This is a genomic window from Pseudomonas sp. OF001, assembly GCF_904426495.1.
Lineage (GTDB): Bacteria > Pseudomonadota > Gammaproteobacteria > Pseudomonadales > Pseudomonadaceae > Geopseudomonas.
The window spans coordinates 1-57,032 of record NZ_CAJGBM010000065.1 but is presented as its reverse complement, the minus strand read 5'-3'; the positions used below and the strand labels follow the sequence as shown (position 1 = coordinate 57,032).

Genomic DNA, 57,032 nt, shown 5'->3' with positions numbered 1-57,032 from the left:
GGTAGCTCTCGGTGACCTTGCCGTGGTTGTCGACGTAGCGCAGCGCCACGAAGCCGGACAGGTCGGTCTGCAGCAGGGCTTCCTCGCTGGCGAACTCGGCGTGGCCCTCGCCGTGGGCGATGGCGATCGGCAGGCGCGAGCCGGCCATGCCGCGCAGGAAGATCGACGGCGACTCCTGCACCTGGACCATGGCGACGCGCGCCTCGAACTGCTCGGAGCGGTTGCGCACGAAACGCGGCCAGTGCTCGCTGCCGGGGATCAGCTCGACCAGGTTGGAAAGCATCTGGCAGCCGTTGCACACGCCGAGGGCGAAGCTGTCCTTGCGCGCGAAGAAGGCGCTGAAGTTGTCGCGGGCGCGGGCGTTGAACAGCACCGACTTGGCCCAGCCGCCACCGGCGCCGAGCACGTCGCCGTAGGAGAAGCCGCCGCAGGCCACCAGGCCCTTGAAGTCCTCCAGGCTGACGCGGCCGGCGATGATGTCGCTCATGTGCACGTCGACCACGGCGAACCCGGCGCGGTGGAAGGCGGCCGCCATCTCGGTCTGGCCGTTGACCCCCTGCTCGCGCAGGATCGCCATGCGCGGACGCACGCCGGTGTTGATGTAGGGCGCGGCGACGTTGTCGTTGACGTCGAAGCTGAGCTTGGCCGACAGGCCCGGGTTGCTCTCGTCGAGCAGCAGGTCGTATTCCTGCTCGGCGCACTGGGCGTTGTCGCGCAGGCGCTGGATGCGGTAGCTGGTCTCGCTCCAGATGCGCTGCAGGATGCGCCGCTCGGCGTGGTAGACGATCTCGCCGCCCAGGTTCAGGCGGATGTCGCCACCGGCGACCGGACGGCCGATGACCTGTACGCAGTCGGCCAGACCGGCGGCGGCGAAGCGGGCGAGTACCTCGGCGGAATCGGCGGCACGCACCTGGACCACCGCGCCCAGCTCCTCGCTGAACAGCGCGGCGCCCAGCGCCTCGCGGCTGGCGGCGATGGCGTCGAGCTGCAGGTCGAGGCCGCAGTGGCCGGCGAAGGCCATCTCGGTGACGGTGGCCAGCAGGCCGCCGTCGGAGCGGTCGTGATAGGCCAGCAGCTTGCCGTCGGCGTTCAGCGCCTGCACGGTGTCGAAGAACGCCTTGAGGTCGGCGGCGCTGTCGACGTCCGGCGCCTGGCGACCGATCCGGCTGTACACCTGGGCGATGATCGAGCCACCGAGGCGGTTCTGGCCGCGGCCGAGGTCGACCAGCAGCAGCTCGGTCTCGCCCTTGTCCAGGCGCAGCTGCGGGGTCAGGGTCAGGCGGATGTCCTGCACCGGAGCGAAGCCGGAAACGATCAGCGACATCGGCGCGGTGACGCTCTTGTCCTCACCCGCGTCCTGCCAGCGGGTCTTCATGGACATGGAGTCCTTACCCACCGGGATGGTGATGCCCAGCGCCGGGCACAGCTCCATGCCCACCGCCTTGACGGTGTCGTACAGGCGGGCGTCCTCGCCCGGGTGGCCGGCGGCGGCCATCCAGTTGGCCGACAGCTTGACGTCGGAGATCTTGCCGATGCGCGCGGCGGCCAGATTGGTGAGGGTCTCGCCGATCGCCATGCGGCCCGAGGCCGGAGCGTCGAGCAGGGCCAGCGGGGTGCGCTCGCCCATGGCCATGGCTTCGCCGGTGTAGACGTCGAAGGCGGTGGCGGTGACGGCGCAGTCGGCCACCGGCACCTGCCACGGGCCGACGAACTGGTCGCGGGCCACCAGGCCAGTGATCGAGCGGTCGCCGATGGTGATCAGGAAGCTCTTGGAGGCGACGGCCGGGTGGCGCAGCACGCGCTCGACCGCATCATCCAGCTCGAGGCCGGCGGTGGAGAAGTCGTCGCCCAGCTCGGCCTCGCGGCTCACCGAGCGGTGCATGCGCGGCGGCTTGCCGAGCAGCACTTCCAGCGGCATGTCCACCGGGTTGTTGCCGAAATGCTCGTCGTGGACGGTCAGCTGGCGCTCCTCGGTGGCCTCGCCGACCACCGCGAACGGGCAGCGCTCGCGCTCGCAGATGGCCTTGAAGGTTTCCAGGTCGGCGGCGTCGACCGACAGCACGTAGCGTTCCTGCGACTCGTTGCACCAGATTTCCAGCGGGCTCATGCCCGGCTCGTCGTTGGGCACGTTGCGCAGCTCGAAGCGGCCGCCGCGGCCGGCGTCGTTGATCAGCTCCGGCAGGGCGTTGGACAAGCCGCCGGCGCCGACGTCGTGGATGAACTTGATCGGGTTGTTGTCGCCCATCTGCCAGCAGCGGTCGATGACCTCCTGGCAGCGGCGCTCCATTTCCGGGTTCTCGCGCTGCACCGAGGCGAAGTCGAGGTCGGCCGAGCTGGCGCCGGTGGCCATCGACGAAGCGGCGCCGCCGCCCAGGCCGATCAGCATGGCCGGGCCGCCGAGCACGATCAGCTTGCCACCGACCGAGATCTCGCCCTTCTGCACGTGCTCCTCGCGGATGTTGCCGAGGCCGCCGGCCAGCATGATCGGCTTGTGGTAGCCGCGCACCTCTTCACCGCGCGGGGTGTCGATGCTCTGCTCGAAGGTGCGGAAATAGCCGGTCAGGTTGGGACGGCCGAACTCGTTGTTGAACGCGGCGCCGCCCAGCGGGCCCTCGATCATGATGTCCAGCGCGCTGACGATGCGCTCGGGCTTGCCGTAGGGCTTCTCCCAGGGCTGCTCGAAGCCGGGGATCTGCAGGTTGGAGACGGTGAAGCCGACCAGGCCGGCCTTGGGCTTGGAACCGCGACCGGTGGCGCCCTCGTCGCGGATCTCGCCGCCGGAGCCGGTGGAGGCGCCGGGGAACGGGGCAATGGCGGTCGGGTGGTTGTGGGTCTCCACCTTCATCAGGATGTGCACCGGCTCCTGATGGGCGGCGTACTCGTGGCTGCCCGGCTGCGGGAAGAAGCGCCCGGCGGTGAAGCCCTCGATCACCGAGGCGTTGTCCTTGTAGGCGGACAGCACGCCTTCGCGGTGCATCTCGTAGGTGTTCTTGATCATGCCGAACAGCGACTTCTCCTGGCTCTCGCCGTCGATGTCCCAGCTGGCGTTGAAGATCTTGTGGCGGCAGTGCTCGGAGTTGGCCTGGGCGAACATCATCAGCTCGATGTCGTGGGGGTTGCGCCCCAGATCATTGAAGCTCTTCACTAGGTAGTCGATCTCGTCCTCGGCCAGGGCCAGGCCCAGCTGGACGTTGGCGGCCTCGAGGGCGGCGCGACCGCCGCCGAGCACGTCGACCACGGTCAGCGGCTTGGGCTGGGCGTGGCTGAACAGCGCCTCGGCCTCCTCCAGGCGGCCCAGCACCAGCTGGGTCATGCGGTCGTGCAGCGCGCTGGCGACGGCCGCGGCGTCGGCCTCGCTCAGCTCGCCGGCCACGTAGTAGGCGATGCCGCGCTCCAGGCGCTGGATCTTGCCCAGGCCGCAGTTGTGGGCGATGTCGGTGGCCTTGCTCGACCACGGCGAGATGGTGCCGAAACGCGGCACCACCAGGAACAGGCGGCCGCTGGGCTCCTGCACCGGGACGCTCGGGCCGTACTGCAGCAGGCGCGCCAGTACCTGTTCCTCGTTGCCGTCCAGTGCGCTGGACACTTCGGCGAAATGGGCGAACTCGGCGTACAGGCCGGCGACCGCCGGCACTTTCTGGGTCAGTTGCTCGAGCAGTTTGCCGTGACGGAAGGCAGAAAGGGCGGGGGTGCCGCGCAGGATCAGCATTGTCGGAACAGCCTCTTGGGCAAGGAGTGCGAAAGACTGGGCATTCTAGCGCAAAGCGCCCAGCCGGGCACCCGCAGCCGTCGCCGCCCGCCCCACCATCCGACCGTCGAGGTATGGACCCCGCCACGCTTTGCGTATACTCCATCCATGTTCAGTCTCAATGCCCTTCGCCTGCGTCACAGCGCCTGGCTGCTGACGACCGTACTGATCCTGCTGCTCAGCGCGTGTGGCGAACCGCCCACCGCCCTCGAGCGGGTCCGGGAGGACGGCGTGTTGCGCGTGATCACCCGCAACAGCCCGACCACCTACTACCAGGACCGCAACGGCGAAACCGGCTTCGAGTACGAGCTGGCCGAGCAGTTCGCCAAGCGCCTGGGCGTCAGGCTGGAGCTCGAGACCGCCAACACCATCGACGAGCTGTTCGCGCGCCTCAATGCGCCGGACGGCCCCGACCTGGCCGCCGCCGGCCTGGTCGAATCCGCCGCGCGCCAGTCGCAGGCGCGCTTCAGCCGGGGCTACCTGGATGTCACCCTGCAGGTGGTCTACCGCAACGGCCAGCCGCGGCCGACCAAGCCCGAGCAGCTGGTCGGCAAGCGCATCACCGTGATCAAGGGCAGCATCCAGGCCGAGCGCCTGGCCGAACTCAAGCAGCGCCTGCCCGGGCTGAACTACAGCGAGTCCGACGAGGTCGAGATCGCCGACCTGCTGGGCATGGTCGACGAGGGGCAGATCGACCTGACCCTGGTCGGCTCCAACGAACTGGCGATGAGCCAGTTCGGCTACCCCAACGTGCGCGTGGCCTTCGATCTCGACAGCGACCGGCACCTGGCCTGGGCGGTGCCGCCGGGCAAGGACGACAGCCTGCTCAAGGAGATCAACGCCTTCCTCGCCAAAGCGCAGCAGGACAAGACCCTGCAGCAGCTCAACGAACGCTACTACGGGCACATCGAGGTGCTCGGCTACGTCGGCACCGTCACCTTCGGCAAGCACCTGCAGCAGCGCCTGCCGCGCTACGAGCAGCATTTCCGCAAGGCCGCCGAGCAGTACAAGATCGACTGGCGCCTGCTCGCCGCGATCGGCTACCAGGAGTCGATGTGGCAGCCCGACGCGGTGTCCAAGACCGGCGTGCGCGGCCTGATGATGCTGACCCAGCGCACCGCCACGGCGATGGGCGTGGCCAACCGCCTCGACGCCCGGCAGAGCATCCAGGGCGGCGCGCGCTACTTCACCGAGGTGCACGCCGCGCTGCCGGACAGCATCAAGGAGCCGGACCGCAGCTGGTTCGCCCTGGCCGCCTACAACGTCGGCGGCGGCCACCTGGAGGACGCGCGCAAGCTGGCCCAGGCCGAGGGCCTGAACCCCAACAAGTGGCTGCACGTGAAGAAGATGCTGCCGCGCCTTTCGCAGAAGCAGTGGTACCGCAAGACCCGCTACGGCTACGCCCGCGGCGGCGAGCCGGTGCACTTCGTCAACAACATCCGCCGCTACTACGACATCCTCACCTGGGTCACCCAGCCGCAGCTGGAAGGCAGCCAGGTGGCCGACCGCGGCCTGCACCGCCCCGGCGTCGACAAGACCCCGCCCAAGGTCGAGCCGCAGCTGTAGGCCGTCGCCTACCCCTTCTGCCGGCGCAGGCGGAAGAACTCGCTGAGGATGGCGCCGCACTCGGCGGCCAGCACGCCGCCCTCGACCAGCAGGCGGTGATTGAGGAAGGCCTGTTCGAAGAAACGCCCGCGACTCTCCACCACTCCGGCCTTGGGCTCGGTGGCGCCGTAGACCACACGGGCCACGCGCGAATGGATGATCAGCCCGGCGCACATGCTGCACGGCTCGAGAGTCACGTACAGGGTGCTGCCGACCAGGCGGTAGTTCTCGAGGTTGCGCGCCGCATCGCGGATCGCCACCATCTCGGCGTGGGCGCTGGGATCGTGGGTGGAGATCGGGCAGTTGAAGCCGCGGCCGACCACCTCGCCAGCGACCACCAGCACCGCGCCCACCGGCACCTCGCCGCGCACCGCGCCTTCGGCGGCGAGCGCCAGCGCCTCGCGCATGAAGCGCTCGTCCTGGCTGCGGTCGATGATCACGGGTCTTTTCATGGGAAGGCTGCAGCTGGAGGAAAGCCCGCCAGTTTGGGAAAAGCCGGCGCCGAGTCAAGCCCGCACAGCCCCGAAGGCCACCCGGACCGTAGGGTAGAAAACTCGCGCAGCGATTTTCTACCGATGAGCGCAGGCCGCGGCGCTGCATGACTGGTGGGCAATCGCTGCGCGAGTTGCACCACCCTACGCCCTACCCCGCCTTCCCCGCTCAGGCCACCGCGATCGCCGCCATCAGCCCGGTCTCCATGTGGTCGATCACGTGGCAGTGGAACATCCAGGTACCCGGATTGTCGGCCACCAGCGCGACCCGCGCCGTCTCCTGCTTGCCCAGCAGGTAGGTGTCGGTGAACCAGGGCGCCTCGATGCGCCGGCGGTTGGAGGACAGCACCTTGAAGCTCATGCCGTGCAGGTGGATCGGGTGCTGATACTGGCTGAGGTTGCGCAGCTCGAGGATGTAGCTGCGCCCCTGCTTGAGGGTGGCGATCGGCCGCTCGACGCAGCTCTTGTCGCCGATGTCCCAGGCCTGGCCGTTGACCTGCCAGAAGCTGTGCGCCGCGCCCTGCTCCAGGTTGGCCGACACCGCGCCGGTCCACTCGAAGTTGAAGCGCAGGGTCTCGGCCGCCGCCAGATCCGGCTCGGCGACCGGGTTGGCCGGCAGCGCCGGCGGCCAGTCGCCGGCCGGCTCGCTGCTGGCCACGCCCTTCAGCGTCGCCAGGCGCAGCGGGCCGTTGCGCAGGGCCAGTTCGGCACCGACCGCCGGCACGCGCAGGGCCAGCTCGATGCGCATGCCCGGCCCCAGCCAGTACTCCCTGCCCAGCGGCCGCGGCGCCACCGGGTTGCCGTCGAGGGCGTAGATGCGTGCCTCGGCGCCCGGCAGGTTGAGCCGGTAGGTCAGGGTGTTGTCGAGATTGAGGATGCGCAGGCGCACGATCTGCCCGGCCGGCAGGTCGAGGGTCGGCGCATGCGCGCCGTTGACCGTCGACAGCCGCCCCGGCGTGCCGCCGCGGGCCGCCTCGCGCGGCAGGCTGAAATCGGTGAAGGCGCCCTGTCCGTCCACGTGCCAGCTCTTCAGGCTCAGCGTGCGCTCGTGGCGGAAGCCGCTCGGCTCGCGCTCCTCGACGATCAGCGGGCCGACCAGGCCGCGGCCGAGTTGCTCGCCGCTGGCGGTGTGCGGGTGGTACCAGAAGCTGCCGGCGTCCGGCACCACGAAGTCGTAGTCGAAGTACTCGCCGGGCAGCACCGGCAGCTGCGACAGGTAGGGTACGCCGTCCATCTCCAGCGGCAGGCGGATGCCGTGCCAGTGGATGGTGCTCGGCTCGGGCAGGCGGTTGACGAAGCGCACCCGCAGGCGCTCGCCCTGGCGGGCGCGCAGCTCCAGGCCCGGCGCCTGCCCGCCGTAGGCCCAGGCACCGGTCCTGTGGCCGGGCACCAGCTCGACGTCCAGCGGCGCGGCGATCAGCTCGTAGTCGTGGCCGGAGGGGTCGGCCGGGCGGCCCAGCCAGTAGCGGGCGCCGCCGCCGGCCAGGCCGAGGGCGCCGAGACCGGCCAGGCCGGCGAGGACTTGTCGGCGGGTGAAGGACATCGGGACACCTCGCGGGCGAAAACGGAATCAGCCCTGCCCCGGCGAAGTGCCGCGAGCAGGACACGGATGACAGAGTTTCTCATTATCCATGCTGCGCCGGCGAGCCCATCCGCGACACATCGGCACAGGCCGCGCTGGGCTAGGCTTGCAGGACACGCCCACGCAGGGAATTGTGGAGTCGCCATGTCCATCGTCCAGCGCCTGCTGCTGCCGCTCCTGCTCGGACCGGCCGCCGCCCTGGCCCAGCAAGCCGTCACCTACACCGAGATCGCGCCGATCCTGCAGGCGCGCTGCGTGCTCTGCCACTCCGGAGCCAGCGCACCGCTGGGGCTGCGCCTGGACAGCCTGGAGGGACTGCGCGCCGGCAGCCAGCGCGGCCCGGTGGCGCTCGCCGGCAAGCCGCAGGACAGCGAGCTGCTGCTGCGCCTGAGCGGCGCACGCCAGCCGCGCATGCCGATGACCGGCCCGCCCTGGCTGTCCGCGGCCGAGATGTCCCTGTTCGAGCGCTGGATCGCCGACGGCCTGCCGGCCGGCGCCGAACCCGCCGCCGCAGCCCCCGCTCCGCCCGCCCAGACTGTCGACGGCCCGGTCACCTGGACCCAGGTCGCGCCGATCCTCGCCCGCCGCTGCAGCAAGTGCCACGCCACCCAGGGCCTGATGGGCCCGCCGCCGGAAGGCCTGCGCCTGACCTCCCACGCCGAGGCCCTGGCCAGCGGCGAGCGCGCACGGGTGATCCCCGGCGCGCCCGAGGCCAGCGAGCTGCTGCGCCGCATCCGCGGCCAGGCGCGACCGCGCATGCCCTACGACGGCCCGCCCTGGCTGGACGAGGCGGAGATCGCGCTGATCGCCGCCTGGATCGAACAGGGCGCGCGCGACGCCGAGGGCCGCCCAGCCGCCACGCCGGCCGGCGCCCGCCTGCGCCTGCACGGCACCCTCGGCGCCGGCTGGACGCTGGACGGCCTGCCGCTGCGGGTCGGCACCGGCACGCGGATCGACAAGAGCCCGCGCCCCGGCGACTACGTGCAGGTGCGCGGCCGCTGGTCGGGCCAGGACGTCGAGGTGGAACGCCTGCGCCGACGCTGAGCGCCTTCAGCCCGCCAGCAGGCGGGTCAGCGCATGCAGGCCGAGGCCGACCAGGCCGCCGACCAGGGTGCCGTTGATGCGGATGAACTGCAGATCGCGGCCGACGTTGCGCTCCAGCTGCTCGACCAGCTCGGCGCTGTCCCAGCGCTCGACCCGCTCGGCGATGTAGCGGCGGATGTCCTCGCGATGCCGCTCGACCAGCGCCGGCGCCACCTCGAGCAGTTGGTCGTTGATCCAGCGGCGCATCGCCGCATCCGTCGCCAGCGCCTCGCCCAGGCGCAGGCACAGGCTCTCCAGACGGCGGCGGATGGTCGAATCGGCGTCGCCCAGGTCGGCCTGCAGCCAGTCGACCAGATCGTCCCACAGCTGGCGCAGGTAGCCGGCCAGCGCCGGGTGGGCGAGCAACTGCTCGCGGATCTGCTCGCCCTTGAGGCGAAACGCCGGATCCTCCTTGAGGCGGACGACGAAACGCGCCACGCAGCCATCGAAGTGGCCGCGCAGCTCGTGCTGCGGGTCACGGCTGATCTCGCCGATCAGCTCGGAAACCCGGCGCACCACCTTGTCCGCCGACCACTGGCCGGCCTTCTCGTCGAGCGGGATGTCCTTGCCGAACAGGCGAAAGCGCAGCGCGCTGAACTCGCCGGACAGCCCGGCGGCGATGCGCCGCTGCACCGCCTCGTCCTGCAGCAGCAGGTCGAGCTGGGCCAGCAGCTCGTCGAGCATCGCCTGGTGGCGGCGCTCGTGGGTCAGCAGGTCGAGCAACTGGCCGCCGAGACGGGCCAGGTCCAGTTCGCGCAGGCGGCGGGTGGCGCTGCGCTGGACGAACTGGATCACCCGCTCGTCGCGCAGGGCATTGAGGCCGTAGCGCGCCACGCCGACCAGCTGGCGGGCCAGCGCCTCGGCGTTGCTCGGCTGGCGCAGCCAGCCAGCCAGCCGCCCGGCGGCATCGAAGGCCTCCAGCTTGGCCATCACCTGCGGGGTGGCGAGGAAGTGGGTGCAGATGAAGTCGGCCAGGTTGCGCCCGAGGCGCGCCTGCTTGCGCGGGATGATCGCCGTGTGCGGGATCGGCAGGCCCAGCGGGTGACGGAACAGCGCGGTGACCGCGAACCAGTCGGCGATCGCGCCGACCATCGCCGCCTCGGCGAAGGCCTGCAGGTAACCCCAGCCGGGATGCCCCGGCAGCAGGGCGGTGGCCAGCGCGTACAGCGCCGCCGCCAGCAGCAGCAGGCCGAGGGCGATGGCCTTCATGCGGGCCAGGGGGGAGCTCCACAGCGACATCGGGCGATTCCTTGCGACGTATTGGCTGCAGCATAGCGAGGCGGAAAAGCAAAAGGGCAGCTCACGCTGCCCTTTTGCCTGTCAGATCACCGGAGCGACCGGATCATTCCCACTCGATGGTCGCCGGCGGCTTGCTCGACACGTCGTAGGTGACGCGCGAGATGCCTTCGATCTCGTTGATGATGCGGTTGGAGACCTTCTCCAGCAGCTCGTAGGGCAGGTGCGCCCAGCGTGCGGTCATGAAGTCGATGGTTTCCACCGCACGCAGGGCCACGACCCAGGCGTAGCGGCGGCCGTCGCCGACCACGCCGACCGACTTGACCGGCTGGAACACCACGAAGGCCTGGCTGGTCTTGTGGTACCAGTCGAAGTTGCGCAGCTCCTCGATGAAGATGTGGTCGGCGCGACGCAGCAGGTCGGCGTACTCCTTCTTCACCTCGCCGAGGATGCGCACGCCCAGGCCCGGGCCCGGGAACGGGTGGCGGTAGACCATGTCGTAGGGCAGGCCGAGTTCGAGGCCGATCTTGCGCACCTCGTCCTTGAACAGCTCGCGCAGCGGCTCGACCAGCTGGAACTGCATGTCCTCCGGCAGGCCGCCGACGTTGTGGTGCGACTTGATCACGTGGGCCTTGCCGGTCTTGGCGCCGGCCGACTCGATCACGTCCGGGTAGATGGTGCCCTGGGCGAGGAAGTCGATGCCTTCGAGCTTCTTGGCCTCCTGGTCGAACACCTCGATGAAGCTGCGGCCGATGATCTTGCGCTTCTGCTCCGGGTCGCTGACCCCGGCCAGGCGGCCGAGGAACAGCTCCTCGGCGTTGGCGCGGATCACCTTGACGCCCATGTTCTCGGCGAACATGGCCATCACCTGGTCGCCCTCGTGCAGGCGCAGCAGGCCGTTGTCGACGAACACGCAGGTCAGTTGCTCGCCGATGGCGCGGTGCAGCAGCGCGGCGACCACCGAGGAATCGACGCCGCCGGACAGGCCGAGCAGCACCTTGCGGTCACCGACCTGCTTGCGCACGGTGGCGATGGCGTCCTCGACGATGTTGGCCGGGGTCCACAGCGCCTCGCAGCCGCAGATCTCCAGGATGAAGCGCGACAGGATGCGGCCGCCCTGCTTGGTGTGGGTCACTTCCGGATGGAACTGCACGCCGTAGTAGCAGCGGTTGTCGTCGGCGATGGCGGCGATCGGGCAGCTCGGGGTGCTGGCGACGATGTGGAAGCCTTCCGGCAGCGTGGTGACCTTGTCGCCGTGGCTCATCCACACGTCGAGGCTGAGCAGGCCGTCGTCGTCCATGTGGTCCTCGATGCCGTCGAGCAGACGGCTCTTGCCGACCAGGTCGACGCGGGCGTAGCCGAACTCGCGCAGGTCGGAGCCCTGCACCTTGCCGCCGAGCTGCTCGGACATGGTCTGCATGCCGTAGCAGATGCCGAACAGCGGCACGCCCAGGTCGAACACCGCCTGCGGCGCGCGCGGGCTGTTCTCCTCGTGCACCGACTCCGGACCGCCGGCGAGGATGATGCCGCGCGGGTCGAAGGCGCGGATCGCCTCGTCGTCCATGTCGAACGGATGGATCTCGCAGTACACGCCGATCTCGCGCACGCGGCGGGCGATCAGCTGGGTGTACTGGGAACCGAAGTCGAGGATCAGGATCCGGTGAGCGTGAATGTCGTGGTGGGCCATGGCCATCTCTCGTAGCGGAATGCACAAACGACACGGGGCTGAAAAGCAGCCCCGTGTCGCCAGTTCAAAAGCTCAGCAATCAACCAACGCGGTAGTTGGGAGCTTCCTTGGTGATCTGCACGTCGTGCACGTGCGACTCGGCCATGCCGGCGCCGGTGATGCGCACGAACTGCGGGCGGGTGCGCATCTCCTCGATGGTGGCGCAGCCGGTGTAACCCATGGAGGCGCGCAGGCCGCCCATCAGCTGGTGGACGATGGCGGCCAGGGCACCCTTGTACGGCACGCGGCCTTCGATGCCTTCCGGCACCAGCTTCTCGGCGCCGGCGGCGGAGTCCTGGAAGTAGCGGTCCGAGGAACCCTGGGCCTGGGCCATGGCGCCCAGCGAGCCCATGCCGCGGTAGGACTTGTAGGAGCGGCCCTGGAACAGCTCGACCTCGCCCGGCGCCTCTTCGGTGCCGGCGAACATCGAGCCCATCATCACCGCGTTGGCGCCGGCGACGATGGCCTTGGACAGGTCGCCGGAGAAGCGGATGCCGCCGTCGGCGATCATCGGCACGCCGACCGCGGCCAGGGCGGCGGAGACGTTGGCGATGGCGCTGATCTGCGGCACGCCGACGCCGGCGACGATGCGGGTGGTGCAGATCGAGCCCGGGCCGATGCCGACCTTGACGGCGTCGGCGCCAGCCTCGACCAGCGCCAGGGCGGCCTCGGCGGTGGCGATGTTGCCGCCGATCACCTGCACTTCGGGGAAGTTCTGCTTGACCCAGCGCACGCGGTCGATCACGCCCTTGGAGTGGCCGTGGGCGGTGTCGACCACCACCACGTCGACGCCCGCGGCGGCCAGCGCAGCGATGCGCTCGCCGGTGTCGGCACCGGTGCCGACGGCGGCGCCGACGCGCAGGCGGCCCTGCTCGTCCTTGGACGCCAGCGGGTAGCTCTTGGCCTTCTCGATGTCACGGAAGGTGACCAGCCCGCGCAGGTGGAACTGCTTGTCGACCACCAGCATCTTCTCGATGCGGTGCTCGTACAGCTTGGCCTTGATCTCCTCGAGACCGGTGCCTTCCTCGACGGTGATCAGGCGCTCCTTGGGCGTCATGATCGCCGCCACGGTGTCGCCGGCGTTCGGCTTCACGCGCAGGTCGCGGCCGGTGACGATGCCGACCAGCTCGTTGTTGGCCACCACCGGGAAGCCGGAGAAGCCGTACTCGCGCACGCGGGCCAGCAGGTCGATGATCTTGGTGTCCGGGGTCACGGTCACCGGATCGCGCACGATGGCGGTCTCGTGACGCTTGACCTTGCGCACCTCGGCAGCCTGCTGCTCGATGGTCATGTTCTTGTGGATGATGCCGATGCCGCCTTCCTGCGCCATGGCGATGGCCAGGCGCGATTCGGTGACGGTGTCCATGGCCGCGGAAACCAGCGGGATGTTCAGCTCGATGCCACGGGTCAGGCGGGTCTTGAGGGAAACATCCTTGGGCAGAACCTCGGAATAACCGGGGATCAGGAGAACGTCGTCGAAGGTCAGGGCTTCTTGGCTGATACGCAGCATGGCGGGGGCTCCCGGACGGGAAAAAATGGAAGCGCGGCATTATACCCGGCACGGGGCTCGGGCTCAACGCGGCTGGTCGCCTGCGCGTGCACGGCCAGCGACCAGGCTCAGTTCCGTGCCCCGCTCGCGGCGCTGGGCCAGGTAGCGGGTGCAGCTGACGCGCAGGAAGGAAGCGAAGTTGACCACCTCACCGCGGTAGTCCATGACCTCCTCGTACAGCTTGGCGATCAGCTGGTTGGTGGTCATGCCGTCGACCTCGGCGATCTCGCGCAGGATGTCCCAGAACTGATTCTCCAGGCGCAGGGTGGTGACCACGCCGCGGATGCGCAGGGAGCGCGAGCGCGACTCGTAGAGGATCGGGTCGGCCTTGACGTACAGCTCGCACATGAGTGTCTCCTCGAACCGTAGGGTGCGCCGCGCGCCCCCTACCGCTCTGGTGCATGGATCAAAGCTCGATGCGGGTACCCAGCACCTTGAGGAACGCCGCCAGCCAGGCCGGATGCGCCGGCCAGGCCGGGGCGGTGACCAGGTTGCCGTCGCTGTGCGCCTGGTCGACCGGGATTTCCACGTAGCGCCCGCCGGCTAGGGCGACCTCCGGGGCGCAGGCCGGGTAGGCGCTGCACGCGCGATCCTTGAGCACGCCGGCGGCAGCCAGCAGCTGGGCGCCGTGGCAGATCGCGGCGATCGGCTTGCCGGCCTTGGCGATGGCCTGCACCAGTTCGATCACCTCGGCGTTCAGGCGCAGGTACTCCGGCGCGCGGCCGCCCGGCACCACCAGCGCGTCGTAGTCCTCGGCGCGCACCGCGGCGAAGTCGGCGTTGAGGGCGAAGTTGTGCCCCGGCTTCTCGCTGTAGGTCTGGTCGCCCTCGAAGTCGTGGATCGCGGTGCGCACGCTCTGCCCGGCGGCCTTGCCCGGACACACCGCGTGCACGGTGTGGCCGACCATCGACAGCGCCTGGAACGGCACCATCACTTCGTAGTCCTCGACGTAATCGCCGACCAGCATGAGGATCTTCTTCGCAGCCATGGTTCTCTCCCTGTTCCGGGTGGTGAAGGAGCCAGCAGTATCGACCATGGCGCGGCGAGTGGGTAACAGCCGCCTACTACAGGGCGCGCCTCAGGGATCGACCTGCACCACGCGCACGGCAAAGCCCAGCCGCTCGGCGAAAGCGTCGAGGAAGTCCTGACGCAACCCCGCCTCCGCCCAGCCGTTGAAGATGAAGCCCAGGTCGGAGAAGCCGCACGGCTGCAGGAACAGGAAGCCGTTGATGTCGTCCTCGAAGCCGCATTCCGGGCAGGTGAAGTTGTCGGTCTCCCCCGGCCACCAGGCCTCCAGGCTGTCGAACAGCGGCTCGCCGATCTCCTGGCGGCACTGCGGGCAGCCGGCTTCCTCGCGAAAATCGCGGGTCGGCGTGTAGATGCAGCGCCGGGTGACGATCTCCAGGCCGTTGTGCGGCTGGCCGAACGGCAAGCGCTCGGGATGCAGGGCCACCCGCCGCGCGCCGGGGGCGATGGCGTAGGCCATGCCGTTGCCGCCCTGCCCGCAGGTGGTCGGCAGCGCCGCGACTATCTCGCGCCTGACCAGCCAGTTGAGCAGCTGGCGCGCCTTGGCCTCGTGGGCGGGGACGCTGGAAATCTGCGGGACGAGGATGAGCTGTGCGGTCATGGCGGCTGGCCGGCAAGAAGAAAGCCGCGCAGCTTAGGCGCTGGCGCGGACAAATCAAGTCCGCTGGACGGCCGGCGCCGCAGCCCGGCGCGCCAGCCAGCGCTCGCGCAGCACATCCCAGCCCCAGTTGAAGGCCACGGTGTAGGGCAGGAAGAACAGGATCAGGCCGATGTCGAGCAGCAGCGCCTCGAGCAGGCCGATCGACAGCCACCAGGCCGCCAGCGGCACCAGCACGACGATCAGCCCCGTCTCGAACAGCAGCGCGTGGCACAGCCGCACCCGCAGGTCGCGGCGGAAGCCCAGGCGCTGCTGGGCGCGGTCGAACAGCCAGTTGAACAGCATGTTCCAGAGCATGGCGACGGTCGAGAACATCAGGGTCAGCAGCCCCAGCTGCAGCAGCGGCTTGCCCAGCAGCCAGGCCAGCGCCGGTGCGCAGATCAGCAGGGCGATCAGCTCGAAGGCCAGCGCATGGCCGATGCGTTCGCCCAGCGAGCGTTGCAGGGGGTTGGCGTTCAGGCTCATGGCAGGGACCTCGCGATCGAAAGCAGCGGGCGCTATTCTCATCGGTCATCCAGCCACGAACAAACCAGCTGCCATCGGTGAAACCGATATGAACCTGTCTGCCGAATCACTCCAGGCCTTCGCCCAGGCGGCCGCCTGCGGCTCGCTCAGCGCCGCCGCGCGGCGGCTGGGCAAGAGCCAGTCGACCGTCAGCGAAGCGGTGGCGCGCCTGGAGCTCGACCTCGGCGTCGAGCTGTTCCGCCGCGGTCCGCGCCGCCTCGAACTGACCGAAGCCGGCGCCAGCCTGCTTGCCCACGCCGAAGCCGTGCTGGCTGCCGGCGACCGCCTGGCACTGCACGCCGCCCGCCTGGCGCAGGGCCAGGAAGCGCGCCTGACCCTGGTCCTGTCCGACGCCTACCAGCCCCGCCAGTACGAGGCGCGCCTGCTGGAGCTCGACCGGCGCTTCCCCGACCTGGAGTTCGAGTGCCTGATCGCCGAGCACGCCGACGTGCTCGACCTGATCGGTCAGGGCCGCGCCCAGCTCGGCCTGCTCGCCGCGCAGCCCGCCTACCCGCCGGACATCGCCCACGCCGGGGTGGCGGTCAGCGCCGAATTCGGCCTGTTCGTCGCCGTCGACCATCCGCTGGCCGCCCTGGCGCGGGTCGGTCCCGAAGACCTGGCGCAGTGGCGCGCGCTGCGTCTGAGCAGCGTGACCGCCAGCGAGACGCCGGCCGACGACCTGCCGGGCAGCGGCGTGCGCAGCGACGTGCGTAGCGGCGTGCATAGCGGCGCTCGCTGCTGGTCGGCGCCGGACTACCTGCTGCTGCTGGAAATGGCCGGGCTCGGCTGCGGCTGGGCGGCGCTGCCGCGCCAGCTGGTCGCCGACTACGGCAGAGGCCGCCTGCATGAGCTGGCGCTCGACGGCTGGCCCAGGCGCGTGGCGGTGGACGCGGTGTGGTCGCGCCGGCGCGAACTCGGCCCGGTCGCCGCCTGGCTGCTCGACCGTCTGCTCGCCGACGACTGAATCCCTGTCGCTCCCGCCGCACGCTCGGCTTATCATGCCGGCCATGCTCACCGATCCCTTCCAGCGGCTCGGCCTCGATCGCGAGGTCCTGACCGTCAGCCAGCTCAACCAGCGCGCCCGCCACCTGCTCGAGGACGTGTTCCCGCAGGTGTGGGTCGAGGGCGAGATCTCCAACCTGGCGCGGCCCTCCTCCGGGCACGTCTACTTCACCCTCAAGGACGCCGGCGCCCAGGTGCGCTGCGCGCTGTTCCGCTCCAGCGCCGCGCGGGTGCGCCAGGCGCTGCGCGACGGCCTGGCGGTGAAGGTGCGCGGCAAGGTCTCGCTGTTCGAGGGCCGCGGCGACTACCAGATGATCCTCGACGCGGTGGAGCCGGCCGGCGACGGCGCGCTGCGCCTGGCCTTCGAGGCGCTCAAGGACAAGCTGGCCGCCGAGGGGCTGTTCGCCGCCGCGGGCAAGCGCGCCCTGCCCGCCCATCCGCAGCGCGTCGGCATCGTCAGCTCGCCGTCAGGGGCGGTGATCCGCGACATCATCAGCGTGTTCCGCCGCCGCGCGCCGCAGGTGGAGCTGACCCTGGTGCCCACCGCGGTGCAGGGCGTCGATGCCAGCGCGCAGATCGTCCGCGCGCTGGCGCTGGCCGACCACCAGGGCTTCGACGCGCTGATCCTGGCCCGCGGTGGCGGCTCGCTGGAGGATCTGTGGTGCTTCAACGAGGAAGCGGTGGCGCGCGCCATCGCCGCCTGTGCGACACCGATCGTCAGCGCGGTCGGCCACGAGACCGACGTGACCATCGCCGACTTCGTCGCCGACGTGCGCGCACCGACGCCCTCGGCCGCCGCCGAACTGCTCGCCCCCGACTCCAGCGACCTGCAGCGCCGCCTCGACGGCCTGCAGCGCCGCCTGACCCTGCGCATGCAGCACCTGCTGGCCGCCCGCCAGCTGCAGCTCGACGGCCTGCGCCGGCGCCTGCGCCATCCCGGCGAACGGCTGCGCCAGCAGGCCCAGCGCCTCGACGACCTGGAGCTGCGCCTGCGCCGGGCGCTGGACCAGCGCCTGCGCACCGCCCATGAGCGTCTGGCGCGCCTGGACACCCGCCTGGCCGCCCAGCATCCCGAGCGCCTGCTCGAACTGCTGCGCCAGCGCCTCGACCACCTCGCCCAGCGCCTGCCGCGCGCCATGCACGCCGGCCTGCGCGAGCGCCGCCAGAAGCTCGGGGGCATCGCCCAGACCCTGCAGGTGGTCAACCCGCTGGCCACCCTCGGCCGCGGCTACAGCATCCTCCTCGACGAGCGTGGCCGCGCCGTGCGCCGCGCCGCCGGCACCGTTCCCGGCCAGCGCCTGACCGCCCGGCTGCACGAGGGTGAGCTGGCGCTGCGCGTCGAGGACAGCCCGGCGATGTCTGGCACGCTGGAACTGCCGTTGTAGGGTGCGCTGCGCGCCCCACAAACCGCATGGTGCGCACGGCGCACCCTACGTCACTCAGCCGCCAGGCCCGGGGCAGCCCCGCCATTCATCACCTCAGTACAGGTCGCGCCGGTAGCGCCCGCTCTCCTGCAGCTCGGCCAGCGCCGCCGCGCCGAGCAGCTCGCGCAGCACCGCATCGACCCCCTCGCCCATGCCCTCGAGGCTGCCGCAGACATAGATGGCCGCGCCGTCGGCCAGCCAGGCGCGCAGCTCGGCGGCCGCCGCGCGCAGGCGGTCCTGCACGTAGACCTTGTCCGCCTGGTCGCGGGAGAACGCCAGGTCGAGGCGCTGCAGATGGCCCTCGGCCTGCCAGGCCAGCAGCTCGTCGCGGCACAGGAAGTCGTGCGCCGCCGTACGCTCGCCGAACAGCAGCCAGTTGCGCGGCTGCCCGCGCCAGGCGCGCTCACGCAGCAGGGCGCGCAGGCTGGCCAGGCCGGTGCCGTTGCCGATCAGCAGCAGCGGACGGTCGTCCTCGGGCAGGTGGAAGCCGGTGTTGCGGCGCAGCCGCAGCGGCACCGTGGCGCCCTCTACCAGCTGCACGCACAGCCAGCCGGAGCACAGCCCCGGCGTACCATCGGCGTGCAGGTGCAGGCGGACGATCAGCTCCAGCGACCCGTCGTCGGCCAGCGAGGCGATCGAATAGCTGCGCGGCCGCGCGCCGGCCTGCGGCGGCAGGATCTCCACCAGGTCGCCGGCCTGCCAGCGCTGCCCGGCCGGCACCTCGAACGCCAGGCGCCAGACCGGCGCGGCACTGCTGCCGGGGTTGAGCCACTGCTTCTCGCGCAGCGTCCATTCGGCGAAGCCGTCACGGGCGGCCGGCTCGGCCTCGCTCGGCGGCGCACTGCCGGTCAGCTCGCCGAGCAGGGCGCGCCAGCGCTGCAGCGCCGAGTGGTCGCCGTTGTCCACTTCCACCGGGGCGAACAGGCTGCGTGCGCCCTGGCCCTGCAGCCAGTCGTGCAGCTGGCGGGCGAAGCCGCAGAAGCGCTGGTACTGGCGGTCGCCGAGACCGAGCAGGGCGTATTCGAGGTGGCCGAGGTCGAACTCGCCGCCCAGCACCCGGCGCACGAAGCCGCGGGCACTGTCCGGCGCCTCGCCGTCGCCGAAGGTGCTGACCACGAACAGCGCCCGCCCGGCGCCGCGCAGGGCCTGCGCGTCGAGCTGGGCCAGCGGGCGCACCTGGACGGTAGCGCCGGCCGCCTGCAGCTGGCCGGCGGTCTGCCAGGCCAGCTGTTCGGCGAAGCCGTTCTGGCTGGCGAAACCGATCAGCCAGGGCTGGCCATCGCCACGCGCGGCCTCCAGCGCCTGGCGCCCGGCGCGGGCGGCGTGACGCTGACGACGACGGCCGAGGTAGAGCTGCCAGCCGGTGACGAAGAACAGCGGCATGGCCAGGCTGGCCAGCAGCATGAGGATGCGCCCGGGCTGGCCGAAGTAGTCGCCGGTGTGCAGCGGATAGACGCTGGCCAGTAGCTGCTGCACGCCGCTCTTGTCGGTGTAGCGCTCGTGCTGCAGCACCTTGCCGCCGGCATCGAGGCTGATACGGTTGAAGGCGCGGTTGTGCCCGGCGGCCTCCGGCAGGTACATCACCTGCAGCGGCTGGCCGGCGCGCTCGGGCAGGCGCAGGTTGGCCAGCCGGTAGTCGTCCTGCACTGTGTGGCGGAAGGCATCCCACTGGGCGTCGATGCTCACCGGCGCACGCGGCGCCTCGGCCTGCGCCTGGCCCTGCGGCGGGCCGCGGCGCTTGCCCGGCCCGCCGTGCTGCGGGGCCGGCTCGCCGGCCAGCGCGTGCACGCCGTTGCGGTACCACTCGTAGGACCAGTACAGGCCGGTCAGCGAGGCCAGCAGGTAGGCCAGCAGCACCCAGGTGCCGGCCACCGCGTGCAGGTCCCAGAGGAAGCCGCGCCCTGTGCGCCGCCAGTCGAGGGTCAGCCAGGCGCGCCAGCTGCCGGGCCGGCGCGGCCAGCGCAGGTACAGGCCGGACAGGCAGAGGAACACCAGCGCCAGGGTGGCCGCGCCGGTGACCGGCTTGCCGGCGTCGCCCATGGCCAGCCAGCGGTGCAGCTGCATCATGAACTGGAAGAAACCGGCGCCGCGCGCCGCGCCGAGCACCTCGCCGCTGTAGGGATCGGCGTACAGCGTCTCGCCGCGCGGCCCGCCGCCGCTGACGTTGACCTTGGTCGCGTCCAGGGCGTCGGCGGAGAAGGTCAGGCCGAGCACCGCGCGCCCGGGCAGTTGCTCGCCGACGCGGACCACCAGCTCGTCCGGGCTCAGCGGCCGTGCGCCGACGGCCGGCTCGACGCTCATCACGCCGGGGTTGAGGAGGCGCAGCAGCTCGTCCTGGTAGGACAGGCTGGCGCCGGTCACGCCCATCAGCGCCAGCACCAGGCCAGCGCTGATGCCCAGCAGCCAGTGCAGCTGGAAGAGGATTTTCTTGACCACCTGGGATCACCTGATCGCTATGCCGCGGCTGCGGCGAAGTTGAACTCGGAGGCGGCAGGAAGCCGCAGCGCACCGCCGGCGGATGCAGCGGTGCGAAACGATTTTATTCGAGAATAATTTGCAACAAATCGGCTTTACCCAACCTTTACCCGCCCGCGGCACCGGCCGTCACAGCGCCCAGCGGCGCAGCAGGTTGTGGTACACGCCGGTGAGCTGCACGCTGGCCGCGTGATCGGCCCCCAGCTCCTGGTTGATGCGCTGGATGCCGGTGTCCAGGTCGAACAGCAGGCTGCGCTGGCCGTCGTCGCGCACCATGCTCTGGATCCAGAAGAACGAGCAGACCCGCGCGCCGCGGGTGACCGGGGTGACCCGGTGCAGGCTGGTGGAGGGATAGAGGAGCAGATCGCCGGCCGGCAGCCTGACGCTGTGCGCGCCGTAGGTGTCCTCCACCACCAGCTCGCCGCCGTCGTACTCGTCGGGGCCGGTGAAGAACAGGGTGGCCGACAGGTCGGTGCGCACCCGCCCGCCAGTCGAGCGGTCCAGGCGCACCGCGTTGTCCACATGCAGGCCGAAGTCCTGACCGCCCTGGTAGCAGTTGAACAGCGGCGGATACACCTTGTCCGGCAACGCCGCAGCAATGAACAGCGGGTTGCGCTCCAGCGCCTGCAGGATCAGCGCACCGATCTGCCGCGCTTCGGCGCAGTCCTCCGGCAGCTGCAGGTTGTTCTTGGCCATCGCCGACTGGAATCCGGCGGTGGTCTTGCCATCCACCCACGGCGCCTGCTGCAGCAGGCGCCGGCAGTCGAGAACCTGTTCGGGGCTGAGCACCCCGGGAATGTGCAGCATCATGGCGTCGCTCTCCTGATGCGGCGAAGCCCCGCGGAGCGGGGCTTGCCTGGACGGTTACGGTCAGAAGGAATAGTTGGCCGAGAGGATCGCCGAGCGGCCGTCGCCGTACTCGATGGCAGCCGAACGGGCAGCGGTACCCGGGGTCTGCCGCACTTGGGCCACGTAGTCCTCGTCGAACAGGTTGTTGAGATTCAGCTGCAGGTCGAGGCTCCTGTTGACCTGATAGCCGACCATGGCGTTGTGCAGCCAGTAGTCGTCCAGCTTGGCGGTGCCGCTGGTAGCGACATTGCGCTCGCTGACGTAGCGGGCGCCGTAGCCCAGGGTCCAGCCGGCCGGCAGCTCGTAGGAGGTCCACAGGTTGAACGAGCGCGGCGGGGTGTTGGCCAGCGCCTGGCCTTCCCGGGCGCGACCGGCGGCGGTGTCAGCCGCCTTGAGGGTCTCGCTGTCAAGGAAGGTGTAGTTGGCGAAGACGTCCCACTGCTCGGTGATGTGGCCGGTCACGCCCAGCTCGACACCCTGCACGCGCTGCTCGCCGGCCAGCTGGGTGCTGCCGTCAGCCATGGTTTCGCGGGCATTGGTCTTCTCGACGCGGAACACCGCGGCGTCCAGCTCCAGGCGACGGTCGAACAGCTCCCACTTGGTGCCCAGCTCCCAGGTCTCGTTCTCCTCCGGCTCGAGGTCGGTGGTTGCAGCGCTCACGCCAGTACCGCTGGAGGCGAGGAACTCTGCCGAGGGGTTGAACGAGGTGCCGTAGGCGACGTAGATGCGCCCGTTGTCGGCCGGCTTGTAGACCAGGCCGGCACGGCCGCTGAGCATCTCGTCGCTGGTGTCCAGCTTGGTGAGGGTGCCGGCCGGCAGCGCGACGTTCTTGTACTCGCCGTCGACCCAGTCGTAGCGCAGGCCCAGGTTCAGATCCCACTGGGGGGCGAGGGCGATGGTGTCGAAGACGTAGACCGCCTGATTGGTCAGCTCGGTCGAGGTATCCGCCGAGTCCGCCTTGTTGATCGGGCCGGTGTAGTGGCCCGGCGGGTTGGCCAGGTCGAAGCTGCGACCGGTGAAATCCAGCCCATAGCTGTAGGTGGTGCGATCGTAGGTCTCGCGGGACACCTCGACGCCGGTCGCCAGGCTGTGAACTAGGCCGAAGGTGTCGAAGTCGGCGCGCAGGTTGGTCTGGTTGATCCACAGGTCGCTGCTGACGTCGCGGCCGTAGCCCTGCGGACCGGCCGGCACGTAGCTGCCCGCCGGCACGCCGGTGGTGTTGACGTGGGAGGCGGAAATCACCACGTCGCGGTCGATGCGGCTGTAGCGGGTCAGGTTCTGCAGGCTGAGGCTGTCGTTGAAGGCATGCTCCAGCTTGACGGTGAAGGAGTCGGTCTCGATCTCGTCCTTGTCGATGTTGCTGAAGCCGAAGTAGGCCTCGCGGTCGACGCCGGCGAGCTTCTTGCCGTCGAGGGCCGGCACGCCGTAGTCGGGCAGGATGTCGTCGGTCTGGTGGAAGTAGCTCAGGGTCAGGCGGGTGTCCTCGCTCAGGCCCAGGGCCAGGGACGGGGCGATGCCCCAGCGCTCGCGGTCGACCTCGTCGCGGCCCGGCACGTCGTTCTCGTGGGCCATCAGGTTGAGACGGAAGGCGCTGTCGGTGCCGACCCCGTCGAGGGTCTGGTTGGTGTCCAGGGTCAGGCGGTGGTAGTTGTCGGTGCCCAGGCTGCCGCCGAGGCGGGTGAAGTCGCGACCGACCGGCTGCTTGGTGACCTGGTTGATGCTGCCGCCGGTGGTGCCGCTGCCGCCGAACACCGAGTTGGGGCCCTTGATGACCTCGACCGCCTCGATGTTGAAGGTGTCGGTGCGGTTGGTCTGCGCGCTGTCGCGCAGGCCGTCGATCTGCATGTTGGCGTTGGCGCCGAAGCCACGGATGTTGATGCTGTCGCCGGAGCCGCCGCCGCCTTCGCCGGCGCTGAAGGTGATGCCGGAGACGTTGGCCAGCACCTGGCGCAGGCTCAGCGCCTGCTGCTCCTCGATCACCTTCTGCGGCACCACGCTGATGGTCTGCGGAGTGTCCAGCAGCGGCGCGGTGTATTTCGGCGAGGAGACCGACTCGGTCTTGGAGCTGCTGGCCTCCTGCTCACCCTGCACGGTGACGTTGTCGAGCTGCAGGGCGCCCTGCTCCGCAGCCAGGGCCGGAACGGCCAGGGAGGCCACGGCCAGGCCGACGGCCGAGGCCAGCAGTCGCTGGGGTTGACGGGATGAGGCTTTGACGAAGGCACGCATGAGAATCACTCCCTGGGTTTAATGGGATGCGATTCTATTTGAGAAGAATTATCAGTAAAGACCGCCAGCGTCATCTTTACATTAACTTTACAAAAACGGCGGAACTCCTCTGCCCGCCGCCTCAATCCCGGGCCGTCTCGCCGCCGTCAACGCGGGTACCACAGCACCTCGGGACCGATGCCGGCCAGGTCGCTGCAGCCGGTCAGTGCCATGGCGACCTCCAGTTCGGCGCGCAGCAGCTGCAGCACATGGGCCACGCCGACCGCACCGGCAGTGGCCAGGCCGAAGATGTAGGGACGGCCGATCAGCACCGCCCGCGCGCCCAGCGCCAGCGCCTTGAGCACGTCGCTGCCACGACGGATACCGCCATCGAGCAGCAGCGGCAGGCGCCCCTCTACCGCGGCGGCCACCTCGGCGAGCACATCGATGGTCGCCGGCAGGCCATCCAGGGTGCGCCCGCCATGGTTGGAGACGATCAGCCCGTCGACGCCGGCGGCCAGCGCCCGGCCGGCGTCCGCGCCGCTCATCACTCCCTTGAGCAGGATCGGCAGGCGGGTCAGGCCGCGCAGCCAGTCCAGGTCCGCCCAGGTCGGCGCCGCCGCCAGCAGCGGGCTGCCGAGCAGCAGGCTGCCGGCGGCGGGATCGGCGCTGGCCTGCAGCGGGCGCATGCCGCGCAGGTTGACCGCCTCGACACCCGGCGGCAGCACGAAGCCGGCGCGCTGCTCGCGGTTGCGCATGCCGCCGACCGGGGCGTCCACAGTCAGCACCAGTGCCTGGTAGCCGGCCGCCTCGGCGCGCTGTACCAGTTCGCGGGTGAAGCCGCGGTCGGGCTGGATGTACAGCTGGAACCACAGCGGCGTCTGCGCCTGGCGGGCTATTTCCTCCAGCGCGACGCTGGCCTGGGTACTGACCACCATGCCGGCACGCAGCGCCGAGGCCCCCAGCACGGTGGCCAACTCGCCCTCGGGATGGGCGAGCCTGTGGTAGGCGACCGGCGCGAGGAAGATCGGGTGATCGAAGGTCTGGCCGAACAGCGTGACCCGGGTGTCGCCGCCGCGCAGGTCGGCCAGCACCCGGTTGCGCAGGCGCAGGCGCTGGAAAGCCGCGCAGTTGTCGCGCAGGGTGAGTTCGTCCGCCGCGCCGCCGGCCATGTAGGCCCAGGCCTGCTCGCTCATGCGGGCGCGGGCGAAGGGCTCGTAGTCGGCCAGCGCGGCGATCTCGGCAGGAATCTGCGGCAACTTGGGCAGGGGCTGGTGCATCGGCGGGTTCCTCGAACGCAGGGCGGGACGCGGGACAACGAAGCTGCACCCGCGCATTCGAGAATGATTCTAAGTTGGCGCCAGCCCCCGCGACAGGCCAATCGGCCGCTTCCTTGATCCAGCACAAGCCATGGCAATGCCGGGGGTCGGCAGGTGCGCCACAAACGAAAACGCCGCGACAGGTCGCGGCGTTTCCATGCGGGCTACAGCACCCGGCTCACGCCAGGTAGAAGGCCTTCAGCGGCGGGAAGCCGTTGAACTCCACCGCGCTGTAGCTGGTGGTGTAGGCACCGGTGGACAGCCAGTACAGGCGGTCACCGCTGGCAAGGTTCAGCGGCAGGCCGTACTTGTAGTGCTCGTACATGATGTCGGCGCTGTCGCAGGTCGGGCCGGCGATCACCACCTCTTCCATCTCGCCCTTCTTCTCGGTCCAGATCGGGAACTTGATGGACTCGTCCATGGTTTCGATCAGGCCGGAGAACTTGCCCACGTCGGTGAACACCCAGCGCTCCACGGCGGTGCGCGACTTGCGCGCCACCAGCACCACTTCGCTGACCAGGATGCCGGCGTTGGCGATCAGCGAGCGGCCCGGCTCGAGGATGATTTCCGGCAGGTCGTCGCCGAAGTCTTCCTTGAGGAAGCGGATAATCTCTTCCGCGTAGGTTTCCAGGCTGTTGGTCTTGGCGATGTAGTTGGCCGGGAAGCCGCCGCCCATGTTGATCATCTTCAGCTCGATGCCGTCCTCTTCCTTGAGGCGCTCGAAGATCACCTTGACCTTGGCGATGGCGGCGTCCCACACGGAGATGTCGCGCTGCTGGCTGCCGACGTGGAAGGACACGCCGTAGGGCACCAGGCCGAGGTCACGGGCGAGGATCAGCAGGTCCATGGCCATGTCGCTCTGGCAGCCGAACTTGCGCGACAGCGGCCAGTCGGCGGTGGTGGAGCCTTCGGTGAGGATGCGCACGTAGACCTTGGCGCCCGGCGCGGCCTTGGCGATGTTGCGCAGGTCGGCTTCCGAGTCGGTGGCGAACAGGCGCACGCCCTTCTCGTAGAAGTAGCGCACGTCGCGCGCCTTCTTGATGGTGTTGCCGTAGCTGATGCGCTCCGGGCCGACGCCCTGGGCCAGGACCTTGTCCAGCTCGTAGATCGAGGCGATGTCGAAGTTGGAGCCCTTTTCCTTCAGCAGGTCGATGATCTCCACCGCCGGGTTGGCCTTGACCGCGTAGTAGGTCTTGGCGAACGGGAAGCAGCTGCCCAACTGGTCGTAGGCACGGGAGATGGTGGGCAGATCGATCACCACGAAGGGAGTTTCCTTCTGGTCAGCGAGTGCCTTCATCTTCTTGAAGGTGTCGCGATCGAAATAGTCTTCAACCTTGATGGACATGCATGGGCTCCAAAATGGCAAAACAAACGACAAATGAATGTGGTGGAGTGGCCCAGCTAGGGCCGCGAACGCCTGATCAGTTTCCCCACTTTGGTTCGCCTACTTCCCAAGGCATGTCGCCGAAAGCAAAAAGGTCAACCGCGCGTCGTGCTCGATGGCGGGTTGACCTTGCTGTCTCGTCGTCAGTACTTGAGCCGGATGGATCGTTTCCAGCATGGACGTTCGGGCGCGAACTTTAGGACCATGGGGGGTCAAGATCAACCAGAAATTTCCCCAAACCGCCCCCATTCATCACTCACCGGTCAGCGGGGGGGCTCATCCGCTATAATCGCCGCCTTTTCTGACAGACCGACTATCCGTCGACGGGTTCCCTTTCCGATGACCACTCAGGCCGCCGAAGTCGCGAAGCGCCGCACCTTCGCCATCATTTCCCACCCCGATGCGGGCAAGACCACCATCACCGAGAAGCTGCTGCTGATGGGCAAGGCGATCGCCGTCGCCGGCACGGTGAAATCGCGCAAGTCCGACCGCCACGCCACCTCCGACTGGATGGAGATGGAGAAGCAGCGCGGCATCTCGATCACCACCTCGGTGATGCAGTTCCCCTACCGCGAGCACATGATCAACCTGCTCGACACCCCCGGCCACGAGGACTTCTCGGAAGACACCTACCGCACCCTGACCGCGGTGGACTCGGCGCTGATGGTCCTCGACGGCGGCAAGGGCGTCGAGCCGCGCACCATCGCCCTGATGGAAGTCTGCCGGCTGCGCGACACCCCGATCGTCAGCTTCATCAACAAGCTCGACCGCGACATCCGCGACCCGATCGAGCTGCTCGACGAGATCGAGGCGGTGCTGAAGATCAAGGCGGCGCCGATCACCTGGCCGATCGGCTGCTACAAGGACTTCAAGGGCGTCTACCACCTCAGCGCAGACAAGGTCATCGTCTACCAGCCGGGCCACGGCCACGAGCGCATCGAGCAGATCGTCATCGACGGCCTCGACTCGGCCGAGGCGCGCGCGCACCTCGGCGACCAGTACGACGACTTCGTCGAGCAGCTGGAGCTGGTGCAGGGCGCCTGCCACGAATTCGACCAGGACGCCTTCCTGCGCGGCCAGATGACCCCGGTGTTCTTCGGCACCGCGCTGGGCAACTTCGGCGTCGACCAGGTGCTCGACGCGGTGGTCGACTGGGCGCCGCAGCCGCTGTCGCGCGCCACCCACGAGCGCGTGGTGGAGCCGACCGAGGAGAAGTTCTCCGGCTTCGTGTTCAAGATCCAGGCGAACATGGATCCCAAGCACCGCGACCGCATCGCCTTCATGCGCATCTGCTCGGGCAAGTACGAGAAGGGCATGAAGATGCGCCACGTGCGGATCAAGAAGGACCTGAAGATCGCCGACGCGCTGACCTTCTTCTCCAGCGAGCGCGAGATGCTCGAGGAAGCCTATGCCGGCGACATCATCGGCCTGCACAACCACGGCACCATCCAGATCGGCGACACCTTCAGCGAAGGCGAGGTGCTCGGCTTCACCGGCATTCCGCACTTCGCCCCGGAGCTGTTCCGCCGCGTGCGCCTCAAGGACCCGCTGAAGTCCAAGCAGCTGCGCCAGGGCCTGCAGGAGCTGGCCGAGGAAGGCGCCACCCAGGTGTTCTTCCCCGAGCGCAACAACGACATCATCCTCGGCGCGGTCGGCGTGCTGCAGTTCGACGTGGTGGCCAGCCGCCTCAAGGAGGAATACAAGGTCGAGTGCGCCTACGAGGCGATCAACGTCTGGTCGGCGCGCTGGATCGAGTGCAGCGACGAGAAGAAGCTCAAGGAGTTCAAGGACAAGGCCTACGAGAACCTCGCCATCGACGGCGGCGGCCACCTCACCTACCTGGCGCCGACCCGCGTCAACCTCAGCCTGATGGAAGAGCGCTGGCCGGACGTGAAGTTCCGCGCCACCCGCGAGCATCACTGAGCCCCGGGCGGGCGCCCTCACGGCGCCCGCTACACTTGCGACAGATGCCTGGAGATCCCCATGCAGCTGATCGACACCCACACCCACCTCGACTTCCCCGACTTCGACGCCGACCGCGACGCCGTGCTGGAGCGCTGCCGCGCGCTGGGCGTGGAGAAGCTGGTGGTGCTCGGCGTCTACCAGGCCAACTGGCAGCGCCTGTGGGATCTGGTACAGAAAGAGGACGGCCTGCATGCCGCCTTCGGCCTGCATCCGATCTATCTGCAGCAGCACCGCCCGGAGCATCTGACCGAGCTGCGCGGCTGGCTGGAACGCCTGGCCGGCCACCCCAAGCTGTGCGCCCTCGGCGAATTCGGCCTCGACTGGTACCTCGAGGAACTCGACCGCGAAGGCCAGCAGGCGCTGTTCGAGGCCCAGCTCGCGCTGGCGGCGGAGTTCGCGCTGCCGGCGCTGCTGCACGTGCGCCGCGCCCACGCCGCCACCATCGCCACCCTCAAACGCTACCGGCTGCCGCGCGGCGGCATCGTGCACGCCTTCGCCGGCAGCGCCGAGGAGGCCAGGGAGTACCTGAAGCTCGGCTTCCGGCTGGGCCTCGGCGGCGCCGCCACCTGGCCGCAGGCCAACCGCCTGCGCAAGGTGGTGGCGCAGCTGCCACTGGAGGCCATAGTGCTGGAGACCGACGCACCGGACATGGCGCCGAGCATGCACGCCGGTCGACGCAACAGCCCGGAATACCTGCCCGAGATCTGCGCCACGCTGGCCGGGCTGCGCGGCATCGCCGCGGAGGAACTGGCCGCTGCCAGCAGCCGCAACGCGCGCGAGCTGTTCGGCTGGTGCTGAGCCCTCAGGGCAGCAGGATTGCCAGCGCCAGGGCGCTGTACCAGAGCAGGCCGGTTCGGCGCAGCAGCTGCCACAGCTCGTCGAGGGTTTCCACGCCGCCCCGCCCCGGCAGGGCATCGGCCGCGGCCCGTCCGGCCTCGGCCACCAGTTGCGTGGCGCTCGCGCGCAGGTCGAACAGGTACGCCCAGAACACCCGGTTGGCCGCGATGAAGTTGCCGGCCAGCGCCAGACTCAGCACCAGCAGGCGAGCCGGCAGCCAGTCCAGGCCATGGCGCAGGCGCGCCGCCCAGCGGCGCAGCCCGGCGTCGCCGGCATGCTCGACCAGCAGCGCCAGCAGGCGATAGGCCAGCGCCGCCAGCGGACCGAGCACGGCATACCAGAACACCACCGCGAAGAACCCCTGATACGCCTGCCAGAGCAGGAAACCCTGCGCCTCGGCCAGCAGCTTCGACGCATCCTCGGCCTGCACGCCGAGGTCGCGACGGGCATCCAGATAGGCCGCCTCGACATCGCCGCGCTGCCAGCTGTCGCGGAACGGTGCCAGGCTGAGCTGCGGATCGCCACGACCGAGACTCCACAGCAGCACCAGCACATGCACCGGCAGCAGCAGGATGCCGTAGGCCTGCGGCGCCAGCATCCACAGCAGCAGGCCGAGCAGCAGCAACGGCATGCCGAACAGCAGCGCCAGCTGGCGCAGCGGACGCCCGGCCAGCCGGGGCTCGGCCTCGACGCGCGCCAGGGCGGCGCGCAACGGCCCATCCTGCTGCACCCGCTCGCGCCAGTGGCCGATCCGCTCCAGCAGCACGACCAGCAGCAACACCAGAAAGCTCATGCCTGCCGCTCCGTGGCCAGGGAATCCAGGTAGCGCGGCCAGTCGAAGGCCGGGCCGGGGTCGCTCTTGCGTCCCGGCGCGATGTCGCTGTGGCCGCAGATGCGCTCGCGGGTGATGTCCGGATAGACGCGCATCAGCGCGCGGGTCAAGTCACGCAGGGTGGCGTACTGGGCGTCGCTGTAGGGCAGTTCGTCGGTGCCCTCCAGCTCGATGCCGAGGGAGAAGTCATTGCACTGCTCGCGGCCGGCGAAGCAGGACACCCCGGCATGCCAGGCGCGCTCGTTGCAGGAGACGAACTGGATCAGGCTGCCGTCGCGCTCGATGAGGAAGTGCGCCGACACCTGCAGGTGAGCGATGCCGGCGAAATAGGGATGGGCCTGCGGATCCAGCTCGTTGCGGAACAGCGCATGCACCTGGCCGGTGCCGAACTGCCCCGGCGGCAGGCTGATGTTGTGGATGACCAGCAGCGACACCTCGCCGCTCGGTCGCATGTTGAAGTTGGGCGATGGACAGTGCTGGGCGCTGGCGCACCAGCCGGTCCGGGGGTCGATCTGCATGGGCGGCTCCTTGGTTGCCGCCACTCTAGAGCAGCCCGCCGCCCCCGCCAAGCCGGCGCGCCGTCAGGCTTCGCGCATCTCGCGCAGGTTGCCGATGATCGCCTGCAGCGCGCGATCGAAGGGCTGGGCGTTGTCCATCAGCCGCGCCGCGCCGCAGGCGAAGACCCGGGCCAGGCCGGCACGATCGTAGGTGGCGACCTTGGCGCCGCCGCGATTGACGAAGATGTACTCCCCGCTGACGCGGATGAAGGCCGCCAGCTTGCAGCGCTGCCGGCTGCCATCGTCGGCGCAGAACTCGACCCAACTGCCGGCTCCCAGGCCATCGACCAGCGCCCAGTGCGCCTCGTCTATCACCACGGCCTCGACCGCCGCCGGAGCTTCCGCCTGCGCCGACGCCTCTGCCTGAGCGGGCGGATCGACTTCGACCACGTCGAGCGCCTGGCCCGGAAGCTCCGCGACCGCGGCAACCGCTTCCTCGCGGACAGGCTCCGGCAGCCTCTCGACCACCTCGGCTACCGCACGCTCCCAGCAGTCGAACTGCGCGTCGTCGTGCGCGCCCTGACGCAGGGCAACCACAACCGTTTCCCGCAGCGCCTCGCCGGCGTCCAGCAGCGGAATCTCGGGCATGGTCGCCGACGCAACCGGCTCCTCGGCCGCGAGTTCGACCGCCACGCCCGGCACGAGCGGCTCGCCGCCCGGCACAAGTTCGGCAGCCGACTCGACCGACTCGACCGAAGGCTCCCGCAGCGGCTCGGGCGAATCCAGCACTGCCGGCGGCGCCACGGGCTCGACCAGGCCATCGCGGAAATCGGCGAGCAGCTTGCGCTGCCACTGGGTCAGCTCCTGGAAGAAGCGCTGCTGCTCGAAGGGCTCGTAGGCCACCCGCTCCAGACCGCGCCTCAGCTCGGCGAGCAACTCGCTGCGCCGCGGCTCCTGCAGCAGGCGGGCATCCTCGCGGCTGCGCAGCGGCGCCACCCGGGCCAGCAGCTCGTCGAGCGTGGCCAGCGCCCCGCACCACCCTGCAGAAGCATCGCCCTCGCGCAGCAGGATCAGCTGCAGCAAGCCGCCCCAGCCACGTTCCAGCCCCTGGACGATGGCGGCCGGCAGGGTCAGCCCGTGCAGACGCTCGCTGAGCAGCCGGTCGACCTGCTGACGGGCATTTTCCCGCAGCGCCCGCGCTTCCTCCGCCTCCAGCAGACGCTGTTCGAGCAGTACCGCACGCTTGCGCTCGCTGGCGCTGAAGCGGCTGAAATCCTCGAGCAGCCTGGCGAATACCCCCGGATCATCGGTGAAGTCCTCGCGCAGCCGTTGCGACACTTGCTCGATCTTGCTGCGCAGGCGGTCGCGGTGGATATCGGCCAGATCCTCGCTGTCGCGCGCGGCGACGGTCACCTCGTTGAGCAGCTGGCGCGCCGGATGGCTCTGCTCGGCAAACACGCCCTGGTCGAGGATCGCCGCCTTGAGCAGCGGAACCTGCATGTCGCCGATGGGGCCACGCAGCGGCTCGGGCAACTCCGCATCGCCGAGCACCTGCTCGAACAGCATGGAGACCAGGGTGATCACGTCCTCGTCCAGCTTGCCGATCACCCGCGGACGCGGGCTGTTGGCGCTGGCGCGCGCGAGCAGGCCATCCAGCTGCTGGCGCAGGTTCGCAGCGCCCCCCGACGGCTGGCGCTGGAGGACCGACAGCAGGCGGGTCAGATCGCCCTGGGTGATCGGCACCGCATCGGCCGGCGCGGTCGACGCCGCGCCCCGCACCTGGCCCAGCAGCTCGCGCAGCTCGCCGAGCGCCACCTGCGCCCCGGCCTCCCGGCCTTCGGCCACCGCCGCCCGCTCGCCAGCGGCTGCACGCGACGGACGCGGGGTGTGCAGCTGCAGGTCGGGCAGGACTCCGGCGGCGATCAGTTGATCGTTGACGGCGGCATACAGCTCGCCGACGGACTTGAGCAGGTGTTTCTCGAACAGCTTGAGCAACAGCAGGCGCACCTGGATCTTCAGTTCCAGCGGGCGCAGGGCGTCGAGCATCAGGGTGCACAGGGTGCGGGCCGACAGCGGATTGTTGTCCTCGGTGACCGGTACGCCGACCAGGGCCTGCAGGCGCTGCTGCAACGGATTGAACTCGGCACCATGCTCGCTCAGCGAGCGCATCACCATCGTCTTGATGGCGACCGACTCCTCGAGTTCGTCATGACTCACCAGCGACAGCAGGCCAGCCGGCAGGACGTCCATGACGGCCTGGTGGTGCTGGGCGCCGACCTCGCGAAATGCCTTGTCCAGCCCGTCCAGCACGGACTTTTCCATGCTTTCGCGCTTGAGGCGCAGCGTGCGCATGGCATCGAACAGCTCCTGCTGATCGGCGTTGCTGGCGACCCGCCCGCACATCTCGAACAGGCTGTCGTCCGCCGCATCGAGTACGCGCTGCAAGCCCTGCTTGAGAAACTGCCGCGCCTGCTCGCGCAGCGGCTGTAGACCGGCAGGCATAGAACGCTCCGCTGTCGGCGAGCGCATGGCGGCCCCGACTTGCAGCGGGACGACTTTCGCTCCAATGGACATGGTACTTCCCTCGGGCCGGCGACCCGGGCAGGGCCGACGCGACTATTCGTAGCTTGGGCCTGCACAACGTCCCGCGTTGCGACAGGCGATGGCCCGATTATAGGGAGGGCAAGGTGCCAGCAGAGCAGGCCGATTGCAGGATCCTGCGGCAGATCACACAAGCACCATGACCGTCTTTGCCTTTCGCGAAAAAGCCGGCCTGCGGCGAAAAGCCTATAATCCGCCGAAAATGCACAGGGAGCCCGTCATGCCCAACCTTCGCCTTGCCGATCTCGGCGCCGAAATCACCGCCAACGTGCGCGCCGCGCTTGCCGAGGACGTCGGCAGCGGCGACATCACCGCCCAGCTGATCCCCGCCGAACGCCAGGCGCGGGCGCGCATCATCACCCGCGAGGCGGCCACCATCTGCGGCACCGCCTGGGTCGACGAGGTGTTCCGCCAGCTCGACCCGCGGGTGCAGGTGCAGTGGAACATCGCCGACGGCGAGCGGGCCATGCAGGACCAGACCCTGTTCACCCTCGAAGGCCCGGCGCGCGCCCTGCTCAGCGGCGAGCGCAGCGCACTGAACTTCCTGCAGCTGCTCTCCGGCGTGGCCACGCGCTGCCGCGAGTACGCCGACCTGGTCGAGGGCACCGCGGTCAAGCTGCTCGACACCCGCAAGACCCTGCCCGGCCTGCGCCTGGCACAGAAGTACGCGGTCACCTGCGGCGGCTGCCACAACCACCGCATCGGCCTGTACGACGCCTTCCTGATCAAGGAGAACCACATCGCCGCCTGCGGCGGCATCGCCCAGGCCGTCGCCGCCGCCCATCGGATCGCCCCGGGCCGCCCGGTGGAGGTGGAAGTGGAGAACCTCGAGGAACTGCGCGAGGCCCTGGAGGCCGGCGCCGACATCATCATGCTCGACGAACTCGACCACGACGACATGCGCACCGCCGTCGCCCTCACCGCCGGCCGCGCCAAGCTGGAGGCTTCCGGCGGCATCAATCGAGACAACCTGCGCAGCTACGCGGAAACCGGCGTCGACTACATCTCCATCGGCACCCTGACCAAGGACGTCAAGGCCATCGACCTGTCGATGCGTCTGAGCCTGTAAGCGCTTTGCGACCGCGCAAAGCAAAACAGCCCGTTGCGCATCGAAGCGCAACGGGCTGTCTGGTCTGAAGCAGTGGTGCCGGTGAAAGGAATCGAACCCTCGACCTTCTCATTACGAATGAGCCGCTCTACCGACTGAGCTACACCGGCGAAAAACGTGGCGCGAAGGCTATCACTGAGCCCGGCGCAGGCGCAAGGCGGGCGCGTAGGGCGCCGGGTCGACAATCGGCGCCTGGCCCAGCAGCAGGTTGCTCAGCAGCTGACAGGAGGCCGGCGCCAGCACCAGACCGTTGCGGAAGTGCCCGCAGTTCAGCCACAGCCCGTCGTGCTCCGGCACCGGACCGATGAACGGGATACCGTCCGGCGAGCCCGGACGCAGGCCAGCCCAGTGCCTGACCACCTCGGCGTCGGCCAGCGCCGGCAGCAGCTCGATGGCCGAGGCGCGCAGGCTGCCCAGCGCCTCATCGGTCGGCGTCTTGTCGAAGCCCTCGTACTCCAGGGTACTGCCGACCAGGATATGGCCGTCGCGGCGCGGGATCGCGTAGCGCCCATTGGCCATCACCATGCTCGGCAGGAAATCCGCCGCGCACTTGAACAGGATCATCTGCCCCTTGACCGGCTCCACCGGCAGCGCGAGGCCGAGACTCTTGAGCAGCTCGCCGCTCCAGGCGCCAGCGGCGACCACCACGGCATCGGCAAGCAGCTCGCCCTGCCTGGTCTGCACACCGACCACCCGACCATCCTCGCGCAGGAAGCCCTCGACGGCACAGTGCTCGCGGATCTCGACGTTGGGCAGCTGCGCCAGCGCCGCACGCAGCGACCTGAGCAGGCGCGGATTGCGCACGTTGGCCACCCCGGCCATGTGGATCGCGTGCCGGTAGCCGTGGCGCAGCACCGGCACCGCCGCCTCGACCTCGGCCATCGGCACCGAGCGCAGCGGCCGCCCCTCGCGCGCGGCCCAGGCCAGCGCCTCGGCCTCGTCCTCCAGATCCAGCCAGTACAGCCCGGTGACGTGCACCTCGGGATCGACCCCGCCCTCCTCGATCAGCCTGTCGGCCAGGCGCGGATAGAAGTCCTGCGACCAGTGCGCCAGCGCCGTCACCGCCGGGCTGTAACGCCACGGATAGAGCGGCGAGACGATGCCGCCACCGGCCCAGGAAGCCTCGCCGCCCACGGCGGACTGATCGAGCAGGGTGACGGAACAGCCGGCTTGGGCCAGCAGACGCGCCGACTGCAGGCCGATAGCCCCGGCGCCGATGATGAGGATGTTGTGCATGAAGATTCCAGGCAGACAGATTGTGAGGGTACTCGGGAAAAGGCTGGTCCAGCACGCTACCGATCTGCTTGCAGAGTCTACGCTTCGCAGCCGGGCACAGCCATGCCAGCAAAAATCCGATCCACCACCGGTACAGGCTTCACAACCGGCTGGCGATCACAATCTGCCGCGCGGAATCCCCCTAGAATCCGTTGCAGCCTCATCCAGGTTCCGACACGGACGTCGAATCCATGAAAGCGATGCGTGGACAAACATTGCTCGAACTCATGGCATGCCTGCTCATCGCAGGCATCCTGCTGGGCATTGCAGCTCCCTCCTTTAGCGAGATGCTGCGCAAAAACCGCCAGACCCAAGCCGTCAACCAGCTCTTGGGAGAGCTAAACCATGCCCGCGCCTCAGCCGTTCTGGAACGAACGACCATCGGCATCTGCTCCGGCAGCTCCGCTTGCGATGGCTCCCGAACCTGGGGCCGCAACCTGCTGGTGTTCGAGGACAGCAACCGGAATGGCCGATTCGAGACAGGCGAACGCCTGATCCGCCAGATCAGGCTACCCGACGATGTCACATGGCGCTGGTCCCGCTTCGGGCAACAGGCGCACCTGCACTTCGAGGCCAATGGAACCACTCGTGCAGCCAATGGGACTCTGACACTGTGCATGAACAACCAACCCCAACACCAACTGGTCATCAGCCTTTCCGGCCGCATACGCAGCCAGCGCATCGGCGAAATCACCACTTGCGAATAGGCCATCGACCGCTCGTCGCCCATTCGATGCGCCTGTCCCGAGCGACTGGCCTCCAGCCAGCCCAATCAGGATGCTTCAACTGCAAAAGCCACTTTCAGGAAATACACGAGAGCGCACAGCATGCAGTCACGCAACGGCTTTTCTCTGATCGAACTGATGGTGGTCATCGCCATCATCGCGATCATCGCCGGCATCGGCATTCCCAGCTTTCGCAGCATCACTCTGGATAGCCGCCTGAACAGTACCGCCAACCAGTTTCTGGGGGCATTGCTGCTTGCTCGCAGCGAGGCAATCACCCAGCGCACCAGCATCAGGGTCTGCGCGGCCAACGCAGACAATAAAACCTGCGCAACCCAAACCGACTGGACGAACGGCACCCTGCTGGTGCGCGAAAGCGACAGCGAGGTCATACGCGTCATCCCCGCTGCGACAGGACTGACCATTCAAAGCACGCAGAGCTCCGTGCTATTCCGCCCGAATGGCACCATCACACCAACCCCGCTAACCCTGACCCTGACTGAGGCCGAGCGCAGCAAGAGCCACCAGGTAAGGGTAAACGCCATCGGTCAAGCCTGCAGCGGGAGTGCCTGCCCATGAGAGTACGCGCATCGCACAAGGGCTTCACCTTGGTGGAAGTACTGGTTGCCCTTCTCGTGTTAGCCATCGGCCTGCTGGGCATGGCGACCCTGATGATGACCAGCCTGCAGTCGAGTCAGAATGCCTACCTGCGCAGTCAGGTCAGCGTGCTGGCTCAGGATCTGGTCGAACGCATGCGCACCAATCGCGCTCAAGCGATCACCAGCGACAACTACGAGTTGACGACGAGCGCCCCCGCCACCACGAAACCAAACTGCAGCGCTGCTGGCTGCTCGCCCATCGAGCAGGCCCAGCTGGACCTGCATGACTGGCGCGCAGCCCTCGAAGCAGGTATTCCCGGCGCCATCGCCAGCATCGCCCGCAACGATCCGAACCAATACACCATAACCATCACGTGGGAAGGCAACGCCACCGAGGACAGCGACGACGACCCCGCAACGCCCAACTCCCCAGCCATGTCTACCTTCGTACTGAGGGTGAATCTATGAAGCAGCAGCGCGGATTTTCGCTTGTCGAGCTGATGGTTGCCCTCCTGATCAGCTCACTGCTATTGCTCGGCATCCTCCAGTTGTTCAACAACACCAGCGAATCCGATCGCACGGCAAACGCCTTGGCACGCGTCCAAGAGGGCGGCAGGGTAGCCTTGGAAATCATCGGGACCGATGCTCGTCGTACCGGTTACCAGGGATGCAGTTCGATTGCCAACGAAACGACGGTGGGCAGCTACACCTTTCCCGAGGATGCTTTGGCTGTAGCCGCCAACAGCGTGACCTTCCGTTATGCGAGCACCGAAAAAACTGGAAACACGCCCGAGCCCGTGTTCAGCGCCAGCAGGGCCTGCGACGGCACCGAGCTGTACCTGCGAACCGTCACCTATGCACAGTGCAACAACGGCACATCCCTCTGCATGACCCTGAACGGCGGCAGTGCCGACCCTATCCTCGACAACGCCGTAATCGACAGCATCTTCTTCGCCATTCCCGGCGGCGGCACTACCCGATGGGTCGAAAGCGCGGCGCTCAGCGAGAGCGAGCGGGACAGCGCCCTAGCCATGCGCATCCAGCTCACCATCAGTGATCCGCGCAGCGACGTGACCCGCACATTCAGCGGCACCTACGAACTCAGGAACCGTATCTGATGAAAGCCAAGAACCGACAAGGCGGAATTGCCCTGCTGGTCAGCCTGGTACTGCTGCTGGTGCTCACTACCATCGCCATCACCGCTGCCAGCACCTCCTCCCTGCAAATGCGCATGGCCGCCAACAGCCAGCAGCAGAATGTAGCCTTCCAGGCTGCCGAAAGTGGCATCCGCCAGTGGCTGGATGAATTCGAGAAGGAGTTCAGGATCGCGGCCATGACAGCGGAGGGAACACTCTCCGAAACCGTGCAGTACACCGCCACGGCTGGGGCCCCGGGGCCCTGCTGGGACGTGATCCCCGCCTACTCGCTGGATGCCTCCGACGACAACACCAGCTTCCAATACGCCTGTTTCAACATCCAGAGCACCGGCGAATCCTTTGCCGATCCAGCTTGCGCAGATGGCGATGGCAAGACTGCCTGCACCGACGATCACCCGGCACAGGCCCTGCATCTGCAGGGCCATCTGGTCCGCTACTGACAGGACAAGGAATGAATGTCATGAAACCCCACCACACCTTCAAACCGTTCCTGGCCTCCACCCTGCTTTCCAGCCTGGTCCTGCAGGCCGGCATCAGCCATGCCGACGACACGGAAATCTTCTTCGGCGGCCCGACCATCGACCAAGGGATTCGCCCCAACGTGCTGTTCATCCTCGACGACTCCGGCTCGATGAGCGGAACTCGAATGACGCAGCTCAAGAGTGCCTTCAGCACCATCATCAACAATGCCGGCAATATCAATGTCGGGATCATGGCGCTCAACACCAAAAATGGCGGATCCCGGCTGCTGTCGCCAGTCAAGAACATCAACGAAACCGTCAACGCCAAGCTCGCCACTCCGGCGATCATGGAAGGCGGTGATGACGCCACCTACATTGACAACGGAACCACCAACATCAGCGATCCGACGCTGGTAATGGGCTATACCGCAAACAGCGCAAACAGCGTTACCCGCTCGCTCGGCAGCAGCTCCAGCTACTCGGCGGACTACGCCTCGTATTATGTGGTTCGGAAAGACAGCAAAGACTATGCCTGCTCGGCAAAAATCGCCGATGCCGGATATGCGTGCCCGGCGGGGGTAAAACTCTCGATCAACGCCCGCTCGGGAAGCAGCGGCAACGACGGCATCCTCCTGTTCCGCAACCTCAACATACCCGCCGGCGTGAGCATCCAGAGCGCCAAACTGATACTGACCCCCACCAGCACCACCGCCACGCTGCGCAACTTCAGCATCAAGATTGAGAACACCAAGACCGCAGAGGCCTTCAACAACGACAGCACCATCGATGCCGGACGCAGCTTCGGCAATAGCGATCTCAATACCTCGGCCACGCCCGTGCGCAGTGCGGACAGCAAGGAAATCGTCTTCGATCTCACGTCCAAGTTCGCGAAGCTGCAAGATCTGAGTCCGGCGACCAACCCGATTGCCGATGTCGCCCTGCGCCTGCGGGGTACCACTGACAATTCCTATTCCTGGTATCTGGGCGATGGGGCGGAGAACTCCCCGCGCCTGGAGATCACCTGGACAGGGAGCGAAAACCGCACCCGCACCACCGGCCTGCGCTTCCAGAACGTCGCCATCCCCAAAGGCGCCAAGGTCACTTCCGCCCGAATCGACTTCGTCCCTGCTGCCTCCGATGATCGCCCGGTGACCTTTGACGTCACGGCGCAGAACATTGCCGATGCGCCGGCCTTCACGGCCAACGCCAGCAACTTCACCGGACGGATCAAGACCGCCAGCAGCGTGACCTGGACCCCGGAAGAGTGGCGCACGGCAAGCCCACAGGTCTACGTGGAAGGCCCCACGGTTACCTCCCTGGTGCAAAGCGTCATCGACAACAACAGCGACTGGTGCGGCAACAACTCCATGGCCTTTTTCCTGTCGCCCACCTCGGGCAGCGGCAGCCGCACGGCGTTCAGCCTCGATGCTGCCAAGAACCTGCAGCCGGTGCTGAACGTCACCTACACCGGTGGAGAAGACGGATGCCTCAATCCGGTCCTGGACATCTCCGTGGTCACCTCGAAAGACGACGGGTACCAGACAACCGGCACCGACAAGAAAGGCAAAACGACCTACCCGGTCGATCTGACCTCGAGCACAGCCCCACTCTCGGCCACGCACATTGCCAGTCGGTACAGAAAGCTCCCCATCAAGCAGGGCGCCACCGTTCTTGACGCCCAGGTGATAGTCACCCCCGACGACACCAACACCGGCACGGCGACCCTGAGCTTTGAAAAAACCGGCAACTCCAGCGAGCTTTCGACAAACGCCAAGAACCTGAGCGACCGCTCACTCACCAGCGGTACGAGCTGCACCATTACCCCGGTCGCCGCCGGCGAGCCGGTCAAACTCAACTGCCCGGAAAACGGCATCAAGAACGAACTGCAGAGCATCTTTTCCCGCAGCGACTGGAGCGACGGCAACTCGCTCACCCTGATGCTGAAGCCCAGTTCCAGCGATCTCGAACTGAGGACCTATGAAAGCAGCTTCGAAAGCGCCATAAAGCTGCGCATCAAGATCGCTTCCGGTGGACTAGGCGAAAGCAGCTATACCATTCGCGAATATACCAATGGCATAGTGCAAAGCCTCAATGCCAGTGGATCGACCCCCATCGTCCCCACACTCTATGAAGCAGCGGGCTATCTGACCCAGCAGCCAGGAAAACATATCGGCAGCGACCGCAGCCCGATAACCAGCTCATGCCAGGCCAGCTATCTGGTTCTGCTGACCGACGGTGCCGCGAACGGATACACGACTGCATCACGAACCGGCATCGCAAGCCTGACGGGGACCACCTGTACAGATGACGCCACCGATAGCGATGAAAAATGCGGACGCAGTGCCGTGGAATGGCTTGCCCAAGAAGACCAGGCCACCTTCGACGGACTCAACACCGTCACCACCCATACCATCGGCTTCAATACCAGCTCGGATGCGACGGCCACCAAGTTCCTCAACGATCTGGCCCAGCGGGGAGGTGGCAAGGCCTACCAAGCAGAAAATGCCGGCGAACTTGCCAATGCCTTCAACGAAATTGTCCAGGCAGCCCTGGCCACCAACACCACCTATGTGAACGCCAGCGCCCCGGTGAGCAGCTTCAACCGTGCCGACAACCTGGACGAACTGTACTTTGCCCTGTTCCGTCCCTCGGAAAGCGACCGCTGGCTCGGCAACCTCAAGCGCTATCGCATGAAGATCGACAACGGCGTAGCCACTATCGTCGACGCCGATGATGCCCCAGCCATCGACCTGAACAGCGGCTTCTTCAAAACCAGTGCCCGCAGTTTCTGGAGCGCCACCCAGGATGGCGACGACATAGCCCGAGGCGGCGCGGCAAGCATGCTGCCTGCGCCAGCGTCGCGCCAGCTGTTCACCTACCTCGGCGCTTCGCCGGCCGGCAAAGCTACCGACCTTGAAAAGCTGCTCACCACCAATACCAACATCACCGCCACAAAGCTTGGCAACAGCAGTATGTCGAGCACCGAGCGAACCAACCTGCTCAACTACATCCGCGGACTGGATATCGACGAGGATGGCAACACCGTGGCTCGACAGGCGCTGGGCGACCCCATCCATTCCTCTCCGCGCCTGATCACCTATGCCTGCAAGGACTACAACACTGACGGTACCTGCGCAAAAGCCGACATGAGCGCCATCATCGGCAGCAACGAGGGCTTCCTCCATCTGTTCGACGCCGCTACCGGGGTAGAGCAGTCCGCCTTCATGCCCGAAGCGCTGCTGCCGAACATCAAGCAACTGCAGGCGAACGCCAAGTCCACCTCGCAGAAACCGCGCCTGTACGGGATGGACAACACGGTCACGCTCTGGGTCAACGATGCCAACAACAATGGAGTGATCTATGGCGGCAAGGCCCCGGACGGCAAGCCGATTACAGGCAAGAACAGCGGCGAATTCGTCTACGCCTACGCCACCATGGGCCGCGGCGGACGAAATATCTATGCCCTCGACATCAGCGATCCCAAGACCCCCAAGATGCTGTGGCAAATCCTCGGCGGCAGCACGGGCTTCGAGAAACTGGGCCAGACTTGGTCCGCACCGGTCAAGACCCGGATCAAGGTGGGCAGCGAAATCAAGGATGTGCTGATCTTCGGCGGTGGCTATGACACCAAGCAGGACACCCTCAACCAGGCGGACAGCATCCGCAGCGCGGACGGAGTGGGCAATGCCCTCTACATCGTCGACGCCAAGACCGGAGCAAAGATCTGGTCTGCTGGCAATGACGACACGCACGACCTGACGCTGCCCCAGATGAAGTACGGCATCCCCAGCAAGGTGCGAGTGATCGACATCCAGGCCAAATCGGATGTCCAGGTGGACAAAAGTACCGGCCAGCTCAAGGACGGCGGCGCGCTGATTATCGACACGGAAAAGACAGCCGACCAGATTTTCGTCGGCGACATGGGCGGCCAGGTCTGGCGCTTCTTCATCAACCATGGCAAAAGTGGCAAAGACTTGGTCACTCCCGGAGGCAGCAAGGGCGATGGCATATTCGCCAGCGTCGGGGGCAATACCCCGGCCTCGGCGCGGCGCTTCTACCACGAGCCCGACGTGTCGCTGCTGAAAGTTGGCTATCAGCCGGTCCTGACAGTCAATATCGGCAGCGGCTACCGCGGCCATCCGCTCAACAAGACCATCGAAGACCGCTTCTACTCCTTCCGCACCGACACCCTGTTCAGGAGCGACGACGAAGGCACGCTGGGCGAAGACGACATGTACGATGCGACCAATAACCTGATCCAGAGCGGTAGCACTGCTGATAAGACTGCCGCCAAAACGGCTTTCGGGAAACGCCGTGGTGGCTGGTATATCACCCTCAAGGGCGCCGGCGAAAAGGTACTGTCTCGCGCGCTGACCGCCGGCGACGCCATCTACTTCAACACCTACGAGCCCAGCAGTAGCAAGGCCGCTTGCAGTGCCTCGGTCGGCCAGAACCGCTCTTATGCGGTACGCCTACTCAATGCCACGCCGGCCAGGTTAGCGACGGATGCGGCAGGAACCTACGAGGATCGCTACCAGGAGAGCAACAGCGGCGGTATTTCCAGCGATCCCCAGTTGTTCTGCCAGGGTAACGATTGCTACGTTCTTCCCGACCCCTCCGTCGCGCCGACTCAGGTAAGGACGCCACCACTCGGCAAGACCTACTGGATAGACGAGACTACCGACTGATCATCGATCCGGGCCACCTGCGGTGGCCCGCACCGCCATCGAGACACCATATGAAGAAACAGCAAGGCTTTACCCTGATCGAGTTGATGATTGTCGTGGCCATTCTCGGCATTCTCGCCACCATCGCCATTCCCAACTATCAAAGCTATCTGCAGCGCACAGCATGCGAGGATGCCAAGGCGACCCTGGTGGGTGCAGCGAATGTGATGGAGCAGCACCGTGCAAGACAAAACAGCTATACCGGTGCAGTCCTGGGCGTCTATTCCGCCAGCCCTGTGGATGGAAGCAGCAAACAAACCAACATTGCGATCAGCGCATCGACCGCAACCTCATTCACCTTGACCGCAACTCCAATAGCCGGTGGACGCCTAGCAGGCAAAGGCACACTGACCTTGGCCTCGACAGGGTTACGTGGCGGTACCGGAGACCTGGTCAACGCCGACGGTTCCTGGAAGAGCTGCAACGGCATCTGAAAGAAAAACGGGGCGCATGGCGCCCCGTTCTGCATTGAGCTGATCCCCTACAGCTCGTGCACCCGCAACTCCTTCGGCATGGCGAAGGTCACGTTCTCCGGCTCCCCGTCCAGCTCGAGCACCTCGTCAGCGCCCCATTCGCGCAGGCGGGCGATGACGCCCTGGACCAGCACCTCCGGCGCCGAGGCGCCGGCGGTGATGCCGATCTTCTGTTTGCCGTCGAACCAGTCGCGCCGGAGGTCGTCGGCGCCGTCGATCAGGTAGGCCGGGGTGCCCATGCGTTCGGCCAGTTCGCGCAGGCGGTTGGAGTTGGAGCTGTTGGGGCTGCCGACCACCAGCAGCAGGTCGCAGTCCTCGGCGAGCTGCTTGACCGCATCCTGGCGGTTTTGGGTGGCGTAGCAGATGTCGCTCTTGCGCGGCCCCTGGATGGCCGGGAAGCGCTCGCGCAGGGCGTCGATGACCTTCGAGGTGTCGTCCATCGACAGGGTGGTCTGGGTGACGTAGGCCAGCGCCGCGGGGTTGCGCACCTCGAGACGGGCGACGTCGTCCTCGTCCTCGACCAGGTAGATGGCGCCGCCGTTGCGGTTGTCGTACTGGCCCATGGTGCCCTCTACCTCGGGGTGGCCGGCGTGGCCGATGAGGATGCACTCCTGGCCGTCGCGGCTGTAGCGGGCGACTTCCAGGTGCACCTTGGTGACCAGCGGGCAGGTGGCGTCGAACACGCGCAGGCCGCGGCGGGCCGCCTCGTCGCGCACCGCCTGGGAGACGCCGTGGGCACTGAAGATGACGATGACATCGTCGGGCACCTGGTCGAGCTCCTCGACGAAGACGGCGCCGCGCGCGCGCAGGCCCTCGACGACGAACTTGTTGTGCACCACTTCGTGGCGCACGTAGATCGGCGGGCCGAACACGTCGAGGGCGCGGTTGACGATCTCGATGGCGCGGTCGACACCGGCGCAGAAGCCGCGGGGGTTGGCGAGGGTGATTTGCATGGCAGTTCTCGGCACGCGGGGATTCAGGGGAGTCGCAGGGTGGGCTGGCGGCGCAGCAGCACAACCCACCATCGCGAACGCCGGGCCGCCTATCGCCAAAACACTTGGCCTGCGGCGCTCGGTTGGGCGAATGAATTCGCCCCTACAGGAGTCAGAGCGGCTGCACGTCGACGATTTCCACGTCGAAGGTCAGGCGCTTGCCGGCCAGCGGGTGGTTGAAGTCGATGGTCACCTGGGCATCGTCGAACTGCCTGACCACGCCCGGCAGCTCGGCGTTGGCGGCATCGTTGAAGATGATCAGCAGCCCTTCGGACAGCTCCATGCCCTCGAAGTTGCCGCGCGGCATGACCTGCACGTTCTGCGGGTTGGGCTGACCGAAGCCGTGCTCCGGCTCGATGGCGATCGAGCGCTTGTCGCCGGCCTTGAGGCCGTAGAGGGCCTGCTCGAAGCCGGGCAGCAGGTTACCGTCGCCGACCTTGAACACGGCCGGGCTCTTGTCGAAGGTGCTGTCGACCACGTCGCCCGACTCGAGCTTGATGGCGAAGTGCAGGGTTACCTGGCGCTCGGGGCCGATGCGCTGTTCAGTCATTGCGGTCTCCGCTTTTCTCGGATTTGAACATGTCCAGGGCCAGCAGCACGGCGCCGACGCTGATGGCGCAGTCGGCGATGTTGAAGGCCGGGAAATACCAGCGGTTCTGCCAGTGGACCAGGATGAAGTCGATCACGTGGCCGTAGGCCACGCGATCGAACAGGTTGCCCAGCGCACCGCCCAGTACCAGCGCCAGGCCCAGCGCCAGCCAGCCCTGGCCGCGGCGCGGCAGGCGCCTGAGCCAGACCACCAGCACGGCGCTGACGCCGATGGCGATGACGGCGAACAGCCAGCGCTGCCAGCCGCCGTGGTCGGCGAGGAAGCTGAAGGCGGCGCCGGTGTTGTAGGCCAGGGTCCAGCTGAAGTAGTCGGGAATGACCACGATCTGCTGGTACATCTGCAGGCTGCCCTCGAAGTACAGCTTGGTGACCTGGTCGAGCACGAAGACGATCGCGCTCAGCCACAGCCACGGCAGGGCGCCGAAGCGCCCGGCGGTCTCAGGCATGCAGGCGCACCTCGCCGCTGCCGCTGACGTTGTCCACGCAGCGGCCGCACAGCTCCGGATGCTCGGCATGCTGGCCGACGTCCGCGCGGAAGTGCCAGCAGCGGGAGCACTTGGCATGCCCCGACTTGAGCACCTGCAGCTTCAGACCGGCGACCTCGCTGTCGACCGCCTCGGCCGGAGCCTCGGCCAGCGGCGCCAGGCTGGCGTACGAGGTGATCAGCACGAAGCGCAGCTCGTCGCCCAGCTTGGCCAGCTTGGCGGCCAGCGCCTCCTCGGCGTACAGGGTGACCTCGGCCTGCAGGTTGCCGCCGATGGTCTTGGCGTTGCGCTGGTTCTCCAGCTCCTTGTTCACCGCGGCCTTGACCGCCATCACCTCGGTCCAGAACTCGCGCCCCAGCGCGGCGTCGGCGTCCAGCTCGAACAGGCCGTCGTACCAGGTATTGAGGAATACCGACTGATTGCGCTCGCCCGGCAGGTACTGCCAGATCTCCTCGGCGGTGAAGGCGAGGATCGGCGCGATCCAGCGCACCAGCGCCTCGGCGATGTGGAACAGCGCGGTCTGGCAGGAGCGACGCGCCTGGCTGTCGGCGCCGGTGGTGTACTGGCGGTCCTTGATGATGTCCAGGTAGAAGCCGCCCAGCTCCTGCACGCAGAAGTTGTGCACGCGCGAGTAGACGTTCCAGAAACGGTACTGCTCGTAGGCCTCGGTCAGCTCGGCCTGCAGGCGCGCGGCGGCGTCCACCGCCCAGCGGTCCAGCGCCAGCATCTGCGACGGCTCGAGCAGGTCGCGCTTGGGATCGAAGCCGCTGAGGTTGGAGAGCAGGAAGCGCATGGTGTTGCGGATCCGCCGGTAGGCGTCGGCGCTGCGCTGGAGGATCTGCTTGGACACCGCCATCTCGCCGGAGTAGTCGGTGGCCGAAACCCACAGGCGCAGGATGTCGGCGCCCATGCTGTCGGTGACTTCCTGCGGGGCGATGACGTTGCCCAGCGACTTGGACATCTTGCGGCCGTTCTCGTCGACCACGAAGCCGTGGGTCAGCAGGCCGCGGTACGGCGCGTGGCCGTCGATGGCAGCGCCGGTCAGCAGCGAGCTGTGGAACCAGCCGCGGTGCTGGTCGGAGCCTTCCAGGTAGAGGTCGGCGCGCGGGCCCTGGTCGTGGCCCATCGGGTGCGAGCCGCGCATCACGTGCCAGTGGGTGGTGCCGGAGTCGAACCAGACGTCGAGGGTGTCGCTGATCTTGTCGTAGTCGGCGGCCTCGCTGCCGAGCAGCTCGGCGGCGTCCAGCTTGAACCAGGCCTCGATGCCTTCCTGCTCGACGCGCAGGGCGACCTGCTCCATCAGCTCGACGGTACGCGGGTGCAGCTCGCCGGTCGCCTTGTGCAGGAAGAACGGGATCGGCACGCCCCAGTTGCGCTGGCGCGAGATGCACCAGTCGGGGCGGTTGGCGATCATCGCGTGCAGGCGCGGCTTGCCCCAGCCCGGGTAGAACTCGGTCTGCTCGATGGCGTTGAGCGCGCGCTCGCGCAGGGTGGCGCCCTGCGCCGGCTCGCGATCCATGCCGACGAACCACTGCGCGGTGGCGCGGTAGATCAGCGGGGTCTTGTGGCGCCAGCAGTGCATGTAGCTGTGGCTGATGCTCTCGTGCTTGAGCAGCGCGCCGACTTCCTCGAGCTTGGCGACGATCTGCGGGTTGGCCTTCCAGATGAACTGGCCGCCGAAGAACGGCAGGTCGGCGACATACACGCCGTTGCTCTGCACCGGGTTGAGGATGTCGTCGTTGCTCATCCCGTAGTGCTTGCAGGTGCGGAAGTCGTCCTCGCCGTAGGCCGGCGCCGAGTGGACGATGCCGGTACCGGCGCCCAGCTCGACGTACTCGGCGAGATACACCGGCGAGAAGCGCTCGTAGAACGGATGGCGGAAGCGGATGTTCTCCAGCGCCGCGCCCGGGGCGCTGGCGATCGCCTCGCCCTCCAGGCCGTAGCGCTTGAGGCAGGACTCGACCAGTTCGGCGGCCAGCAGCAGCAGCCGGTCGCCGACGTCGACCAGCGCATACTCGAACTCGGGGTGCAGGTTGAGCGCCTGGTTGGCCGGGATGGTCCACGGCGTGGTGGTCCAGATCACCGCGCAGGCGGTCTTCTCCAGGGCGGGCAGACCGAAGGCCGCGGCCAGCTGGGCGGCGTCCTCGACGGCGAAGGCCACGTCGATGGCGTCGGACTTCTTGTCCTGGTACTCGACCTCGGCCTCGGCCAGCGCCGAGCCGCAGTCGAAGCACCAGTTGACCGGCTTGAGGCCCTTGAACACGAAGCCGCCCTTGACCATCTCGGCCAGGGCGCGGATCTCGCCGGCCTCGTTGGCGAAGTTCATGGTCTTGTACGGGTTGGCGAAGTCGCCGAGTACGCCGAGGCGGACGAAGTCGGCCTTCTGGCCGTCGATCTGCTCGCTGGCGTAGCTGCGGCACAGTTCGCGGGTCTTGTCCGCCGGCAGGTTCTTGCCGTGGGTCACCTCGACCTTGTGCTCGATCGGCAGGCCGTGGCAGTCCCAGCCCGGCACGTAGGGGGCGTCGAAGCCGGCGAGGGTCTTGGAGCGGACGATGATGTCCTTGAGAACCTTGTTGACCGCGTGGCCGATGTGGATGTTGCCGTTGGCGTAGGGCGGGCCGTCGTGCAGGACGAACTTCGGTCGGCTGGCGCCGAGCGCGCGCAGCTTGCCGTACAGGTCGATCTCGTCCCAGTACTTGAGGGTTTCCGGCTCGCGCTGCGGCAGCCCGGCCTTCATCGGGAATGCCGTTTCCGGCAGGTTCAGGGTCGCTTTGTAGTCGGTCATTTCAGGTTCTCTAACGGTTGACCCTGCCAGTGGGCACGGGCGGCGGCGATGTCCGCGTCGATCGCCGACTTCAGTGCCTCCAGGGAGGCGAAACGCTGTTCGTCGCGCAGCTTGCGGTGGAACTGCACCACCAGGCGGCGGCCATAGAGATCGCCGCTGAAATCCAGCAGATGAACTTCCAGATGGGCACGGCCGTCGCCGGCGACGCTGGGCCGGGTACCGATGTTGGCCACTCCCGGCCAGCGCCGGCCGTCCAGCGCGACGCTCACCAGATAGACGCCGCTCAGCGCCGGGCGCAGCCGATTGAGCTGCAGGTTGGCGGTCGGCGTGCCCAGCTGGCGGCCGAGCTTCTGGCCGTGCAGCACCCGGCCGCTGATGGCGTAGGGACGACCGAGCAGGCGTTCGACCTCGGCGAAGTCGCCGGCGGCCAGTTCCTCGCGCACCCGCGTGCTGCTGATGCGCTCGCCGTCCAGCTCGATGGTGTCCGCCGACTCGACGGTGAAGCCCTCGCGCGCCCCGGCCTCCTGCAACAGGGCGAAGTCGCCGGCGCGGTCGCAGCCGAAGCGGAAGTCGTCGCCGACCTCGAGGTGCCTGACCCCCAGGCCCTCGACCAGGATCTGGTGGACGAAGGCGTTGGCGGACAACTCGCGCAGGCGGCGGTTGAAGGTCAGGCACAGCACCCGGTCGACCCCGCAGGCGCGCAGCAGCTCGAGTTTCTCGCGCAGGCTGCTGATGCGCGGCGGGGCCTTGTCCGGAGCGAAGAATTCGCGCGGCTGCGGCTCGAAGATCACCACGCAGCTGGGCAGGCCGGCCTGCGCCGCGCGCTCGCGCAGACGCGCCAGCACGCCCTGGTGGCCGCGATGCACGCCGTCGAAGTTGCCGATGGTGGCAACGCAGCCCCGCTGGCAGGAGCGCAGATTATGGAGACCTCGGACCAGTTGCATAGACGCGTCTTGTGTGCAAATTGGCCGATTATACCCATGCATCGGGCATCAGGCGTAGGCCCCGTGACCACCTGCTCAATGGCGCAGATGGCGCAGGCGCAGGCCGAGCAGGACCATCGCGGCAACGTAGACGGCGATGCCGCCGCCGACCAGCAGGCTCAGCTCCAGCGCTCGGCGCTGCCAGCCCCAGGCGAACCATGCCGCGGAGGGCGCGTTCAGCCACCAGACCAGCGCCACCATGGCGGCGCAGCCGGCCAGCAGGCGCAGGGCGAACAGCCCCCAGCCCGGCGCCGGCTGGTAGACGCCGGCCTTGCGCAGCCCCCAGAGCAGCAGGCCGGTATTGAGCATCGACGACAGCGAGGTGGACAGCGCCAGGCCGACGTGCTGCAGCGGCCAGATCAGCACCAGGTTGAACGCCATGTTCGCCACCATGCACTGCACGGCGATGCGCACCGGGGTCCTCAGGTCCTGGCGGGCGAAGAAGCCCGGCGCCAGCACCTTGATCAGCATGAAGGTGAGCACGCCCAGCGAATAGGCCTCCAGGGCGTTGGCCGCCTGCACCACGTCGCGCTCGGTCATCTTGCCGTAGTGGAACAGGCTGGCGATCAGCGGTTCGGAGAGGATCGCCAGGGCCAGCGCCGCCGGCACGCCGACCAGCAGCACCATGCGCAGCGCCCAGTCGATGGTCGCCGAGAAGGCCTTGGGGTCGCCGCCGGCATGCTGGCGCGACAGGCTGGGCAGGATCACCGTGCCGATGGCGATGCCGAAGGCGCCCAGCGGCAGCTCCGACAGGCGGTCGGCGTAGTACAGCCAGGACACGCTGCCGGTCTGCAGGAAGGACGCCAGCACGGTGTCCAGCAGCAGGTTGATCTGGCTGACCGACACGCCGAACAGCGCCGGCACCATCAGCGTCATGATCCGCTTGACGCCCTCGTCCTTGCGATCGGGCCGCGGGATCGGCAGCAGCCGGATGCGCGCGAGGAACGGCAGCTGGAACAGCAGCTGGGCCAGGCCCGCGACGAACACGCCCCAGGCCAGCGCCATCACCGGCTGGTCGAAGTAGGGAGTGAAGAACAGGGTCGCGCCGATCATGCAGATGTTGAGCAGCACGGGGGTGAAGGCCGGCACGGCGAAACGCCCGTAGCTGTTGAGGATGCCGCCGCAGAAGGCGGTCAGCGAGATCAGCAGCAGGTAGGGAAAGGTGATGCGCAGCAGGTCGCCGGCCAGCGCCAGCTTTTCCGGCTCGCCGCGAAAGCCCGGGGCGAACAGCATGATCAGGTAGGGCGAGGCGACCACGCCGAGGGCGGTGAGCGCGGTGAGCGTCAGACCGAGGGTGCCGGCGACCCGGTCGACCAGTTGCTTGACCTCGGCCAGGCTGCGCTGCGCGCGGTACTCGGAGAGCACCGGGACGAAGGCCTGGGCGAAGGCGCCCTCGGCGAACAGCCGGCGCATGAAGTTGGGAATCTTGAAGGCGATGAAGAAGGCATCCGCCGCCGGACTGGAACCGAAGTAGGCCGCCACCACCATGTCGCGCACCATGCCCAGCACCCTCGACAGCAGGGTCATCACGCTGACCACCGCACTGGATCGCAACAAACTGCTTTTGGCCGACTCGCCGGACATGCTTTAATCCCCGCCCCTGCAAAGGTCGGCGAGTGTAAGCCAGCGCCCGCCCGCCCGACCAGCACCCGACAGCCGCCATTGCCCCTTGACAACGCCTTTCGGCGCCGGCATGATTCGCGGCCTTATTTACTTGGTATCCCCAGTTTTCGAGGAGCTCGACGGTGGCCAACTCCCCCTCCGCCAAAAAACGTGCCAAACAGGCTGAGAAGCGCCGCAGCCACAACGCCAGCCTGCGCTCGATGGTGCGTACCTACATCAAGAACGTAGTCAAGGCTATCGACGCCAAAGACCTGGCCAAGGCTCAGACCGCCTACACCCTGGCTGTGCCGGTGATCGACCGTATGGCCGACAAGGGCATCATCCACAAGAACAAAGCTGCTCGTCACAAGAGCCGCCTGAACGGCCATATCAAGGCCCTCGCCCAGGCGTAAGCTTCTGTTCCGACAAGAAACCGGCTTCGGCCGGTTTTTTGTTGCCCGCAGAAAGGTGACGGGCGCTCGCGCGAGGCGAACGCCCGGCCCGCTACAGCTTCTCCGCCGCGATAGCCGCGCACCGATCCGGCCGGTGCTGCGCGGTGCGCCAGGCCACCAGCATGGCCCCGCCGGCACAGCACAGCATCACCAGCGCCATCGGCCGCGCCGTGCCGTCGTGCAGCACGCCGACCAGCGAGGCCGCCAGCGCGGCGATGGAGAACTGCAGGCTGCCGAGCAGCGCCGAGGCGCTGCCGGCATGGGCGCCCTGCCCGGCCATGGCGCAGGCCGAAGTATTGGGCATCACCACCCCCAGGGTCGCGATGCAACCGAACAGCGGCACCAGCAGCGGCCACAGGGTGGCCGGCTGCAGCCAGGCCACGCCCAGCAGCGCCAACGCACAGCCCAGATAGAAGGCCACCCCGCGCGGCACCCAGAACGCCGGACCGCGCCGGGCCAGCAGCCGCGTGTTGAACTGGGCGAGCAGGATGAAGCCGGCGGCGTTGCTGCCGAACAGCCAGCCGTACTGCTGGGTCGGCACCTGATAGAGCTCGATGAACACGAAGGGCGAGCCGGCGATATAGGCGAACATCGCCGCGATGGCCAGACCGCCGGTCAGCGCATGCCCCAGGAAGGCCCGATCGGCCAGCAGCAGCCGGTACTGGCGCAGCGCCCCGCCCAGCGGCGCCGGCGGCAGCTCCGGCGAGCGCGTCTCCGGCAGCCAGCGCAGCACCAGCAGCAGGCACAGCGCGGCGAACAGGCCAAGGGCGGCGAAGATCGCCCGCCAGCCGGCCAGCTCCAGCAGCAGCCCGCCGGCGGCCGGCGCGAGGATCGGCGCCAGCCCCATCACCAGCATCAGCCGCGAGAACACCCGCGCCGAGGCGACCGGATCGCACAGGTCGCGCACCACCGCACGCGACACCACCATCCCGGCGCAGCCGCCCAACGCCTGGATGAAGCGCGCGGCGACCAGCCACTCGAGGCTCGGCGCCAGCATGCAGGCAAAGGTCGCCACGCCGAACAGCGCGACGCCGAACAGCAGCGGCACGCGGCGCCCGAAGCGGTCGGCCAGCGGCCCGTAGAGCAGCTGGCCGATGGCCAGGCCGACGAAATACGCCGCCAGGCTGTACTGCACGTGCTCGACGTCGGTGGCGAAGCTGTCGGCCAGGGCCGGGAAAGCGGGCAGGTAGAAGTCGATCGCCAGCGGCGCGAAGGCCGTCAGCGCGCCGAGAATCAGCAGGATACGCAGGGACATCGGAACTCCGGACAGGACGCGGCGTGCCGGCGGAGGGCAGCTGCAAGACCGTCCGTTTTACATACGTTCAAGAATGTTTGCAAACCGTCGGGGCGCGGCATGCTTCTTGCTCCCGCCTTCGCACAACTGTAACCCGCACCCGGTAAATAGCTGCCATGGATTCACGGAGCAGAGCTATGTCCACCCTCACCGAACTGGCCAAACAGATTGCCGAGCTGTATCCACTCCGGGACAAGACCGCCGGCAAGCGCTATCGCATCGTCAACCAGCTGGCCGGCCTCACCGAGCTGGAGGAGGTCGGCGGCCGGCCGCGCTACGTGCCGACCCGCGTCCTGCAGGACGACAAGCTGTGGGACCTGGCCGGCTGACCTCTCACTCACGCCCGGAGGCCAGCCTGGACAGGTCGACCACTCCCGCATCGCTGAAGCGCCGGCTGCCGAACCAGCCGCCGCCGAGCTTGCCACGCAGCACATAGGGCACATTGTCCAGCCGGGCACTGTCGACCATCCCCAGCGCCTGACGCAGGGCAGCAAAGGCCGAGATACTCACCGGCACCTCGATCACGCTCTCGCCGAACCCCGGCAAGCGGCCGTGCTGAGCGCTCACCCCGCGCGCCAGCAGCCTGCCGTTGACCTTCAGCTCCAGAGCAACACCGCTGTAGTCGATCCCCCCGGCATTCGGGTTCTGCACCCGCAGCTTCACCGCCAGGCGCACCTCCAGCCCCTCCCCGCGCAGCGGCTCGATGCCGACCACCTGGAAGCTCAGCGGGTCGCGACCGCCGAACGTGGCGCAGGACAGCAGCCCCGGCATCAACAGCAGCACCAGCAGCAGGCGCACCGCGCGGGCGAACAGCGGAAAGGCGGGAGCGGACATGGCATGCCTCCGGAAAGGAGAGGGCGAGAAGGAAGCCGGCAAGGCAAGTATTCACCCAGCCGGCCGATCCTGCCCTACCGCGCGCGCACCAACAGCGCACCAACAGTGCGCATTCACGCACCGGCCCGCGCACACCAGCAAGCCGCCCTCAACACGATCACGGCCGTCACGGCGCGGTAAAACCACGGAAACAGTGTGGCATTAGACTTGCTACGTGGAAGACGGGACCCTCCCCAAGCCCCAGCAAGCACTCAACGAGGAAGAGCCATGGCCATTGCGATCAACTGGACTGCCGAGTTCGAAACCGGCATCGACATCATCGACGAGCAGCACAAGCGCATCTTCGAATACCTGAAGGAAATCGACGAGGCCATCTCCAGCAAGTCCGTCGAGCAGATCGAGCACGTCATCAAGTCGCTGATCGACTACGCGATCTCGCACAACACCTTCGAGGAAACCCTGATGGAGAAGGCCGGCTATCCGATGCTCGAGGCCCACCATGAGGTGCACGAGCGGTTCAAGGAGCGCGCCCACTCCTACCGCGACCGCTTCGGCAACGGCGAGGACCCGATCCGCCTGGCCCGCGAGGTGCGCAGCGACATCGGCCTGTGGCTGACCAACCACATCAAGCGCGACGACAAGCACTACGTCAACTACGTCAAGCGTGATCTCGAGGGCAGCTTCGTCGGCCGCATGCTCAACAAGATCTTCGGCTGAGCCCCGCCTGCCGGGCGGCCACTGCGCGCCGCCCGCCCCACGACTGCCGACCATTCCCCGGAGCCGCACCGACCGCTCGCCGCGCAGGCTCCGAGCGCCCTTCCGGCACCGCCCCGGCCCCAGCACCGAGGGCCGCGAATATGCCCGCCTCCTGCTCCCATCCGCGCCGGCGCGCGATATGCTCAAGATGAGGCGCGACGCCAATGCCTCCGGCCGGGTCAGGTCACCCGTGCCCGGCGGCGCTGGGCGGGCGTCAGGCACGTTCGCCGCTCGCCGCCGAACGCCCACCACGACAATAATAAAGAGAACAAGACCATGACCATCAAGGTAGGCATCAACGGCTTCGGCCGTATCGGACGTCTGGCCCTGCGCGCCGCCTGGGGCTGGCCAGAGCTGGAATTCGTGCAGATCAACGACCCGGCCGCCGACGCGGCCACCCACGCCCATCTGCTCAACTTCGACTCGGTGCACGGCCGCTGGCGGTTCGACGCAGGCAGCGACGGCGACAGCCTCGTCATCGGAGACTGGCGCATCCGGGTCACCCACAACAAGACCATCGCCGATACCGACTGGTCGGGCTGCGACCTGGTGATCGAGGCCAGCGGCAAGATGACCAGGGCGGCCCTGCTGCAGGCCTACCTCGACCAGGGCGTCAGGCGCGTGGTGGTCAGTGCGCCGGTCAAGGAGCCGGAGGTGCTCAACGTGGTGCTGGGGGTCAACCACCAGCGCTTCGACCCGCAGCGGCATCGCATCGTCACCGCCGCCTCCTGCACCACCAACTGCCTGGCGCCGCTGGTCAAGGTGATCCACGAGGCGCTCGGCATCCGCCACGGCTCGATCACCACCATCCATGCGCTGACCAACGATCAGGTCGTCATCGACCAGCCGCACAAGGACCTGCGCCGCGCCCGCGCCTGCGGCATGAGCATGATCCCGACCACCACCGGCTCGGCCACCGCCATCGCCGAGATCTTCCCCGAACTGCGCGGCAAGCTGAACGGCCACGCGGTGCGCGTGCCGCTGGCCAACGCCTCGCTGACCGACTGCGTGTTCGAGGTCGAGCGCGCCACCACGGCAGAGGAAGTGAACCAGTTGCTCAAGGCTGCCGCCGAAGGCGAGCTCAGGGGCATCCTCGGCTACGAGGAGCGCCCGCTGGTGTCCATCGACTACCGCAGCGACCCGCGCTCGTCGATCGTCGATGCGCTGTCGACCCTGGTGGTCAACGGCACCCAGGTGAAGCTGTACGCCTGGTACGACAACGAGTGGGGCTATGCCAACCGCACCGTGGAGCTGGCGCGGCTGGTGGGCGAGGCCCGCTAGACCCGGCATGGCCTGGCTTGGTCCCGGAGACAGGCTTGCCCAAGCGGGCCGATGGCTCCGCTGGATAGCGGCAGCCCGAGGGCGGCGGCCGGGCGATCCGCCTGAAGCGCGCATCAACGGCACCCCATGGCCACGAACCGCGGCGCGCCCCTTAGCCCGCCTTGGAAACGGCAGGCCCAGAAAGCACAAAGCCCCGGAATCCGGGGCTCTGCGCTTGTGTTGGTGGAGCCGGGGGGATTTGAACCCCCGTCCGCCAGCTCTCCGCTATTGGTTCTACATGCTTAGCCATCTCTACTGAGTTAACTCCTCGCGACCCGAGTGGCAGGGTGCTTGGAGCGAGCTGCATGAGTTTTAGCCGTTACGCCTGCAGCGAACTTGGCGGCGATCCTGTTCTATATGACTGACCAAATCTTCGGGTTTACAGGCATCCCCTAGGGTCAGCTAGCGGCCCTTAGGCGGCTAGAGCGTAGTTGTCGTCGTTGGCAACTATGAGTTTGTAACAGCGAATTTACGAGTTCTGTTACCAGCTCGGCATGCCCCTCAAGTTTTGTTACCGGCGTCGAATCCTGATCGGCCCCTGGGTACTTCTGCTTGCAAGGTCGGATGAAGTGTACGGCAAAGCTTCCCTGCGGCCAAGTCTGATGTAGAGTAGCCGCTGGCCAGCGTCCGGCCAGCCGGACGGACGGCCCCGGGGAGCCATAGAGCGAAGCGATTGGGGCGATTCCCTCAATCAATTACGCCTAAGCCCCCGCCCGGGGTAGGATGCTCCCCGTCAACCAGTTTTCAACCCTGAAGGAGTTCAGCGAATGTCCCTCATCAACACCCAGGTCCAGCCGTTCAAGGTCAACGCTTTCCACAACGGCAAGTTCATCGAGGTCACCGAAGCCGACCTGAAAGGCAAGTGGTCGGTGCTGATCTTCATGCCGGCAGCCTTCACCTTCAACTGCCCGACCGAGATCGAAGACGCCGCCGAAAACTACGCCGAATTCCAGAAGGCCGGCGCCGAGGTGTACATCGTCACCACCGACACCCACTTCTCCCACAAGGTCTGGCACGAAACTTCCCCGGCCGTCGGCAAGGCCAAGTTCCCGCTGATCGGCGACCCGACCCACGTGCTGACCAACGCCTTCGGCGTGCACATTCCGGAAGAAGGCCTGGCCCTGCGTGGCACCTTCATCATCAACCCGGAAGGCGTGATCAAGACCCTGGAGATCCACTCCAACGAGATCGCCCGTGACGTCAGCGAGACCCTGCGCAAGCTGAAGGCCGCCCAGTACACCGCCGCCCACCCGGGCCAGGTCTGCCCGGCCAAGTGGAAGGAAGGCGCCGAGACCCTGACCCCGTCGCTGGACCTGGTCGGCAAGATCTAAGCAGCCCTTCCAGGTTGTCGCCTCGCGGGAGCTGTCACCCGGCTCCCGCGACGCCCGAATGCCCGGGTGGGTTCCGCCCGGGCATTTTCATATCCGAATTTCGCAAAAGGGATACCGTCGCCATGTTGGATGCCAATCTGAAAACCCAGTTGCAGGCCTACCTCGAGAGGGTCACCGAACCGTACGAGATAGTCGCGTCCCTGGACGACGGCGAAAAATCCCGGGAAATGCTCGCCCTGCTCGAGGACATCGACGCCCTTAGCGACAAGATCACCCTGGATACCGCAGGCCAGGACGCCCGCAAGCCCTCGTTCGGCTTCCGCCGCGACGGCGTGGAGATCGGCCCGCGCTTCGCCGGCCTGCCCATGGGCCACGAGTTCACCTCGCTGGTGCTGGCCCTGCTGCAGGTGGGCGGCTACCCGCCGAAGGTCTCCGACGAGGTGATCGCGCAGATCAAGGGCATCGA

The 57,032-nt window shown here is 67.7% G+C and carries 46 protein-coding genes, 1 tRNA gene, 1 other RNA gene and 1 pseudogene (1 of these 49 running past the window's edge); 20 read left to right on the top strand and 29 right to left on the bottom strand.

Annotated elements, in window-relative coordinates; translation table 11 throughout:
- On the bottom strand, positions 1 to 3,709 hold the 5' portion of the coding sequence (purL, locus tag RA210_RS21280) for a phosphoribosylformylglycinamidine synthase (protein WP_201487930.1). It extends 188 nt beyond the left edge of the window; the window shows 3,709 of its 3,897 coding nt (coding positions 1-3,709); its start codon is at positions 3,707 to 3,709; its stop codon lies off the left edge, out of view.
- Between the two features lie 147 nt (positions 3,710 to 3,856).
- On the opposite strand from purL, the gene mltF reads away from it, so the two are divergent.
- Positions 3,857 to 5,314, top strand: coding sequence for a membrane-bound lytic murein transglycosylase MltF (mltF, locus tag RA210_RS21275; protein ID WP_136489764.1), 1,458 nt, complete (start codon positions 3,857 to 3,859; stop codon positions 5,312 to 5,314).
- 8 nt (positions 5,315 to 5,322) lie between these two features.
- Here the strand turns inward: mltF and tadA are convergent, their stop codons facing one another.
- Positions 5,323 to 5,805: a tRNA adenosine(34) deaminase TadA gene (gene tadA, locus RA210_RS21270; protein ID WP_136489763.1), complete on the bottom strand. Its 483-nt coding sequence runs from the start codon at positions 5,803 to 5,805 to the stop codon at positions 5,323 to 5,325.
- A 208-nt stretch (positions 5,806 to 6,013) separates the two neighbouring features.
- Positions 6,014 to 7,387: a multicopper oxidase family protein gene (locus RA210_RS21265; protein ID WP_136489762.1), complete on the bottom strand. Its 1,374-nt coding sequence runs from the start codon at positions 7,385 to 7,387 to the stop codon at positions 6,014 to 6,016.
- A gap of 183 nt (positions 7,388 to 7,570) precedes the next feature.
- On the opposite strand from RA210_RS21265, the gene RA210_RS21260 reads away from it, so the two are divergent.
- Positions 7,571 to 8,470 carry a c-type cytochrome domain-containing protein gene (locus tag RA210_RS21260; protein WP_201487929.1) on the top strand — a complete coding sequence of 300 codons (900 nt, stop codon included), beginning with the start codon at positions 7,571 to 7,573 and terminating at the stop codon, positions 8,468 to 8,470.
- Positions 8,471 to 8,476: 6 nt separating this feature from the next.
- Here the strand turns inward: RA210_RS21260 and RA210_RS21255 are convergent, their stop codons facing one another.
- The 7 genes from RA210_RS21255 to RA210_RS21225 all read right to left on the bottom strand — a co-directional run bounded on the left by RA210_RS21255 (position 8,477) and on the right by RA210_RS21225 (position 15,169).
- Positions 8,477 to 9,748 (bottom strand): DUF445 domain-containing protein, encoded by a 1,272-nt coding sequence (locus RA210_RS21255; RefSeq protein ID WP_201487928.1) that lies wholly within the window; start codon positions 9,746 to 9,748, stop codon positions 8,477 to 8,479.
- A 103-nt stretch (positions 9,749 to 9,851) separates the two neighbouring features.
- Entirely contained in the window at positions 9,852 to 11,432 is a 1,581-nt protein-coding gene (guaA, locus tag RA210_RS21250) for a glutamine-hydrolyzing GMP synthase (RefSeq protein ID WP_201487927.1), read from the bottom strand.
- Positions 11,433 to 11,511: 79 nt separating this feature from the next.
- Positions 11,512 to 12,981, bottom strand: coding sequence for an IMP dehydrogenase (guaB, locus tag RA210_RS21245; protein ID WP_136489181.1), 1,470 nt, complete (start codon positions 12,979 to 12,981; stop codon positions 11,512 to 11,514).
- A 63-nt stretch (positions 12,982 to 13,044) separates the two neighbouring features.
- On the bottom strand, positions 13,045 to 13,368 hold the full coding sequence (locus RA210_RS21240; RefSeq protein ID WP_201487926.1) for a ribbon-helix-helix domain-containing protein: 324 nt from the start codon (positions 13,366 to 13,368) through the stop codon (positions 13,045 to 13,047).
- 58 nt (positions 13,369 to 13,426) lie between these two features.
- Entirely contained in the window at positions 13,427 to 14,008 is a 582-nt protein-coding gene (locus RA210_RS21235; protein ID WP_136489175.1) for a DJ-1/PfpI family protein, read from the bottom strand.
- Between the two features lie 90 nt (positions 14,009 to 14,098).
- Positions 14,099 to 14,647 (bottom strand): sugar ABC transporter ATPase, encoded by a 549-nt coding sequence (locus tag RA210_RS21230; protein ID WP_136489174.1) that lies wholly within the window; start codon positions 14,645 to 14,647, stop codon positions 14,099 to 14,101.
- 54 nt (positions 14,648 to 14,701) lie between these two features.
- Positions 14,702 to 15,169: a multidrug/biocide efflux PACE transporter gene (locus RA210_RS21225; RefSeq protein WP_136489173.1), complete on the bottom strand. Its 468-nt coding sequence runs from the start codon at positions 15,167 to 15,169 to the stop codon at positions 14,702 to 14,704.
- Between the two features lie 88 nt (positions 15,170 to 15,257).
- Between RA210_RS21225 and RA210_RS21220 the strand changes: the two genes are divergently transcribed.
- Entirely contained in the window at positions 15,258 to 16,172 is a 915-nt protein-coding gene (locus RA210_RS21220) for a LysR family transcriptional regulator (protein ID WP_201487925.1), read from the top strand.
- 43 nt (positions 16,173 to 16,215) lie between these two features.
- Entirely contained in the window at positions 16,216 to 17,595 is a 1,380-nt protein-coding gene (gene xseA / locus RA210_RS21215) for an exodeoxyribonuclease VII large subunit (RefSeq protein ID WP_201487924.1), read from the top strand.
- A gap of 93 nt (positions 17,596 to 17,688) precedes the next feature.
- On the opposite strand, the gene RA210_RS21210 is transcribed toward xseA, so the two are convergent.
- The 5 genes from RA210_RS21210 to RA210_RS21190 all read right to left on the bottom strand — a co-directional run bounded on the left by RA210_RS21210 (position 17,689) and on the right by RA210_RS21190 (position 25,827).
- Positions 17,689 to 20,070, bottom strand: a complete 2,382-nt coding sequence (locus RA210_RS21210) for a PepSY domain-containing protein (RefSeq protein WP_201487923.1) — start codon at positions 20,068 to 20,070, stop codon at positions 17,689 to 17,691.
- A gap of 168 nt (positions 20,071 to 20,238) precedes the next feature.
- A complete protein-coding gene (locus RA210_RS21205) occupies positions 20,239 to 20,919 on the bottom strand; it encodes a Fe2+-dependent dioxygenase (RefSeq protein ID WP_201487922.1) in 681 nt (226 codons plus the stop codon).
- 60 nt (positions 20,920 to 20,979) lie between these two features.
- Complete coding sequence (locus RA210_RS21200; RefSeq protein WP_201487921.1) at positions 20,980 to 23,184, bottom strand: TonB-dependent receptor; 2,205 nt, start codon at positions 23,182 to 23,184, stop codon at positions 20,980 to 20,982.
- Between the two features lie 146 nt (positions 23,185 to 23,330).
- Entirely contained in the window at positions 23,331 to 24,443 is a 1,113-nt protein-coding gene (locus RA210_RS21195; RefSeq protein WP_201487920.1) for an alpha-hydroxy acid oxidase, read from the bottom strand.
- A 217-nt stretch (positions 24,444 to 24,660) separates the two neighbouring features.
- Positions 24,661 to 25,827, bottom strand: a complete 1,167-nt coding sequence (locus tag RA210_RS21190; protein ID WP_136489166.1) for a type III PLP-dependent enzyme — start codon at positions 25,825 to 25,827, stop codon at positions 24,661 to 24,663.
- Between the two features lie 378 nt (positions 25,828 to 26,205).
- On the opposite strand from RA210_RS21190, the gene RA210_RS21185 reads away from it, so the two are divergent.
- Together RA210_RS21185 and RA210_RS21180 are read left to right on the top strand one after the other, a co-directional pair.
- Positions 26,206 to 27,789, top strand: coding sequence for a peptide chain release factor 3 (locus RA210_RS21185; RefSeq protein WP_201487919.1), 1,584 nt, complete (start codon positions 26,206 to 26,208; stop codon positions 27,787 to 27,789).
- A 60-nt stretch (positions 27,790 to 27,849) separates the two neighbouring features.
- Positions 27,850 to 28,629: a TatD family hydrolase gene (locus RA210_RS21180; RefSeq protein ID WP_201487918.1), complete on the top strand. Its 780-nt coding sequence runs from the start codon at positions 27,850 to 27,852 to the stop codon at positions 28,627 to 28,629.
- A 4-nt stretch (positions 28,630 to 28,633) separates the two neighbouring features.
- Here RA210_RS21180 and ampE read toward each other — a convergent pair whose 3' ends face one another.
- From ampE to RA210_RS21165, 3 genes are all read right to left on the bottom strand, one after another.
- Complete coding sequence (gene ampE, locus RA210_RS21175) at positions 28,634 to 29,461, bottom strand: regulatory signaling modulator protein AmpE (protein WP_201487917.1); 828 nt, start codon at positions 29,459 to 29,461, stop codon at positions 28,634 to 28,636.
- Positions 29,458 to 30,018, bottom strand: coding sequence for a 1,6-anhydro-N-acetylmuramyl-L-alanine amidase AmpD (gene ampD, locus RA210_RS21170; protein ID WP_136489162.1), 561 nt, complete (start codon positions 30,016 to 30,018; stop codon positions 29,458 to 29,460). Before ampD ends, ampE begins: the two co-directional genes overlap by 4 nt.
- Positions 30,019 to 30,081: 63 nt before the next feature.
- Positions 30,082 to 32,499, bottom strand: coding sequence for a DUF1631 domain-containing protein (locus RA210_RS21165; RefSeq protein ID WP_201487916.1), 2,418 nt, complete (start codon positions 32,497 to 32,499; stop codon positions 30,082 to 30,084).
- A gap of 319 nt (positions 32,500 to 32,818) precedes the next feature.
- On the opposite strand from RA210_RS21165, the gene nadC reads away from it, so the two are divergent.
- Positions 32,819 to 33,667 carry a carboxylating nicotinate-nucleotide diphosphorylase gene (gene nadC / locus RA210_RS21160; protein WP_201487915.1) on the top strand — a complete coding sequence of 283 codons (849 nt, stop codon included), beginning with the start codon at positions 32,819 to 32,821 and terminating at the stop codon, positions 33,665 to 33,667.
- A gap of 73 nt (positions 33,668 to 33,740) precedes the next feature.
- Here the strand turns inward: nadC and RA210_RS21155 are convergent.
- Positions 33,741 to 33,816: transfer RNA gene (locus RA210_RS21155), tRNA-Thr, on the bottom strand.
- 22 nt (positions 33,817 to 33,838) lie between these two features.
- Positions 33,839 to 34,942 carry a glycine oxidase ThiO gene (thiO, locus tag RA210_RS21150; protein WP_201487914.1) on the bottom strand — a complete coding sequence of 368 codons (1,104 nt, stop codon included), beginning with the start codon at positions 34,940 to 34,942 and terminating at the stop codon, positions 33,839 to 33,841.
- Positions 34,943 to 35,172: 230 nt separating this feature from the next.
- Between thiO and RA210_RS21145 the strand changes: the two genes are divergently transcribed.
- From RA210_RS21145 to RA210_RS21115, 7 genes are all read left to right on the top strand, one after another.
- Positions 35,173 to 35,688, top strand: a complete 516-nt coding sequence (locus RA210_RS21145) for a GspH/FimT family pseudopilin (protein WP_136489143.1) — start codon at positions 35,173 to 35,175, stop codon at positions 35,686 to 35,688.
- A 120-nt stretch (positions 35,689 to 35,808) separates the two neighbouring features.
- A complete protein-coding gene (locus RA210_RS21140; protein WP_136489142.1) occupies positions 35,809 to 36,285 on the top strand; it encodes a GspH/FimT family pseudopilin in 477 nt (158 codons plus the stop codon).
- The gene (gene pilV, locus RA210_RS21135) at positions 36,282 to 36,773 is read left to right on the top strand and encodes a type IV pilus modification protein PilV (protein WP_136489141.1); all 492 of its coding nucleotides are present in this window, start codon (positions 36,282 to 36,284) and stop codon (positions 36,771 to 36,773) included. Before RA210_RS21140 ends, pilV begins: the two co-directional genes overlap by 4 nt.
- Complete coding sequence (locus RA210_RS21130) at positions 36,770 to 37,423, top strand: PilW family protein (protein WP_136489140.1); 654 nt, start codon at positions 36,770 to 36,772, stop codon at positions 37,421 to 37,423. The genes pilV and RA210_RS21130 overlap by 4 nt, the downstream gene beginning before the upstream one ends.
- On the top strand, positions 37,423 to 37,902 hold the full coding sequence (locus RA210_RS21125; protein WP_136489139.1) for a pilus assembly PilX family protein: 480 nt from the start codon (positions 37,423 to 37,425) through the stop codon (positions 37,900 to 37,902). The genes RA210_RS21130 and RA210_RS21125 overlap by 1 nt, the downstream gene beginning before the upstream one ends.
- Positions 37,903 to 37,922: 20 nt before the next feature.
- Positions 37,923 to 42,611, top strand: a complete 4,689-nt coding sequence (locus RA210_RS21120; protein WP_201487913.1) for a PilC/PilY family type IV pilus protein — start codon at positions 37,923 to 37,925, stop codon at positions 42,609 to 42,611.
- Positions 42,612 to 42,661: 50 nt separating this feature from the next.
- Positions 42,662 to 43,084 (top strand): type IV pilin protein, encoded by a 423-nt coding sequence (locus tag RA210_RS21115; protein ID WP_136489137.1) that lies wholly within the window; start codon positions 42,662 to 42,664, stop codon positions 43,082 to 43,084.
- Positions 43,085 to 43,131: 47 nt separating this feature from the next.
- On the opposite strand, the gene ispH is transcribed toward RA210_RS21115, so the two are convergent.
- The 6 genes from ispH to murJ form a co-directional block, all read right to left on the bottom strand.
- Positions 43,132 to 44,076, bottom strand: coding sequence for a 4-hydroxy-3-methylbut-2-enyl diphosphate reductase (gene ispH / locus RA210_RS21110; RefSeq protein ID WP_201487912.1), 945 nt, complete (start codon positions 44,074 to 44,076; stop codon positions 43,132 to 43,134).
- 151 nt (positions 44,077 to 44,227) lie between these two features.
- Complete coding sequence (gene fkpB, locus RA210_RS21105) at positions 44,228 to 44,665, bottom strand: FKBP-type peptidyl-prolyl cis-trans isomerase (RefSeq protein WP_136489135.1); 438 nt, start codon at positions 44,663 to 44,665, stop codon at positions 44,228 to 44,230.
- Positions 44,658 to 45,170: a signal peptidase II gene (lspA, locus tag RA210_RS21100; RefSeq protein WP_136489134.1), complete on the bottom strand. Its 513-nt coding sequence runs from the start codon at positions 45,168 to 45,170 to the stop codon at positions 44,658 to 44,660. The genes fkpB and lspA overlap by 8 nt, the downstream gene beginning before the upstream one ends.
- Complete coding sequence (gene ileS / locus RA210_RS21095; RefSeq protein WP_201487911.1) at positions 45,163 to 47,994, bottom strand: isoleucine--tRNA ligase; 2,832 nt, start codon at positions 47,992 to 47,994, stop codon at positions 45,163 to 45,165. Before ileS ends, lspA begins: the two co-directional genes overlap by 8 nt.
- A complete protein-coding gene (ribF, locus tag RA210_RS21090) occupies positions 47,991 to 48,938 on the bottom strand; it encodes a bifunctional riboflavin kinase/FAD synthetase (RefSeq protein WP_136489132.1) in 948 nt (315 codons plus the stop codon). The genes ileS and ribF overlap by 4 nt, the downstream gene beginning before the upstream one ends.
- A 75-nt stretch (positions 48,939 to 49,013) precedes the next feature.
- The gene (murJ, locus tag RA210_RS21085) at positions 49,014 to 50,561 is read right to left on the bottom strand and encodes a murein biosynthesis integral membrane protein MurJ (RefSeq protein WP_201487910.1); all 1,548 of its coding nucleotides are present in this window, start codon (positions 50,559 to 50,561) and stop codon (positions 49,014 to 49,016) included.
- A gap of 161 nt (positions 50,562 to 50,722) precedes the next feature.
- Between murJ and rpsT the strand changes: the two genes are divergently transcribed.
- Positions 50,723 to 50,992 (top strand): 30S ribosomal protein S20, encoded by a 270-nt coding sequence (gene rpsT / locus RA210_RS21080; RefSeq protein WP_090211787.1) that lies wholly within the window; start codon positions 50,723 to 50,725, stop codon positions 50,990 to 50,992.
- A gap of 91 nt (positions 50,993 to 51,083) precedes the next feature.
- On the opposite strand, the gene RA210_RS21075 is transcribed toward rpsT, so the two are convergent.
- Positions 51,084 to 52,286 carry a multidrug effflux MFS transporter gene (locus RA210_RS21075; RefSeq protein ID WP_136489130.1) on the bottom strand — a complete coding sequence of 401 codons (1,203 nt, stop codon included), beginning with the start codon at positions 52,284 to 52,286 and terminating at the stop codon, positions 51,084 to 51,086.
- A gap of 176 nt (positions 52,287 to 52,462) precedes the next feature.
- On the opposite strand from RA210_RS21075, the gene RA210_RS21070 reads away from it, so the two are divergent.
- Positions 52,463 to 52,654: a hypothetical protein gene (locus RA210_RS21070; RefSeq protein WP_136489129.1), complete on the top strand. Its 192-nt coding sequence runs from the start codon at positions 52,463 to 52,465 to the stop codon at positions 52,652 to 52,654.
- Between the two features lie 4 nt (positions 52,655 to 52,658).
- On the opposite strand, the gene RA210_RS21065 is transcribed toward RA210_RS21070, so the two are convergent.
- Positions 52,659 to 53,138: an LEA type 2 family protein gene (locus RA210_RS21065; protein WP_178084048.1), complete on the bottom strand. Its 480-nt coding sequence runs from the start codon at positions 53,136 to 53,138 to the stop codon at positions 52,659 to 52,661.
- Positions 53,139 to 53,426: 288 nt separating this feature from the next.
- Between RA210_RS21065 and RA210_RS21060 the strand changes: the two genes are divergently transcribed.
- A complete protein-coding gene (locus RA210_RS21060) occupies positions 53,427 to 53,876 on the top strand; it encodes a bacteriohemerythrin (protein ID WP_136489127.1) in 450 nt (149 codons plus the stop codon).
- A 315-nt stretch (positions 53,877 to 54,191) separates the two neighbouring features.
- Positions 54,192 to 55,196 (top strand): ArsJ-associated glyceraldehyde-3-phosphate dehydrogenase, encoded by a 1,005-nt coding sequence (locus RA210_RS21055; protein WP_136489126.1) that lies wholly within the window; start codon positions 54,192 to 54,194, stop codon positions 55,194 to 55,196.
- Between the two features lie 220 nt (positions 55,197 to 55,416).
- On the opposite strand, the gene ssrA is transcribed toward RA210_RS21055, so the two are convergent.
- Positions 55,417 to 55,774, bottom strand: a transfer-messenger RNA (tmRNA) gene (gene ssrA / locus RA210_RS21050).
- A 228-nt stretch (positions 55,775 to 56,002) separates the two neighbouring features.
- Between ssrA and ahpC the strand changes: the two genes are divergently transcribed.
- Together ahpC and RA210_RS21040 are read left to right on the top strand one after the other, a co-directional pair.
- Complete coding sequence (gene ahpC / locus RA210_RS21045) at positions 56,003 to 56,566, top strand: alkyl hydroperoxide reductase subunit C (protein WP_092432055.1); 564 nt, start codon at positions 56,003 to 56,005, stop codon at positions 56,564 to 56,566.
- Between the two features lie 122 nt (positions 56,567 to 56,688).
- Positions 56,689 to 57,032 (top strand): annotated as a pseudogene (locus RA210_RS21040) (alkyl hydroperoxide reductase subunit F); the annotation flags it as partial.

Excerpts from the sequence above, each read along its gene's own strand:
- RA210_RS21240 (WP_201487926.1), bottom strand. The coding sequence starts at position 13,368 with ATGTGCGAGCTGTACGTCAAGGCCGACCCGATCCTCTACGAGTCGCGC.
- guaB (WP_136489181.1), bottom strand. The coding sequence starts at position 12,981 with ATGCTGCGTATCAGCCAAGAAGCCCTGACCTTCGACGACGTTCTCCTG.
- ampD (WP_136489162.1), bottom strand. The coding sequence starts at position 30,018 with ATGCAGATCGACCCCCGGACCGGCTGGTGCGCCAGCGCCCAGCACTGT.
- ahpC (WP_092432055.1), top strand. The coding sequence starts at position 56,003 with ATGTCCCTCATCAACACCCAGGTCCAGCCGTTCAAGGTCAACGCTTTC.
- lspA (WP_136489134.1), bottom strand. The coding sequence starts at position 45,170 with ATGCCTGAGACCGCCGGGCGCTTCGGCGCCCTGCCGTGGCTGTGGCTG.
- RA210_RS21140 (WP_136489142.1), top strand. The coding sequence starts at position 35,809 with ATGCAGTCACGCAACGGCTTTTCTCTGATCGAACTGATGGTGGTCATC.
- RA210_RS21120 (WP_201487913.1), top strand. The coding sequence starts at position 37,923 with ATGAAACCCCACCACACCTTCAAACCGTTCCTGGCCTCCACCCTGCTT.
- fkpB (WP_136489135.1), bottom strand. The coding sequence starts at position 44,665 with ATGACTGAACAGCGCATCGGCCCCGAGCGCCAGGTAACCCTGCACTTC.
- pilV (WP_136489141.1), top strand. The coding sequence starts at position 36,282 with ATGAGAGTACGCGCATCGCACAAGGGCTTCACCTTGGTGGAAGTACTG.
- RA210_RS21145 (WP_136489143.1), top strand. The coding sequence starts at position 35,173 with ATGAAAGCGATGCGTGGACAAACATTGCTCGAACTCATGGCATGCCTG.
- guaA (WP_201487927.1), bottom strand. The coding sequence starts at position 11,432 with ATGGCCCACCACGACATTCACGCTCACCGGATCCTGATCCTCGACTTC.
- RA210_RS21220 (WP_201487925.1), top strand. The coding sequence starts at position 15,258 with ATGAACCTGTCTGCCGAATCACTCCAGGCCTTCGCCCAGGCGGCCGCC.
- RA210_RS21230 (WP_136489174.1), bottom strand. The coding sequence starts at position 14,647 with ATGACCGCACAGCTCATCCTCGTCCCGCAGATTTCCAGCGTCCCCGCC.
- RA210_RS21260 (WP_201487929.1), top strand. The coding sequence starts at position 7,571 with ATGTCCATCGTCCAGCGCCTGCTGCTGCCGCTCCTGCTCGGACCGGCC.
- thiO (WP_201487914.1), bottom strand. The coding sequence starts at position 34,942 with ATGCACAACATCCTCATCATCGGCGCCGGGGCTATCGGCCTGCAGTCG.
- RA210_RS21195 (WP_201487920.1), bottom strand. The coding sequence starts at position 24,443 with ATGCACCAGCCCCTGCCCAAGTTGCCGCAGATTCCTGCCGAGATCGCC.
- RA210_RS21185 (WP_201487919.1), top strand. The coding sequence starts at position 26,206 with ATGACCACTCAGGCCGCCGAAGTCGCGAAGCGCCGCACCTTCGCCATC.
- mltF (WP_136489764.1), top strand. The coding sequence starts at position 3,857 with ATGTTCAGTCTCAATGCCCTTCGCCTGCGTCACAGCGCCTGGCTGCTG.
- RA210_RS21255 (WP_201487928.1), bottom strand. The coding sequence starts at position 9,748 with ATGTCGCTGTGGAGCTCCCCCCTGGCCCGCATGAAGGCCATCGCCCTC.
- RA210_RS21180 (WP_201487918.1), top strand. The coding sequence starts at position 27,850 with ATGCAGCTGATCGACACCCACACCCACCTCGACTTCCCCGACTTCGAC.
- RA210_RS21075 (WP_136489130.1), bottom strand. The coding sequence starts at position 52,286 with ATGTCCCTGCGTATCCTGCTGATTCTCGGCGCGCTGACGGCCTTCGCG.
- RA210_RS21125 (WP_136489139.1), top strand. The coding sequence starts at position 37,423 with ATGAAAGCCAAGAACCGACAAGGCGGAATTGCCCTGCTGGTCAGCCTG.
- RA210_RS21070 (WP_136489129.1), top strand. The coding sequence starts at position 52,463 with ATGTCCACCCTCACCGAACTGGCCAAACAGATTGCCGAGCTGTATCCA.
- RA210_RS21060 (WP_136489127.1), top strand. The coding sequence starts at position 53,427 with ATGGCCATTGCGATCAACTGGACTGCCGAGTTCGAAACCGGCATCGAC.
- murJ (WP_201487910.1), bottom strand. The coding sequence starts at position 50,561 with ATGTCCGGCGAGTCGGCCAAAAGCAGTTTGTTGCGATCCAGTGCGGTG.
- RA210_RS21265 (WP_136489762.1), bottom strand. The coding sequence starts at position 7,387 with ATGTCCTTCACCCGCCGACAAGTCCTCGCCGGCCTGGCCGGTCTCGGC.
- ampE (WP_201487917.1), bottom strand. The coding sequence starts at position 29,461 with ATGAGCTTTCTGGTGTTGCTGCTGGTCGTGCTGCTGGAGCGGATCGGC.
- RA210_RS21130 (WP_136489140.1), top strand. The coding sequence starts at position 36,770 with ATGAAGCAGCAGCGCGGATTTTCGCTTGTCGAGCTGATGGTTGCCCTC.
- RA210_RS21115 (WP_136489137.1), top strand. The coding sequence starts at position 42,662 with ATGAAGAAACAGCAAGGCTTTACCCTGATCGAGTTGATGATTGTCGTG.
- RA210_RS21190 (WP_136489166.1), bottom strand. The coding sequence starts at position 25,827 with ATGTCCATCAAGGTTGAAGACTATTTCGATCGCGACACCTTCAAGAAG.
- nadC (WP_201487915.1), top strand. The coding sequence starts at position 32,819 with ATGCCCAACCTTCGCCTTGCCGATCTCGGCGCCGAAATCACCGCCAAC.
- RA210_RS21055 (WP_136489126.1), top strand. The coding sequence starts at position 54,192 with ATGACCATCAAGGTAGGCATCAACGGCTTCGGCCGTATCGGACGTCTG.
- ispH (WP_201487912.1), bottom strand. The coding sequence starts at position 44,076 with ATGCAAATCACCCTCGCCAACCCCCGCGGCTTCTGCGCCGGTGTCGAC.
- ileS (WP_201487911.1), bottom strand. The coding sequence starts at position 47,994 with ATGACCGACTACAAAGCGACCCTGAACCTGCCGGAAACGGCATTCCCG.
- ribF (WP_136489132.1), bottom strand. The coding sequence starts at position 48,938 with ATGCAACTGGTCCGAGGTCTCCATAATCTGCGCTCCTGCCAGCGGGGC.
- RA210_RS21205 (WP_201487922.1), bottom strand. The coding sequence starts at position 20,919 with ATGATGCTGCACATTCCCGGGGTGCTCAGCCCCGAACAGGTTCTCGAC.
- xseA (WP_201487924.1), top strand. The coding sequence starts at position 16,216 with ATGCTCACCGATCCCTTCCAGCGGCTCGGCCTCGATCGCGAGGTCCTG.
- tadA (WP_136489763.1), bottom strand. The coding sequence starts at position 5,805 with ATGAAAAGACCCGTGATCATCGACCGCAGCCAGGACGAGCGCTTCATG.
- RA210_RS21225 (WP_136489173.1), bottom strand. The coding sequence starts at position 15,169 with ATGAGCCTGAACGCCAACCCCCTGCAACGCTCGCTGGGCGAACGCATC.
- RA210_RS21235 (WP_136489175.1), bottom strand. The coding sequence starts at position 14,008 with ATGGCTGCGAAGAAGATCCTCATGCTGGTCGGCGATTACGTCGAGGAC.
- RA210_RS21165 (WP_201487916.1), bottom strand. The coding sequence starts at position 32,499 with ATGCCTGCCGGTCTACAGCCGCTGCGCGAGCAGGCGCGGCAGTTTCTC.
- RA210_RS21200 (WP_201487921.1), bottom strand. The coding sequence starts at position 23,184 with ATGCGTGCCTTCGTCAAAGCCTCATCCCGTCAACCCCAGCGACTGCTG.